The 56101-nt window shown below is 72.9% G+C and carries 56 protein-coding genes and 1 riboswitch (1 of these 57 cut by a window edge); of the genes, 46 read left to right on the top strand and 10 right to left on the bottom strand.

Annotation, left to right across the window (positions count from 1 at the left end; translation table 11 throughout):
* Positions 1 to 392: the 3' portion of a type 1 glutamine amidotransferase domain-containing protein gene (locus IRQ30_RS19180; protein WP_193614554.1), read on the top strand. The gene continues 169 nt to the left of window position 1, outside the view; the window shows 392 of its 561 coding nt (coding positions 170–561); the start codon falls outside the window, past its left edge; the stop codon is at positions 390 to 392.
* A 33-nt stretch (positions 393 to 425) separates the two neighbouring features.
* Positions 426 to 890 (top strand): NUDIX hydrolase, encoded by a 465-nt coding sequence (locus IRQ30_RS19175; RefSeq protein ID WP_193614553.1) that lies wholly within the window; start codon positions 426 to 428, stop codon positions 888 to 890.
* On the opposite strand, the gene IRQ30_RS19170 is transcribed toward IRQ30_RS19175, so the two are convergent.
* Entirely contained in the window at positions 887 to 1294 is a 408-nt protein-coding gene (locus IRQ30_RS19170) for a TIGR03618 family F420-dependent PPOX class oxidoreductase (RefSeq protein ID WP_338087964.1), read from the bottom strand. The genes IRQ30_RS19175 and IRQ30_RS19170 overlap by 4 nt on opposite strands.
* 145 nt (positions 1295 to 1439) lie before the next feature.
* Between IRQ30_RS19170 and pyrR the strand changes: the two genes are divergently transcribed.
* The 21 genes from pyrR to ligD all read left to right on the top strand — a co-directional run bounded on the left by pyrR (position 1440) and on the right by ligD (position 25305).
* Positions 1440 to 2042 (top strand): bifunctional pyr operon transcriptional regulator/uracil phosphoribosyltransferase PyrR, encoded by a 603-nt coding sequence (pyrR, locus tag IRQ30_RS19165; RefSeq protein ID WP_193614551.1) that lies wholly within the window; start codon positions 1440 to 1442, stop codon positions 2040 to 2042.
* The gene (locus IRQ30_RS19160; protein WP_193614550.1) at positions 2039 to 3007 is read left to right on the top strand and encodes an aspartate carbamoyltransferase catalytic subunit; all 969 of its coding nucleotides are present in this window, start codon (positions 2039 to 2041) and stop codon (positions 3005 to 3007) included. Before pyrR ends, IRQ30_RS19160 begins: the two co-directional genes overlap by 4 nt.
* A complete protein-coding gene (locus IRQ30_RS19155; protein ID WP_193614549.1) occupies positions 3004 to 4290 on the top strand; it encodes a dihydroorotase in 1287 nt (428 codons plus the stop codon). Before IRQ30_RS19160 ends, IRQ30_RS19155 begins: the two co-directional genes overlap by 4 nt.
* Positions 4287 to 5450, top strand: coding sequence for a glutamine-hydrolyzing carbamoyl-phosphate synthase small subunit (gene carA, locus IRQ30_RS19150; protein WP_193614548.1), 1164 nt, complete (start codon positions 4287 to 4289; stop codon positions 5448 to 5450). Before IRQ30_RS19155 ends, carA begins: the two co-directional genes overlap by 4 nt.
* Before the next feature lies 1 nt (position 5451).
* On the top strand, positions 5452 to 8745 hold the full coding sequence (gene carB / locus IRQ30_RS19145) for a carbamoyl-phosphate synthase large subunit (protein ID WP_193614547.1): 3294 nt from the start codon (positions 5452 to 5454) through the stop codon (positions 8743 to 8745).
* Complete coding sequence (locus IRQ30_RS19140) at positions 8742 to 9785, top strand: quinone-dependent dihydroorotate dehydrogenase (RefSeq protein ID WP_193614546.1); 1044 nt, start codon at positions 8742 to 8744, stop codon at positions 9783 to 9785. The genes carB and IRQ30_RS19140 overlap by 4 nt, the downstream gene beginning before the upstream one ends.
* A complete protein-coding gene (locus tag IRQ30_RS19135) occupies positions 9782 to 10948 on the top strand; it encodes an alpha-hydroxy-acid oxidizing protein (protein WP_193614545.1) in 1167 nt (388 codons plus the stop codon). Before IRQ30_RS19140 ends, IRQ30_RS19135 begins: the two co-directional genes overlap by 4 nt.
* On the top strand, positions 10945 to 11760 hold the full coding sequence (gene pyrF / locus IRQ30_RS19130) for an orotidine-5'-phosphate decarboxylase (protein ID WP_193614544.1): 816 nt from the start codon (positions 10945 to 10947) through the stop codon (positions 11758 to 11760). Before IRQ30_RS19135 ends, pyrF begins: the two co-directional genes overlap by 4 nt.
* Entirely contained in the window at positions 11757 to 12215 is a 459-nt protein-coding gene (locus tag IRQ30_RS19125) for a hypothetical protein (protein ID WP_193614543.1), read from the top strand. The genes pyrF and IRQ30_RS19125 overlap by 4 nt, the downstream gene beginning before the upstream one ends.
* Positions 12216 to 12297: 82 nt before the next feature.
* Positions 12298 to 12663 carry an integration host factor, actinobacterial type gene (gene mihF / locus IRQ30_RS19120; RefSeq protein ID WP_476703679.1) on the top strand — a complete coding sequence of 122 codons (366 nt, stop codon included), beginning with the start codon at positions 12298 to 12300 and terminating at the stop codon, positions 12661 to 12663.
* A gap of 19 nt (positions 12664 to 12682) precedes the next feature.
* Positions 12683 to 13297 carry a guanylate kinase gene (gmk, locus tag IRQ30_RS19115; protein ID WP_193614542.1) on the top strand — a complete coding sequence of 205 codons (615 nt, stop codon included), beginning with the start codon at positions 12683 to 12685 and terminating at the stop codon, positions 13295 to 13297.
* 10 nt (positions 13298 to 13307) lie between these two features.
* The gene (gene rpoZ, locus IRQ30_RS19110; protein ID WP_091025928.1) at positions 13308 to 13640 is read left to right on the top strand and encodes a DNA-directed RNA polymerase subunit omega; all 333 of its coding nucleotides are present in this window, start codon (positions 13308 to 13310) and stop codon (positions 13638 to 13640) included.
* 31 nt (positions 13641 to 13671) lie between these two features.
* Positions 13672 to 14916, top strand: coding sequence for a bifunctional phosphopantothenoylcysteine decarboxylase/phosphopantothenate--cysteine ligase CoaBC (coaBC, locus tag IRQ30_RS19105; protein ID WP_193614540.1), 1245 nt, complete (start codon positions 13672 to 13674; stop codon positions 14914 to 14916).
* A 74-nt stretch (positions 14917 to 14990) separates the two neighbouring features.
* The gene (gene metK / locus IRQ30_RS19100) at positions 14991 to 16193 is read left to right on the top strand and encodes a methionine adenosyltransferase (RefSeq protein ID WP_193614539.1); all 1203 of its coding nucleotides are present in this window, start codon (positions 14991 to 14993) and stop codon (positions 16191 to 16193) included.
* Positions 16194 to 16407: 214 nt separating this feature from the next.
* Positions 16408 to 18915, top strand: coding sequence for a M4 family metallopeptidase (locus tag IRQ30_RS19095; RefSeq protein WP_193614538.1), 2508 nt, complete (start codon positions 16408 to 16410; stop codon positions 18913 to 18915).
* Positions 18916 to 18980: 65 nt separating this feature from the next.
* Positions 18981 to 21017 carry a primosomal protein N' gene (locus IRQ30_RS19090; RefSeq protein WP_193614537.1) on the top strand — a complete coding sequence of 679 codons (2037 nt, stop codon included), beginning with the start codon at positions 18981 to 18983 and terminating at the stop codon, positions 21015 to 21017.
* A 29-nt stretch (positions 21018 to 21046) separates the two neighbouring features.
* Complete coding sequence (gene def / locus IRQ30_RS19085) at positions 21047 to 21592, top strand: peptide deformylase (protein ID WP_193614536.1); 546 nt, start codon at positions 21047 to 21049, stop codon at positions 21590 to 21592.
* Positions 21592 to 22533, top strand: coding sequence for a methionyl-tRNA formyltransferase (gene fmt, locus IRQ30_RS19080; RefSeq protein WP_193614535.1), 942 nt, complete (start codon positions 21592 to 21594; stop codon positions 22531 to 22533). Before def ends, fmt begins: the two co-directional genes overlap by 1 nt.
* Positions 22530 to 22946 (top strand): MmcQ/YjbR family DNA-binding protein, encoded by a 417-nt coding sequence (locus tag IRQ30_RS19075; RefSeq protein WP_193614534.1) that lies wholly within the window; start codon positions 22530 to 22532, stop codon positions 22944 to 22946. The genes fmt and IRQ30_RS19075 overlap by 4 nt, the downstream gene beginning before the upstream one ends.
* The gene (locus IRQ30_RS19070) at positions 22939 to 24318 is read left to right on the top strand and encodes an RsmB/NOP family class I SAM-dependent RNA methyltransferase (RefSeq protein ID WP_193614533.1); all 1380 of its coding nucleotides are present in this window, start codon (positions 22939 to 22941) and stop codon (positions 24316 to 24318) included. Before IRQ30_RS19075 ends, IRQ30_RS19070 begins: the two co-directional genes overlap by 8 nt.
* A gap of 18 nt (positions 24319 to 24336) precedes the next feature.
* Positions 24337 to 25305, top strand: a complete 969-nt coding sequence (ligD, locus tag IRQ30_RS19065) for a non-homologous end-joining DNA ligase (RefSeq protein WP_193614532.1) — start codon at positions 24337 to 24339, stop codon at positions 25303 to 25305.
* Positions 25306 to 25336: 31 nt separating this feature from the next.
* Here the strand turns inward: ligD and ggt are convergent, their stop codons facing one another.
* Entirely contained in the window at positions 25337 to 27235 is a 1899-nt protein-coding gene (gene ggt / locus IRQ30_RS19060; protein ID WP_193614531.1) for a gamma-glutamyltransferase, read from the bottom strand.
* Between the two features lie 115 nt (positions 27236 to 27350).
* Here ggt and rpe point away from each other — a divergent pair, with 115 nt between their 5' ends.
* Positions 27351 to 28013 carry a ribulose-phosphate 3-epimerase gene (rpe, locus tag IRQ30_RS19055; RefSeq protein ID WP_193614530.1) on the top strand — a complete coding sequence of 221 codons (663 nt, stop codon included), beginning with the start codon at positions 27351 to 27353 and terminating at the stop codon, positions 28011 to 28013.
* 172 nt (positions 28014 to 28185) lie between these two features.
* Here rpe and IRQ30_RS19050 read toward each other — a convergent pair whose 3' ends face one another.
* Positions 28186 to 29079 carry an aldo/keto reductase family oxidoreductase gene (locus tag IRQ30_RS19050; protein ID WP_193614529.1) on the bottom strand — a complete coding sequence of 298 codons (894 nt, stop codon included), beginning with the start codon at positions 29077 to 29079 and terminating at the stop codon, positions 28186 to 28188.
* A gap of 131 nt (positions 29080 to 29210) precedes the next feature.
* Between IRQ30_RS19050 and IRQ30_RS19045 the strand changes: the two genes are divergently transcribed.
* The 8 genes from IRQ30_RS19045 to IRQ30_RS19010 all read left to right on the top strand — a co-directional run bounded on the left by IRQ30_RS19045 (position 29211) and on the right by IRQ30_RS19010 (position 35048).
* Entirely contained in the window at positions 29211 to 29663 is a 453-nt protein-coding gene (locus IRQ30_RS19045; RefSeq protein WP_193614528.1) for a winged helix-turn-helix transcriptional regulator, read from the top strand.
* 60 nt (positions 29664 to 29723) lie between these two features.
* Positions 29724 to 29882: riboswitch (FMN riboswitch) on the top strand.
* Positions 29883 to 29959: 77 nt separating this feature from the next.
* Positions 29960 to 31003 (top strand): bifunctional diaminohydroxyphosphoribosylaminopyrimidine deaminase/5-amino-6-(5-phosphoribosylamino)uracil reductase RibD, encoded by a 1044-nt coding sequence (ribD, locus tag IRQ30_RS19040; RefSeq protein WP_227467828.1) that lies wholly within the window; start codon positions 29960 to 29962, stop codon positions 31001 to 31003.
* A gap of 1 nt (position 31004) precedes the next feature.
* Entirely contained in the window at positions 31005 to 31640 is a 636-nt protein-coding gene (locus IRQ30_RS19035; protein WP_193614527.1) for a riboflavin synthase, read from the top strand.
* Positions 31637 to 32881 carry a bifunctional 3,4-dihydroxy-2-butanone-4-phosphate synthase/GTP cyclohydrolase II gene (locus tag IRQ30_RS19030; RefSeq protein ID WP_193614526.1) on the top strand — a complete coding sequence of 415 codons (1245 nt, stop codon included), beginning with the start codon at positions 31637 to 31639 and terminating at the stop codon, positions 32879 to 32881. Before IRQ30_RS19035 ends, IRQ30_RS19030 begins: the two co-directional genes overlap by 4 nt.
* Positions 32881 to 33369 (top strand): 6,7-dimethyl-8-ribityllumazine synthase, encoded by a 489-nt coding sequence (gene ribH, locus IRQ30_RS19025; protein ID WP_193614525.1) that lies wholly within the window; start codon positions 32881 to 32883, stop codon positions 33367 to 33369. The genes IRQ30_RS19030 and ribH overlap by 1 nt, the downstream gene beginning before the upstream one ends.
* Positions 33370 to 33462: 93 nt before the next feature.
* Complete coding sequence (locus IRQ30_RS19020; protein WP_193609938.1) at positions 33463 to 33726, top strand: phosphoribosyl-ATP diphosphatase; 264 nt, start codon at positions 33463 to 33465, stop codon at positions 33724 to 33726.
* A 19-nt stretch (positions 33727 to 33745) separates the two neighbouring features.
* A complete protein-coding gene (gene hisG, locus IRQ30_RS19015) occupies positions 33746 to 34594 on the top strand; it encodes an ATP phosphoribosyltransferase (protein ID WP_193614524.1) in 849 nt (282 codons plus the stop codon).
* The gene (locus IRQ30_RS19010; protein ID WP_193614523.1) at positions 34578 to 35048 is read left to right on the top strand and encodes a PH domain-containing protein; all 471 of its coding nucleotides are present in this window, start codon (positions 34578 to 34580) and stop codon (positions 35046 to 35048) included. Before hisG ends, IRQ30_RS19010 begins: the two co-directional genes overlap by 17 nt.
* Here the strand turns inward: IRQ30_RS19010 and IRQ30_RS19005 are convergent.
* The 5 genes from IRQ30_RS19005 to IRQ30_RS18985 all read right to left on the bottom strand — a co-directional run bounded on the left by IRQ30_RS19005 (position 35013) and on the right by IRQ30_RS18985 (position 39963).
* Positions 35013 to 35936: an aldose 1-epimerase family protein gene (locus IRQ30_RS19005; RefSeq protein WP_193614522.1), complete on the bottom strand. Its 924-nt coding sequence runs from the start codon at positions 35934 to 35936 to the stop codon at positions 35013 to 35015. The two genes, IRQ30_RS19010 and IRQ30_RS19005, sit on opposite strands and share 36 nt — an antisense overlap.
* Before the next feature lie 24 nt (positions 35937 to 35960).
* Complete coding sequence (locus IRQ30_RS19000; RefSeq protein ID WP_193614521.1) at positions 35961 to 37643, bottom strand: sulfatase-like hydrolase/transferase; 1683 nt, start codon at positions 37641 to 37643, stop codon at positions 35961 to 35963.
* Positions 37644 to 37710: 67 nt separating this feature from the next.
* A complete protein-coding gene (locus IRQ30_RS18995) occupies positions 37711 to 38238 on the bottom strand; it encodes a nucleoside/nucleotide kinase family protein (RefSeq protein ID WP_193614520.1) in 528 nt (175 codons plus the stop codon).
* A 28-nt stretch (positions 38239 to 38266) separates the two neighbouring features.
* Positions 38267 to 39523: an amino acid deaminase/aldolase gene (locus IRQ30_RS18990; RefSeq protein WP_193614519.1), complete on the bottom strand. Its 1257-nt coding sequence runs from the start codon at positions 39521 to 39523 to the stop codon at positions 38267 to 38269.
* A complete protein-coding gene (locus IRQ30_RS18985; RefSeq protein WP_193614518.1) occupies positions 39523 to 39963 on the bottom strand; it encodes a cellulose synthase in 441 nt (146 codons plus the stop codon). The genes IRQ30_RS18990 and IRQ30_RS18985 overlap by 1 nt, the downstream gene beginning before the upstream one ends.
* A 103-nt stretch (positions 39964 to 40066) precedes the next feature.
* On the opposite strand from IRQ30_RS18985, the gene IRQ30_RS18980 reads away from it, so the two are divergent.
* The 6 genes from IRQ30_RS18980 (at position 40067) to IRQ30_RS18955 (ending at position 44208) form a co-directional block, all read left to right on the top strand.
* Positions 40067 to 40561: an SseB family protein gene (locus IRQ30_RS18980; protein ID WP_193614517.1), complete on the top strand. Its 495-nt coding sequence runs from the start codon at positions 40067 to 40069 to the stop codon at positions 40559 to 40561.
* 345 nt (positions 40562 to 40906) lie between these two features.
* The gene (infC, locus tag IRQ30_RS18975; protein WP_193609972.1) at positions 40907 to 41590 is read left to right on the top strand and encodes a translation initiation factor IF-3; all 684 of its coding nucleotides are present in this window, start codon (positions 40907 to 40909) and stop codon (positions 41588 to 41590) included.
* Positions 41591 to 41669: 79 nt separating this feature from the next.
* Positions 41670 to 41864: a 50S ribosomal protein L35 gene (rpmI, locus tag IRQ30_RS18970; RefSeq protein ID WP_193609946.1), complete on the top strand. Its 195-nt coding sequence runs from the start codon at positions 41670 to 41672 to the stop codon at positions 41862 to 41864.
* 67 nt (positions 41865 to 41931) lie between these two features.
* Complete coding sequence (rplT, locus tag IRQ30_RS18965; RefSeq protein WP_134741704.1) at positions 41932 to 42324, top strand: 50S ribosomal protein L20; 393 nt, start codon at positions 41932 to 41934, stop codon at positions 42322 to 42324.
* The gene (locus IRQ30_RS18960) at positions 42321 to 43133 is read left to right on the top strand and encodes a TrmH family RNA methyltransferase (RefSeq protein ID WP_193614560.1); all 813 of its coding nucleotides are present in this window, start codon (positions 42321 to 42323) and stop codon (positions 43131 to 43133) included. Before rplT ends, IRQ30_RS18960 begins: the two co-directional genes overlap by 4 nt.
* A gap of 19 nt (positions 43134 to 43152) precedes the next feature.
* On the top strand, positions 43153 to 44208 hold the full coding sequence (locus tag IRQ30_RS18955; RefSeq protein WP_227467827.1) for a sensor histidine kinase: 1056 nt from the start codon (positions 43153 to 43155) through the stop codon (positions 44206 to 44208).
* A gap of 53 nt (positions 44209 to 44261) precedes the next feature.
* Here the strand turns inward: IRQ30_RS18955 and IRQ30_RS18950 are convergent, their stop codons facing one another.
* The gene (locus tag IRQ30_RS18950) at positions 44262 to 45164 is read right to left on the bottom strand and encodes a DeoR/GlpR family DNA-binding transcription regulator (RefSeq protein ID WP_420827617.1); all 903 of its coding nucleotides are present in this window, start codon (positions 45162 to 45164) and stop codon (positions 44262 to 44264) included.
* Positions 45165 to 45309: 145 nt separating this feature from the next.
* Between IRQ30_RS18950 and IRQ30_RS18945 the strand changes: the two genes are divergently transcribed.
* The 4 genes from IRQ30_RS18945 to IRQ30_RS18930 are packed head-to-tail and all read left to right on the top strand — an operon-like array spanning position 45310 to position 50025.
* On the top strand, positions 45310 to 46386 hold the full coding sequence (locus tag IRQ30_RS18945; RefSeq protein ID WP_193614516.1) for an ABC transporter substrate-binding protein: 1077 nt from the start codon (positions 45310 to 45312) through the stop codon (positions 46384 to 46386).
* 8 nt (positions 46387 to 46394) lie between these two features.
* On the top strand, positions 46395 to 48017 hold the full coding sequence (locus IRQ30_RS18940) for an ATP-binding cassette domain-containing protein (protein WP_193614515.1): 1623 nt from the start codon (positions 46395 to 46397) through the stop codon (positions 48015 to 48017).
* Complete coding sequence (locus IRQ30_RS18935) at positions 48014 to 49021, top strand: ABC transporter permease subunit (protein ID WP_193614514.1); 1008 nt, start codon at positions 48014 to 48016, stop codon at positions 49019 to 49021. The genes IRQ30_RS18940 and IRQ30_RS18935 overlap by 4 nt, the downstream gene beginning before the upstream one ends.
* Positions 49018 to 50025, top strand: a complete 1008-nt coding sequence (locus tag IRQ30_RS18930) for an ABC transporter permease (RefSeq protein ID WP_193614513.1) — start codon at positions 49018 to 49020, stop codon at positions 50023 to 50025. Before IRQ30_RS18935 ends, IRQ30_RS18930 begins: the two co-directional genes overlap by 4 nt.
* A 122-nt stretch (positions 50026 to 50147) precedes the next feature.
* Here the strand turns inward: IRQ30_RS18930 and IRQ30_RS18925 are convergent, their stop codons facing one another.
* On the bottom strand, positions 50148 to 50984 hold the full coding sequence (locus IRQ30_RS18925) for a phytanoyl-CoA dioxygenase family protein (RefSeq protein WP_193614512.1): 837 nt from the start codon (positions 50982 to 50984) through the stop codon (positions 50148 to 50150).
* A gap of 91 nt (positions 50985 to 51075) precedes the next feature.
* Between IRQ30_RS18925 and IRQ30_RS18920 the strand changes: the two genes are divergently transcribed.
* The 4 genes from IRQ30_RS18920 to IRQ30_RS18905 form a co-directional block, all read left to right on the top strand.
* Positions 51076 to 52110 carry a LacI family DNA-binding transcriptional regulator gene (locus IRQ30_RS18920; protein WP_193614511.1) on the top strand — a complete coding sequence of 345 codons (1035 nt, stop codon included), beginning with the start codon at positions 51076 to 51078 and terminating at the stop codon, positions 52108 to 52110.
* A 68-nt stretch (positions 52111 to 52178) separates the two neighbouring features.
* Positions 52179 to 53291 (top strand): phenylalanine--tRNA ligase subunit alpha, encoded by a 1113-nt coding sequence (pheS, locus tag IRQ30_RS18915; protein ID WP_193614510.1) that lies wholly within the window; start codon positions 52179 to 52181, stop codon positions 53289 to 53291.
* A 2-nt stretch (positions 53292 to 53293) separates the two neighbouring features.
* Entirely contained in the window at positions 53294 to 55774 is a 2481-nt protein-coding gene (gene pheT / locus IRQ30_RS18910; protein ID WP_193614509.1) for a phenylalanine--tRNA ligase subunit beta, read from the top strand.
* A gap of 4 nt (positions 55775 to 55778) precedes the next feature.
* The coding region (locus IRQ30_RS18905; RefSeq protein WP_193614508.1) for a winged helix-turn-helix domain-containing protein at positions 55779 to 56101 on the top strand (323 nt) is incomplete at its 3' end.

Raw genomic sequence — 56101 nt, 5'->3', positions numbered from 1 at the left:
AGGCCGACACGTTCGAGGCCGAGCTGGCCGTGGGCGACGCGAGCGCCGAGGAGTACGACGCCCTGGTGCTGCCCGGCGGCACGACGAACGCCGACGCGCTGCGCCAGGACGCGACCGCCGTCGCCTTCGTCAAGGCGTTCGCCGACGCCGGCAAGCCCGTGGCCGCCATCTGCCACGGACCGTGGGCCCTCGTCGAGGCCGACGTGCTCGACGGCAAGCGGCTGACGTCGTACGCCTCGCTGCAGACCGACATCCGCAACGCCGGCGGGACCTGGGTCGACGAGGAGGCCGTGACCTCCACCGAGAACGAGTGGACGCTCGTGACCAGCCGCGACCCCGACGACCTCGACGCGTTCGTCGACGCCGCCGCGGAGGCCTTCGCCGCCGGCTGACGACGGGCCCGGAGCGGGCCGTAGCGTGGGGGCATGCCGATCCCCGAGTTCGTCGTCCGGCTGCGCGAGCACATCGGGCACGACCCGCTGTGGCTGCCCGGGGTGACCGCCGTGGTGCTGCGCGACGACCAGGTGCTGCTCGTGCGGCGCTCCGACAACGGCCGCTGGGCGCCCGTCACCGGGATCGTCGACCCCGGGGAGCACCCGGCGCTGACCGCCGTGCGCGAGGCGGAGGAGGAGACCGGCGTCCGGGTCGAGGTGGAGGCGCTGGCCTGGGTGAGCGTGACGCCGGTGCTGACCCACGTCAACGGCGACCTCGCGCAGTACCTCGACCACACTTTCCGCTGCCGCTACCTGGGCGGCGAGGCGCACGTGGCCGACGACGAGTCGTCGGAGGTGCGGTGGGCGCCGCTCGACGACCTGCCGGAGATGGAGCCGGTCATGGCGGAGCGGATCCGCACCGCGGTGGCCCACACCGGCGACGTCCGTCTCGCCTAGTCGCGCGCGGCGCCCCAGCCGTGCCAGCGGTCGACCTGCATCCAGGCGCTCACCCGCGCGCTGTCGCGCGTGGGGTACGGCGACCCGCCGTAGTGGATGCTCAGCCGGTCGATGTCGGCGAGGCCGTCGTCGTCCTTGAGCTCGACGACGCGGCCGATGAGCGAGACGTGGGTGTACCAGTTGTCGGCGGCCAGCGCGGTGAGCGTCACCCGGGGGTCGGCGCGCAGGTGCTTCAGGCGGACGCGGGTGTGATCCATGTTGAGCAGCACCCGGTCGTCGTCCTCGAGCAGGTACCACGTCGCGACCGTGACGGGCTGGCCGTCGGAGCGCAGCGTGGCGACCACGGCGGGGTTGGGCTGCGTGAGCAGGGCACGTACGTCGTCGGGGAACGGCAGGTGAGCCACGAGAACCTCCTGGGGGTCGAGCCCCCAACGTATCCGCCCCGTGAGCCGGTACGCCGCGAGCCGCCCGGCGCGGGTAGGGTGAGGCTCGATCGACATCCTTTAACGAGCCGTCCTGTGAGGCGGAGAAGGAGGTCAAGCGCAGCTCGTGTGTGCCCAGCCTGCAGACCCCCAGCCCGACCAGACCAGCCAGACCACCGGCCGCGTGGTGCTGGACGCCCGTGACATCGCCCGGGCGCTGACCCGGATCTCCCACGAGATCCTCGAGCGCAACAAGGGCGCGGGCGACCTCGTGCTCCTCGGGATCCCGCGCCGCGGCGTGCCGCTGGCCCGCCGCATCGCCGCGCGGATCTCCGCCGTCGAGGGCCTCGAGGTACCGGTCGGCTCGCTCGACGTCACGATGTACCGCGACGACCTGCGGATGAAGCCGGCGCGCGCCCTGCTGCCCACCGAGATCCCACCCGGCGGCATCGACGGCCGGACCGTGGTCCTCGTCGACGACGTGCTGTTCTCCGGCCGGACCATCCGCGCCGCCCTCGACGCGCTGAACGACGTCGGCCGGCCCGAGGCCGTCCGCCTCGCCGTGCTGGTCGACCGCGGCCACCGGGAGCTGCCGATCCGCGCCGACTTCGTGGGCAAGAACCTCCCCACCTCCTTGGTCGAGCGCGTGAGCGTCCGGCTCGCCGAGACCGACGAGGTCGACGCCGTCAGCATCGACGGCGCGCCCACGAGCGAGAGGAGCCCGGCATGAAGCGCCACCTGCTGAGCGCGGCCGACCTGACCCGCGACGACGCGGAGCTCGTGCTGCGCACCGCCGAGGAGATGCGCTCGCTCGCCGACCGCCCGATCAAGAAGCTGCCGGCCCTGCGCGGGCGCACCGTGGTCAACCTCTTCTTCGAGGACTCCACCCGCACCCGCATCTCGTTCGAGGCCGCCGCCAAGCGGCTCAGCGCCGACGTCATCAACTTCTCCGCCAAGGGCTCCAGCCTCTCGAAGGGCGAGAGCCTCAAGGACACGGCGCTGACGCTCGAGGCGATGGGCGCCGACGCGGTCGTCGTGCGCCACGGCGCCAGCGGCGCCCCGCACCGGCTCGCGCACTCCGGCTGGGTGCGCTCCAGCGTGGTCAACGCCGGCGACGGCACCCACGAGCACCCCACCCAGGCGCTCCTCGACGCCTTCACCATGTGGCGCCACCTCGCCCAGGACGGCGGCAGCCTGGACGGTCGCCGGGTCGCGATCGTCGGCGACGTCCTGCACAGCCGCGTCGCCCGCTCCAACGCGCTGCTCCTGCAGACCCTCGGCGCCGAGGTCACCCTGGTCGCGCCGCCCACGCTGCTGCCGGTCGGCATCGAGGCCTGGGGCGTCGAGAAGTCCTACGACCTCGACGCGGTCATCCCCAAGGCCGACGTGGTGATGATGCTCCGGGTGCAGCGCGAGCGCATGAACGCCTCGTTCTTCCCCACCGCGCGGGAGTACTCCCGGCGCTACGGCCTGGACGGCAGGCGCATGCGCACCCTGCAGGACCACACCATCGTCATGCACCCGGGCCCGATGGTCCGCGGCATGGAGATCACCGCCGACGTGGCCGACTCCGACCGCTCGGTGATCGTCGAGCAGGTCACCAACGGCGTCGCCGTGCGGATGGCCGTGCTCTACCTGCTCCTCTCCGGCGCCGACGGCGTCACCGGCACCGACGAAAGCGAGAACGACGCGTGAGCGCGTACCTGGTCAAGAACGTCTCCATCCTCGGCGGCGAGCCGACCGACCTGCTGCTGGAGGACGGGGTGGTGGCCGACATCGGCGCCGACCTGGTCGCCGACGGGGCCGAGGTGGTCGACGGAGCCGGGCTGGTGGCCCTGCCCGGGCTGGTCGACCTGCACACCCACCTGCGCGAGCCGGGCCGCGAGGACGCCGAGACCGTGGAGTCCGGCACCCAGGCGGCCGCGCTGGGCGGCTTCACCGCCGTGCACGCGATGGCCAACACCGAGCCGGTCGCCGACACCGCCGGCGTCGTCGAGCAGGTGTGGCGGCTGGGCCGCGAGGCCGGATACTGCGACGTCTACCCGGTCGGGGCGGTCACCGTCGGCCTGGCCGGCGAGCAGCTCGCCGAGCTCGGCGCGATGGCCGACTCGGCCGCCCGGGTGCGGGTCTTCTCCGACGACGGCAGGTGCGTGAGCGACGCGGTGCTGATGCGCCGGGCGCTCGAGTACGTCAAGGCGTTCGACGGGGTCATCGCCCAGCACGCGCAGGAGCCGCGGCTCACCGAGGGCGCCCAGATGAACGAGGGCGAGCTGTCCGGCCGCCTCGGGCTCACCGGCTGGCCGGCCGTCGCCGAGGAGGCGATCATCGCCCGCGACTGCCTGCTCGCCGCCCACGTCGGCTCGCGCCTGCACGTGTGCCACGTGTCGACCGCCGGCTCCGTGGAGATCGTCCGCGACGCCAAGCGCAAGGGCTGGAACGTCACCGCCGAGGCCTGCCCGCACCACCTGCTGCTCACCGACGACCTCGCCGAGACCTACGACCCCATCTACAAGGTCAACCCGCCGCTGCGCAGCACCGCCGACACCCAGGCGCTGCGCGCCGGTCTGGCCGACGGGACGATCGACATCGTCGCCACCGACCACGCGCCGCACCCCCACGAGGACAAGGACTGCGAGTGGGCGGCCGCGGCCTTCGGCATGCTCGGCCTCGAGACCGCGCTCTCGATCGTCCAGGAGACGATGGTCGACCCCGGCCTGCTCGACTGGGCGGGCGTCGCCGAGCGGATGTCCTACGCGCCCGCGCGCATCGGCCGCGTCGCCGACCACGGTCAGCCGATCGAGGTCGGCGCGCCCGCCAACGTCGTGCTCTACGACCCGGCGGCGCGCCGCACGGTCGAGCCTGCGGAGTCGGCCTCGCTGAGCCGCAACACGCCGTACGCCGGCATGGAGCTGCCCGGCCGCGTGGTCGCGACGTTCCTGCGGGGCAAGGCCACCGTGCTCGACGGGAAGCTCCAGTGAGCGCCCCGGCCACGGGCGGGCCCGCGATCCTCGTCCTGGAGGACGGCCGCACCTTCCACGGAGACGCCTACGGCGCCGTGGGCGAGACGTTCGGCGAGGCCGTCTTCAACACCGGCATGACCGGCTACCAGGAGACGCTGACCGACCCGTCGTACCACCGCCAGGTCGTGGTGATGACGGCACCGCACGTCGGCAACACCGGCGTCAACGACGAGGACCAGGAGTCCTCGCGGATCTGGGTGGCCGGCTACGTCGTCCGCGACCCCGCGCGCATCCCCAGCAACCACCGCTCGCGGCGCAGCCTCGACGACGAGCTGCGCGCCCAGGGCGTCGTCGGCATCTCGGGCATCGACACCCGCGCGCTGACGCGCCACCTGCGCGAGCGCGGCGCGATGCGCGTGGGCGTGTCCTCGACCGAGACCGACCCCGCCGCGCTGCTGGCACGGGTCCGCGGCGCCGAGCAGATGAGCGGCTCGGAGCTGGCCGGCGAGGTCTCCACGCAGGAGGCCTACGTCGTGCCGGCGCAGCCCGGCCCGTGGGGGAGCGAGAAGCGCCTCACCGTGGCCGCGCTCGACCTCGGCATCAAGACGATGACGCCGCACCGGATGGCCGAGCGCGGCATCGAGGTGCACGTGCTGCCCGCCGCCTCGACGCTCGACGACGTCATGGCGGTGCGGCCCGACGGGCTCTTCTACTCCAACGGCCCCGGCGACCCCGCGGCGACCACGCACCAGATCGAGCTGCTGCAGGGCGCGCTGGAGCAGGACCTGCCCTACTTCGGCATCTGCTTCGGCAACCAGCTCTTCGGCCGGGCGCTGGGCTTCGACACCTACAAGCTGACCTACGGCCACCGCGGCATCAACCAGCCGGTGATGGACCGCACCACCGGCAAGGTCGAGGTCACCGCCCACAACCACGGCTTCGCCGTCGAATGGCCTGCCGAGGTGCCGATCGACGACGGCGTCGAGACGCCCTACGGCGTCGCGTCGGTGAGCCACGTCTGCCTCAACGACGACGTGGTCGAGGGCCTGGAGCTGCGCTCGCCCGAGGGCGGGCTCAAGAGCTTCTCGGTGCAGTACCACCCGGAGGCGGCCGCCGGCCCGCACGACGCGGCGTACCTCTTCGACCGGTTCGTCGAGCTCATGACGAAGGAGGGCTGACATGCCCAAGCGCGAGGACATCAAGAGCGTCATGGTGATCGGCAGCGGGCCGATCATCATCGGCCAGGCCTGCGAGTTCGACTACTCCGGGACCCAGGCGTGCCGGGTGCTCAAGGAGGAGGGGATCCGGGTCATCCTGGTCAACTCCAACCCGGCGACGATCATGACCGACCCGGAGTTCGCCGACGCGACCTACGTCGAGCCGATCACCCCGGAGTTCGTGGAGAAGGTCATCGCCAAGGAGCGCCCCGACGCGCTGCTGGCGACCCTGGGCGGGCAGACCGCCCTCAACGCCGCGATGGCGCTCGACAAGGCGGGCGTGCTGGAGCGCTACGACGTCGAGCTGATCGGCGCCTCGATCGAGGCGATCGACCGCGGCGAGAACCGCCAGGTCTTCAAGAAGATCGTCGAGGAGCTGGGCGGGGAGTGCTCCCGCTCGGTCATCTGCCACACCATGGACGACTGCCTCGGCGCGGCCGACGAGCTCGGCTACCCGATGGTGGTGCGCCCCAGCTTCACCATGGGCGGCACCGGCTCCGGCATGGCCTACGACGAGACCGACCTGCGCCGCATCGCCGGCGCCGGCCTGGCCGCCAGCCCCACCACCGAGGTGCTCCTGGAGGAGTCGATCCTCGGCTGGAAGGAGTACGAGCTCGAGGTCATGCGCGACACCGCCGACAACGTGGTGATCGTCTGCTCGATCGAGAACGTCGACCCGATGGGCGTGCACACCGGCGACTCGATCACGGTCGCGCCCGCGATGACGCTGACCGACCGCGAGTACCAGGCGATGCGCGACCTCGCGATCGGCATCATCCGCTCGGTCGGCGTCGACACCGGTGGCTGCAACATCCAGTACGCCGTCAACCCGGCCGACGGCCGGCTGATCGTGATCGAGATGAACCCCCGCGTCTCGCGCTCCAGTGCCCTGGCGTCGAAGGCGACCGGCTTCCCGATCGCCAAGATCGCGGCCAAGGTCGCGATCGGCTACACCCTCGACGAGATCTCCAACGACATCACCAAGGAGACGCCGGCGAGCTTCGAGCCGACGCTCGACTACGTGGTGGTGAAGGTGCCGCGCTTCGCCTTCGAGAAGTTTCCCGGCGCCGACCCGACGCTGACCACGCACATGAAGTCGGTGGGCGAGGCGATGGCGATCGGCCGCAACTTCACCGAGGCCCTGCAGAAGGCGCTGCGGTCGCTGGAGAGCCCCGACGCGGTCTTCGACTGGCACCAGGAGTGGGTCGACCTCGACAAGGAGGCGCTGCTCCAGGAGATCGAGACGCCCCACGACGGCCGGCTCAAGAAGGTCATGGACGCCCTGCGTGCCGGGGCCACGCCGCAGGAGGTCTTCGACCACACCAAGATCGACCCGTGGTTCGTCGACCAGCTCCTGCTGATCAACGAGATCGCGGAGGAGGTGACCCGGGCGGCCGAGCTCACGCCGTCCCTGCTGCGGCGCGCCAAGCGCCACGGCTTCTCCGACGCCCAGATCGGCAAGATCCGCGGCATGACGCCGGACGTCGTGCGGGGGGTCCGCCACGCGCTGGGGATCCGCCCGGTCTACAAGACCGTCGACACCTGCGCGGCGGAGTTCGCGGCGACCACGCCGTACCACTACTCCTCCTACGACGAGGAGACCGAGGTGGCGCCGCGCGAGCGGCCGGCCGTGATCATCCTCGGGTCCGGGCCCAACCGCATCGGCCAGGGCATCGAGTTCGACTACTCCTGCGTCCACGCCAGCCTGGCGCTCAGCGAGGCCGGCTACGAGACCGTCATGGTCAACTGCAACCCCGAGACGGTGTCCACCGACTACGACACCTCCGACCGGCTGTACTTCGAGCCGCTCACGCTCGAGGACGTGCTGGAGATCGTGCACGCCGAGACGATCGCCGGGCCGGTGGCCGGGGTCATCTGCCAGCTCGGCGGGCAGACGCCGCTCGGGCTGGCCCAGGGGCTGGAGGACAACGGCGTGCGCGTCGTCGGCACCTCTCCCGCGGCCATCCACCTGGCCGAGGAGCGCGGAGCGTTCGGCGAGGTGCTGCGCACCGCCGGCCTCCCGGCCCCCAAGTACGGCATGGCCACCAGCTTCGTCGACGCCCACCGCATCGCTGCCGAGATCGGCTACCCGGTCATGGTGCGCCCCTCCTACGTGCTGGGCGGGCGCGGCATGGAGATCGTCTACGACGACGACGCGCTCGAGGGCTACATCGGGCGGGCCACCGACATCAGCTCGGCCCACCCGGTGCTGGTCGACCGGTTCATCGACGACGCGGTCGAGATCGACGTGGACGCCCTCTACGACGGCCAGGAGCTGTTCCTCGGCGGCGTCATGGAGCACATCGAGGAGGCCGGCATCCACTCGGGCGACTCCTCCTGCGCGCTCCCGCCCATCACCCTCGGCGCGGCCGAGATCCTGCGCATCCGGCACGCCACCGAGGCGATCGCCGCGGGCGTGGGCGTCCGCGGGCTGCTCAACATCCAGTTCGCGCTGGGCTCCGACGTGCTCTACGTGCTCGAGGCCAACCCTCGCGCCAGCCGCACGGTGCCGTTCGTCTCCAAGGCCACCGCGACGCCGCTGGCCAAGGCGGCGGCGCGCGTGATGATGGGGGAGACGGTGGCCGAGCTGCGCGCCGCCGGCGTCCTGCCGGCGACCGGTGACGGCGGCACGCTGCCCGCCGACCAGCCGATCGCGGTCAAGGAGGCGGTGATGCCGTTCAACCGGTTCCGCACCCCCGACGGCGCCCAGGTCGACACCATGCTCGGCCCGGAGATGAAGTCCACCGGCGAGGTCATGGGCTTCGACGCGGACTTCGGCACCGCGTTCGCCAAGGCCCAGGCGGCGGCGTTCGGATCGCTGCCGACGTCCGGCAAGGTCTTCGTCAGCATGGCCAACCGCGACAAGCGCCACATGATCTTCCCGATCAAGGTGCTCTCCGACCACGGCTTCGAGATCCTCGCGACCCAGGGCACGGCCGAGGTGCTGCGCCGCAACGGCGTCCAGACGACCGTCGTGCGCAAGCACTTCGAGGGCACGGGGCCCGACGGTGAGAAGACCACGGTGCAGCTGATCCTCGACGGCGAGATCCAGCTGGTCATCAACACGCCCAACGGGTCGGGCAGCGGGAGCTCCGCGCGCGTGGACGGCTACGAGATCCGCACCGCCGCCGTGATGGCCAACATCCCGTGCATCACCACCGTGCAGGGGCTCGGCGCGGCGGTGCAGGGCATCGAGGCGCTCGAGCGCGGCGACATCGGGGTCCGCTCGCTGCAGGACTGGGCCCGCCGCGCGTGATCTACGACAAGGTCTTCGAGCACGCCCTCACGCGGGTCGACCCCGAGCGGGCCCACCACCTCGGCTTCCGGGCGATCCGCGCCGCGCGCCCCGTGCTCGGGAGGGTCGCGCGCCCGGGCCGGCCGGTGCCGGCGATGGGGCTGAGCTTCCCGAACGTGCTGGGCCTGGCCGCCGGCTTCGACAAGAACGCCGTCGGCATCGACGCCCTCGCGGCGCTGGGCTTCGGCCACGTCGAGGTCGGCACCGTCACCGGTGAGGCGCAGCCGGGCAACCCCCGCCCGCGGATGTTCCGGCTGCCGGAGGACCGCGCGGTCGTCAACCGGATGGGCTTCAACAACGACGGGGCCGAGGCGGTCGCCCGCCGGCTCGCCGCGCGGGCCGGCCGCGCCGGCTCCCAGCGCCCCGGACGTCCGGTGCTCGGGGTCAACATCGGCAAGACCAAGGTGGTCCCCGAGGACGACCAGGCGGCCGTGGCGGCCGACTACGAGAAGAGCGCGCGGCTGCTCACGCCGTACGCCGACTACCTGGTGGTCAACGTCAGCAGCCCCAACACGCCCGGCCTGCGCAGCCTGCAGTCGGTGGAGAGGCTCCAGCCCCTCCTCGAGCACGTGCGCCGCACGGCCGACGCGGCCGCGGGGGAGCGGCGGGTGCCGCTGCTGGTGAAGATCGCCCCCGACCTGGCCGACGAGGACGTGCTGGCGGTGGCCGACATGGCGCTGGCCATCGGGCTGGACGGCATCCTCGCCACCAACACCACGATCTCCCGTGAGGGGCTGGCCAGCCCCGACGCGACGGTGGCCGGGGTCGGTGCCGGCGGGCTGTCGGGGCGGCCGCTGACGCAGCGCTCGCTCGAGGTCCTGCGGCTGCTGAAGGGCCGCGTCGGTGACGGCCTCACGCTGATCGGCGTCGGTGGCATCAGCACCGTCGACGACGCCCGCGCCCGCCTCGACGCCGGCGCCGACCTGCTGCAGGCCTACACCGGATTCGTCTACGGAGGCCCGGCGTGGCCGCGTCGCATCGTCCAGGGAGCACACGCATGAGCCAGTACGGCGACTACCAGAACGAGCTCTACCTCGCCGCGCTCGGCAGCGTGCTGCCGCAGCACCCGTTCACCTACGCCGAGCTCGAGCGCGGCGCGCTGGAGGTGCTGCCGCCCGAGCTGCGCAGCTACGTCGCCGGCGGCAGCGGCGGCGAAGCCACTCAGCGCGGCAACGCCGAGGCCTTCGGCCGGTGGGCGCTGGTGCCGCGGATGCTGCGCGGCACCGCCGAGCGCGACCTGTCCGTCGAGCTGTTCGGGAAGCGGCTGGACACCCCGCTGATGATGGCGCCGGTCGGCGTCGTGGGCCTGTGCACGCCCGACGGCCACGGCGACATCGCGACGGCGCAGGTGGCCGCGCAGACCGGCGTGCCGATGATCGCCTCGACGCTGATGAACGACCCGCTCGAGGAGGTCGCGCCGCACTCCGGGGACACCCCGGCGTGGTTCCAGCTCTACACCCCCAAGAGCCGCGAGCTGGCCGCGAGCCTGGTCAGCCGCGCCGAGGCCGCCGGCTACGACGCGATCGTGGTCACCCTCGACACCTGGGTGCCCGGGTGGCGCCCGCGCGACCTGGCCAGCGGCAACTTCCCGCAGCTGCGCGGCAAGGTGCTGGCCAACTACACCTCGGACCCGGTCTTCCAGGAGATGACCGGTCCGGACCCCGACCAAGGCACCGTGGTGCTGACGTGGGTGAGCACGTTCGGCCAGCCGCTGTCGTGGGGCGACCTGCCCTGGCTGCGCTCCCTCACGAAGCTGCCGATCGTCCTGAAGGGGATCTGCCACCCCGACGACGCCCGCCGCGCCCTCGACGAGGGGATGGACGGCATCTACTGCTCCAACCACGGCGGTCGCCAGGCCGACGGGGGCGGCTCCGCCCTGGGCTGGCTCCCGGGGGTGGTCGACGCGGTCGACGGCCGGGCACCGGTGGTCTTCGACTCGGGGGTGCGCACCGGCGCCGACGTCGTCAAGGCCGTGGCCATGGGCGCCACGGCGGTCGCCGTCGGCCGCCCCTACGTCTACGGGCTGGCGCTCGGGGGGATCCCCGGCGCCGTCCACGTGCTGCGGTCGCTGCAGGCCGAGGCCGACCTCGTCATGGCCGTCGACGGCTACCCGACCATCGCGGACCTCACCCGCGACGCCCTCGTCCCCCTGGAGACCCGATGACCTTCGGCGCCCGCCTGCACGCCGCGACGGCCGACCGCGGCCCCTTCTGCGTCGGGATCGACCCGCACGCCGCCCTCCTGCGGGAGTGGGGACTCCCCGACGACGTCAACGGGCTGGAGCGGTTCGCGCTGGGCGCCGTGGAGGCCGTCGCCCCGGTGTGCTCGGTGGTGAAGCCGCAGTCGGCGTTCTACGAGCGCTTCGGCAGCCGCGGCGTCGCGGTGCTGGAGCGGGTCATCGCCGAGTCGCGGGCCGCCGGCGCGCTGGTGCTGCTCGACGTCAAGCGCGGCGACATCGGCTCGACGTCCCAGGCCTACGCCAACGCCTACCTCGACCCGGCCTCCCCGCTCGCGGCCGACGCGATCACCGCCAGCCCCTACCTGGGCTTCGGCTCGATCGCCCCCATGATCGACACCGCCCGACGCCACGACGCCGGCGTCTTCGTGCTCGCCCTGACCTCCAACCCGGAGGGTCCCGAGGTCCAGGGCGCCCGCACCCCGGCCGGCGGGACGGTGGGCGCGCTGATGATCGAGCACCTCCGCCGCCTCAACGACGGCGCCGAGCCGCTGGGCTCCTTCGGCGCCGTCGTGGGGGCCACGATCGGCGAGAGCGACGTCGACTTCTCCTTCAACGGTCCGGTGCTGGCGCCCGGCTACGGCGCCCAGGGCGGGACCACCGCCGACATCCGCAGGATCTTCGGGGCCGCCGCGGGCCAGGTGCTGGCCAGCTCCTCGCGCGAGGTGCTGCGGCTCGGCCCGGACGGCACCTCGATGCGCGACGCCGTCCTCGCGGCCAACGACGAGCTGCGGGCGTGAGCCGGGCGCCGGCGGGCGCGGGGGCGGCCCTGCTGGCGCTCGCCCTCCCGCTCGTGCTGGGCGGCTGCGGGGACGACGACCCGTTCGCCGACTACTGCGCGGAGGTCCAGGAGCAGCAGCGGGACCTCACGGAGGCCTTCGCCGACCGGGGGCCGACGGCCCTCATCGACGCGCTGCCGAGCTTCCGGGCGCTGCAGCAGGAGGCGCCGCGTGACATCGCCGACGACTGGGACGTCCTGGTGACGCGCATCGACGCCCTCGTGGGGGCGCTCGAGGACGCCGACGTGGACCCGGCGACGTACGACGCGGCGAAGCCGCCCGCGGGCCTCAGCGAGCAGGAGAGCACGGCCATCGAGGCGGCGGCCGACGAGCTGGCGGGGCCCGGCGCCAGGTCCGCGCTCACGGCGGTGGACCAGCAGGCGCGCGACGTGTGCAAGACCCCGTTGTACCTGTGAGATCGGCATCACGTCCCAATCTAGAACCTGTTCTCACTCTGTGATTGCAGGGCCGTCGCGGATCTGACTAGATTGGCCCACAGTGGCGCGTGCTCCCGTTGCCCTGACAACCGAAGGACCCATCCTCGTGGCTCTGCCTCCCCTGACACCCGAACAACGCCAAGCAGCATTGGAGAAAGCCGCCGCCTCCCGACGCGAGCGGGCCGAGGTGAAGAACCGCCTCAAGAACTCCGGTGCCTCCATCACCGACGTGCTGCAGCAGGGCACGACCAACGAGGTCATCGGGAAGATGCGCGTGGTCGACCTCCTGCAGTCGATGCCCGGCCTCGGCAAGGTCCGCGCCCGCCAGACCATGGAGCGGCTCGGCATCGCCGAGAGCCGCCGGGTCCGCGGCCTCGGCACCAAGCAGGTCGCCGCGCTGGAGCGCGAGTTCGCTCCGGGGGAGTGACGCACCGGATACTGCTCCGGTGACCTCCGCTCCCACCCACACCCGCCTGGTCGTGCTCGCCGGGCCCACCGCCGTCGGCAAGGGCACGGTGGCCGCCGCGGTGCGCGAGCGGCACCCTGACGTGTGGATCTCGGTGTCCGCCACGACGCGGCGCCCGCGCCCCGGCGAGGTCGACGGCGTGCACTACTGGTTCGTCGACGACGCCCGGTTCGACGAGATGGTCGCCGACGGCGAGCTGCTCGAGTGGGCCGTGGTGCACAAGGCTGCTCGCTACGGCACGCCGCGCGCCCCCGTCGAGGCGGCCCTGGCGGCGGGACGGCCCTCCATGCTGGAGATCGACCTGCAGGGAGCGCGCCAGGTGCGCGAGACCATGCCGCAGGCGCTCTTCGTCTTCCTCAAGCCGCCGTCGTGGGACGAGCTGGTGCGTCGCCTGGTCGGGCGCGGCACCGAGACGGAGGAGGAGCGGGAGCGCCGCCTGGAGACCGCGCGCGCCGAGCTGGCCGCCGAACCGGAGTTCGACGTCACCATCGTCAACCACGAAGTTCACGAAGCGGCCGATGAGTTGGTATCCTGGATGGTGCTCGACTCCGAGCACTCCCATCCCCGTGACCAATTCCGGCCAACCGACTTGTGAGGCTTCACGCGTGTCTGCGCCCAACATCGACGCTCAGGGTGTCACCAACCCCTCGATCGACGACCTGCTCACCAAGACCGACAGCAAGTACAAGCTGGTCCTCTACAGCGCCAAGCGGGCGCGCCAGATCAACGCCTACTACTCCCAGCTGGGCGAGGGGCTGCTCGAGTACGTCGGCCCGCTCGTGGACACCCACGTCCAGGAGAAGCCGCTCTCGATCGCGCTTCGCGAGATCAACCAGGACCTGCTGACCTGCGAGGACGTCGACCCGGCCGAGCTCGCCGCCGAGGAGGCCGCTGCCAAGCAGGCCGCCATCGACGCCTCGTTCACCTCGAACGAGTAGTTCGCTGAGCATCTCCGACAGCCACGTGGCCGTGCCCCCGACGGGGGCACGGCCCCGTGTCGTTCTGGGGGTCGCGGGCGGCATCGCGGCCTACAAGGCGTGTGAGCTGCTGCGCCGCCTCACCGAGTCCGGCCACGACGTCACCGTCGTGCCCACCGCCAGCGCGCTGGAGTTCGTCGGCGCGCCCACCTGGGCCGCCCTGAGCGGCAAGCCCGTCACCACCTCGGTCTGGGACGACGTCCACGAGGTGCCGCACGTGCGGATCGGGCAGAGCGCCGACCTGGTGGTCGTCGCCCCCGCCACCGCCGACCTGCTGGCCAAGGCCGCGCACGGCCTGGCCGAGGACCTGCTCACCAACACCCTCCTCACGGCCCGGTGCCCGGTCGTCCTGGCCCCGGCCATGCACACCGAGATGTGGGAGCACCCCGCCACGCAGGCCAACGTCGCCACCCTGCGCGCGCGGGGCGTGCTGGTGATCGAGCCCGCGGAGGGCCGCCTGACCGGCAAGGACACCGGCAAGGGCCGGCTCCCCGAGCCCGCCGCGATCTTCGACGTCTGCGTCGACGTGCTCGCCGGCGCCCCGCACGACGGCCCGGCCCGCGAGCGCGACCTGACCGGACGCCAGGTCGTCGTCTCGGCCGGCGGCACCCGCGAGTACCTCGACCCGGTCCGGTTCCTGGGCAACCGCTCCTCGGGACTGCAGGGCTACGCGCTGGCCCGCGCCGCGCAGGCCCGCGGGGCGCAGGTCACCCTGGTCGCCGCGAACGTCGCGCTGCCCGATCCGGCCGGCGTCAAGGTGGTCCACGTCGAGACGACCGCCGAGCTCCGCACCGAGGTGCTCGCTGCGGCTGCGGCCGCCGACGCCGTGGTCATGGCCGCCGCGCCCGCCGACTTCCGTCCTGACGCGACGAGCGAGGCCAAGATCAAGAAGGCCGACGACGGCTCCGCCCCGAGCATCTCGCTCGTGCAGAACCCCGACATCCTCAAGGAGCTCTCGCACCACCGACCGCGCCCCGACGCGGTCATCGTGGGCTTCGCGGCCGAGACGGGCGACGCGACCGGCTCGGTGCGCGAGCTGGCCGCGGCCAAGCTGGCGCGCAAGGGCTGCGACCTGCTCGTGGTCAACGACGTCAGCGGGGGAGCGGTGTTCGGCAGCCCCGACAACGAGGGGGTCATCCTGGCCGCCGACGGCGAGGCGACCGACGTACCCCGGGGGTCGAAGACCGCCGTCGCGCACGCCATCTGGGACCAGGTCGTGCGTCGATTCGGCGGGTGAGACGCCGATCTTGCATGCTGGTCCCTCAATATGCTTGAGCCTGTCGAGTTTGCCTAGCGGGAGTGAGTTGCACTGTGGCTGGACGTCTTTTCACGTCGGAGTCCGTGACCGAGGGACACCCGGACAAGATCGCTGACCGCGTCAGCGACACCGTCCTGGACTACCTGATGGAGCACGACACGGACAAGGAGAACCTCCGCGTCGCCGTGGAGACCCTCCTGACCACCGGCCTGGTCGTCGTCGCGGGCGAGGTCCGCACCAACGCCTACGCCCCCGTGGCCGACCTGGTCCGCAACGCCATCCTCGACATCGGCTACGACTCCTCCGAGAAGGGCTTCGACGGCGCCTCGTGCGGCGTCCAGGTCGCCATCGGCGCCCAGTCCTCCGACATCGCCCAGGGCGTCGACCACGGCCACGAGTCGCGCGTCGGCTCCTCCGACGACGAGCTCGACCAGCGCGGCGCCGGCGACCAGGGCCTGATGTTCGGCTACGCCTGCGACGACACCGACGTCCTGATGCCGCTGCCGATCGTCATCGCGCAGCGCCTCGCCGAGAAGCTCACCGAGGTCCGCAAGAACGGCACGATGAGCAACCTGCGGCCCGACGGCAAGACCCAGGTGACGATCGAGTACGACGAGGCCGACCGCCCCGTGCGCATCGACACCGTCGTGCTCTCCACCCAGCACTCCGAGGAGACCGACCTCGCGAAGCTCGAGGCCGAGATCAAGCAGCACGTCATCGACCCGGTGCTGGCGACCTTCTCGCTGCCGTCGGAGGGCTACCGGCTGCTGGTCAACCCCACCGGCCGCTTCGTCGTCGGCGGTCCCATGGGCGACGCCGGCCTGACCGGTCGCAAGATCATCGTCGACACCTACGGCGGCATGGCCCGCCACGGCGGCGGCGCCTTCTCGGGCAAGGACCCGTCGAAGGTCGACCGCTCCGCCGCCTACGCCATGCGCTGGGTCGCCAAGAACGTCGTCGCCGCCGGGCTCGCCCGCCGCTGCGAGGTCCAGGTCGCCTACGCGATCGGCAAGGCCAAGCCGGTCGGCGTCTTCGTCCAGACCTTCGGCACCGGCATCGTGCCCGACGAGCAGATCCAGGCCGCCGTGCTCGAGGTCTTCGACCTGCGTCCGGCCGCGATCCTGCGTGACCTCGACCTGCTGCGCCCGATCTACGCCAAGACCTCGGCCTACGGCCACTTCGGCCGCGAGCTGCCGGAGTTCACCTGGGAGCGCACCGACCGCGCCGACGCGCTCAAGGCAGTGATCAACGCCTGAGCAACCCCGGTCCCACCGTTGACCCGTCAGACACTCTCTGACGGGTCGACGTCTTCCGGCCTGTGGCCGCCCACCCCTGGTGGTATGACCCGTTCGGGCCATGGGAACTGGTCACGGTTGCTGCCTAGGCTGACCCCCCATGGCCGCCCGGCCATACGTTGGACGGGAAACGGCGATGCGCGTGCGCAGCAGATGGTTCACAGGGGCACTGTCCGTGGCGGTACTGACCGGGGGTCAGCTCGCGGTCGCGACCAGCGGCAGCGGGGCCGACCCCGGCGATCGTGGCCGGTCGGCCGTCGAGCGGCTCCGTGCCGACGCGGTGGACGCCGTCACGCTGGTCGGACGTCCCGGAGCGGTGAGCTTCGTGGGCACGCCCGCCGGTGGGGGGATCGACAACCCGCGCGTCGGCGGCGGTACGACGGTCGCCGCGGCGGCCCGGGAGCACCTGGACCGCTACGGCAGTGCCCTCGGCGCCGACCGGGCTGGCACGCACCTCGCCCCGACCTCGCAGGTCCGCACGGCCACGGGCCAGGACGCGGTGCGCTACCGCCAGGAGGTCGGCGGGCTGCCCGTGCTCGGCGGCGAGGTCGTCGTCAGCCTGCGACCCGGCGGCGACCTGGCCTCGATGCTGTCCACCATGAGCACCAGCACGGGCGTCCCGGAGGCCCGCGTCGGTGAGGCCACGGCGGCGGACGCCGCGCTGGCGGCGGCCCAGGGCTCGTCGCGGCGCGGGGGCCTTCAGGTTGCCGGCAAGGGGCGCTGGCTGTTCGATGCCGCGCTCCTGGGTGCCCGCACCGAGCACGGCGCCCGCGGGGTGTGGCGCTTCGAGGTCGGCAACGGGGCCGACGTACGGCGCCTGGTGCTGGTCGACGACCTCACCGGCGCCGTCGTCATGGACGTCGACCAGGTCGCGCACGCGCTGGACCGGATCGTCTGCGACAACAACAACGTCCAGCGAGCCGACGCCGTGCCCTGCACCGCGCCGATCCGCAGCGAGGGTGAGGCCGCCGTCGGGCTCACCGACGCCAACCTGGCCTTCGACTACAGCGGCGACGTCTCGGAGATGTACGCCGACCTGGGGATCGACCTCACCGCACTGGTCGGCAAGGACGTCTCCGGGGTGAAGAAGCTCGCGAGCACCGTCCGCTGGTGCTTCACCGGCTCCGGCGGCTGCGACCCGTATGCCGACGCCTTCTGGAACGGCACCGAGATGTACTACGGCGCGGGATACGCCAGCGCGGACGACGTCGTCGGCCACGAGATCACGCACGGCGTGATCCAGCGCAACGCCGACCTCCTCTACTGGGGCCAGTCGGGCGCGATCAACGAGTCGCTCGCGGACATCATGGGCGAGATCATGGACCACCGGAACGGCGCCGGCACGGATGCCGCCGGCAACTGGCAGCTCGGCGAGGACCTGCCGCCCGCCGTCGGTGCCCTCCGCGACCTGAAGAACCCGCCGGCCTTCCAGCAGCCCGACAAGATGACGAGCGGGCTGTACACCAGCGACATCGCCGACGAGTACTACCGCGACCGGGGCGGGGTCCACACCAACAGCGGGGTCGGCAACAAGACGGCCTACCTCATCTCCCAGGGCGGCACCTTCAACGGCCAGACCGTCACCGGCATCGACGGCGCGGACGCCGGCCTGACCAAGACCGCCCGGCTCTACCTCGCCGCGATCCAGGGACTGACCTCCGGCAGCGACTACGCCGACCTGGCCCGGGTGCTCGACCAGAGCTGCCAGGACCTGGTCGGCACCCACGGCTTCACCGCGACCGACTGCGCCGAGGTCCACCAGGCGGGGGTCGCGACCGAGCTGACCACGACCCCGCCCAAGGCGCCGCAGCGGGCCGACGCGTCCGTGGCGTGCCCGGCGGGCAACGTACGACGGGTGCTCTTCTCGAGCGAGACCGGGACGCCGACGGACAAGCTCGTCCCCAGCACCCAGGACGGCACCTGGTCCCGCGCCCCCGGTGACTACCCCGGCAACGCCACCTCGGGCAAGGACTCGTGGTTCGCCTTCGACTCCCCGTCGATCCGCACGTCCAGCCTCGTCACCGCGGCCCCGGTCGTGCTGCCGGCGGGGAAGAAGAGCTATCTGAGCTTCAACGGCTGGTACGTCCAGGACTGGTTCGACGGCGCCTACCAGGACGGGGGGACCGTCGAGGTCGACGACCTGGGGACGCCGGCCGAGCCGCTGGACGCGGCCGCGATGCCCTGGGTGAACGGGCCCAACCGGACGCTGAGCCAGTTCCAGGCCGTGCCGCAGCCGCACGCCGGGAAGAAGGCGTTCGGCGGGGACAGCTTCGGCTGGGTCCGCAGCCGGCTCGACCTGAGCAGCCTGGCGGGCCGCTCGGTCAAGCCGCAGTTCACCCAGCGCAGCGACGGTCAGTACGCCGTGTACGGCTGGTACCTCGACGACATCGAGGTCTACACCTGCGAGCCCGGCACCCTGGTGGCGCCGGCGCCGACCATCCGCGGGGTCGCGAAGGTCCGCAAGGTGCTCACCGCCGTCCCCGGCACCTGGCGACCCGCTGGCGTGCTGCTCACCTACCAGTGGTTCCGCGGAGCCAAGGCGATCCCGGGTGCCCGGGGGAGGACCTACAAGGTCAAGCCGGCCGACCGGGGCAAGAAGCTCAAGGTCCGCGTGACCGGCACCAAGACCGGCCACACCACCAAGGTCGTGCTCTCCCGACCCACGAAGAAGGTCCGCAGGTAGGAGCCCAGCGCCGCGCGACCACCGGCGGGGCCGGAGCGTCGACGGACGCTGGTAGAACTCTGGGCATGACCGCGCCCGAGGAGCAGCCCGAGCTGCTCCCCGGCATGGTGCGCGCCACGGTCAAGGCGTCGCAGGCCAAGGCGCGGGCGACGAGGGCGCGGACGGCGGCCGCGGCTGCGCTCGCCGAGGTCGACCCGGTGGCACGGGTGCTGGTGGACGTGCCGCTGGCCCACCTGGACCGCCCCTTCGACTACGCCGTGCCGGCCACGATGGACGCGGGCGTGCGGCCCGGGGTGCGGGTGAAGGTGCGGTTCGCGGGGCAGGACCTCGACGGGCTCGTCGTCGAGCGGGGCGCCACGTCCGACCATCCCGGCGTGCTGGCCCCCCTGCGCCGGCTGGTGAGCGCCGAACCGGTCCTCTCGCCGGCGGTCGCCGCGCTGGCCGACGACCTGGCCGAGCGCTACGCCGGGTCGCGCTCCGACGTCCTGCGCCTGGCCGTCCCGCCCCGCCACGCGACCGCCGAGAAGGAGCCGTCGCCGCCGGCCCCGCCGCTCGGCGAGCTGGCGCCGGCGCCGGAGGGCTGGTCCGACCACCCGCTGGCGGCCGCCTACCTCCGCCACCTGCGCGAGGGCGCCTCCCCGCGCGCCGTGTGGGGCGCCGTGCCCGGCGCCGACTGGCCGGCCCTGCTCGCCCACGCCGCCGCCGAGACCTACGCCGGCGGCCGCGGCGTCCTGCTGTGCGTCCCCGACGGCAAGGACGTCGCCCGCCTCGAGCGTGCGCTGGTCGACCGGCTGGGGGAGGGACACCATGTCGCGCTGACGGCGGGGCGGGGCCCGGCGGCGCGCTACCGCGAGTTCCTGGCGGTCAGCCGCGGTGCGCGCAGGATCGTCGTCGGCACCCGCGCGGCGGCGTTCGCCCCTGTGCACGACCTAGGCCTGGTCGTGCTCTGGGACGACGGCGACGACCTCCACAGCGAGCCGCGCGCGCCCTACCCCCACGTGCGCGAGACGCTGCTCCTGCGGGCCGAGCGCGAGGGGACGGCGGTGCTGCTGGGGGGATTCGCGCGCAGTGTCGAGGCGGCCTACCTCACCCGCACCGGCTGGGCCCACGAGCTGGCCCCGGACCGTACGGCGCTGCGTCGCGCGGTCACCGTGGGGGTCACCGGCGCCACGGAGTGGGAGCTCGACCGCGACCCGCACGCACGCACGAGCCGGATGCCGCGCCAGGTTCACGACTCGGTGGGCCGGGCCCTCGAGCGCGGTCCGGTCCTGGTCCAGACCCCGCGCCTGGGCTACGTCACCTCGCTGGCCTGCGAGCGCTGCCGCGAGCCGGCCCGGTGCGACGTCTGCCAGGGCCCCCTGGCGCTCGGCGGGCCCACCTCGCCCCCGGCGTGTCGCTGGTGCGGCACCGCCGACGAGGCCTGGGCCTGCCACGTGTGCGGCCACCGGGGGCTGCGCGCGCCGGTCCTCGGCGACGCCCGCACCGCCGAGGAGCTGGGGCGCGCCTTCCCGGGCGTCCGGGTGCTGACCTCGTCGGGGGAGCGGGTGCTCGCCGACGTCGACGACGAGCCCGCGATCGTCGTGGCCACGCCGGGCGCCGAGCCGGTCGCTCGAGGGGGCTACGCCGCGGTGGTGCTGCTCGACACCTGGCTGCTGCTCGGCCGCACCGACCTGCGCACCGACGAGGAGGCGCTGCGGCGGTGGTGCAACGCCGTCGGCCTGGTCCGCCCCGGTGGTGAGGCGGTCGTGGTGGGGGACCCCTCCCACCCGGCGATCCAGGCGCTGGTGCGCTGGGACCCGCCCGGCGTCGCCGGGCGGGAGTCCGCGCAGCGCCAGGAGGCGCACCTGCCGCCGGCGTCGCGGCTGGCCACCATCACCGGCGAGGCGGGTGCCGTCGACGACGCCGTGACCCTGCTCGCGGCGCCCGAGAGCGCGGAGGTGCTCGGGCCGGTGGACGTGGGTGACGACGAGTGCCGGGTCGTGGTGCGGGTCCCCCGGGCGCAGGGGTCCGCCCTCTCGGCGTCGCTGCGCGAGCTCCAACGCGTCCGCAGCGCCCGCAAGCTGGACGCCGTACGCATCCAGGTGGACCCCGTCAGTCTCTAGGCGTCCCCGCACCTCACTAGACTGGCGGTATGCCCATCCAGCCCATCCGGCTCTTCGGCGACCCCGTGCTGCGCAAGCCCGCGCTCGAGGTCGTCGACTTCGACAAGGAGCTGCGCCGGCTGGTCGAGGACCTCACCGAGACCATGCTCGACGCTCCCGGCGCCGGCCTCGCGGCCCCGCAGATCGGCGTCGGCCTGCGGGTCTTCACCTGGTACGTCGACGGCGAGCTCGGCCATCTCGTCAACCCGTCCCTGGACCTCTCGACCGAGCTGCAGGACGGCCCGGAGGGCTGCCTGTCGCTGCCGGAGCTCACCTACGACTGCACGCGCGCGCTCTCGGTCGTCGCCCGCGGGTTCAGCATGCACGGCGAGCCGGTCACCATCGAGGGCTCCGACCTGCTGGCCCGCGCCATCCAGCACGAGACCGACCACCTCGACGGCGTGCTGTTCATCGACCGCCTCGACTCCGAGGCGCGCAAGGCGGCCATGCGGGAGATCCGCGAGTCGGAGTGGTTCGGCCTCGAGCGGCCGACGGTCAAGGTCAGCCCGCACGCCACCCGCGGGCTCGGCATCTGATGCGCCTGGTCTTCGCGGGCACCCCCGAGGTGGCCCTGCCCTCGCTCGACGCGCTCGTCGAGTCCGACCACGAGCTGGTCGGCGTCGTCACCCGCCCCGACGCCCCCGCCGGGCGGGGGCGTCGCCTGGTGGCGAGCCCGGTCGCGCAGCGCGCCGAGGAGCTCGGGCTGCCGGTGCTCAAGCCCGACCACCCGCGCGACCCCGACTTCCAGGCCGCCCTGCGCGCGCTGGAGCCCGACTGCTGCCCGGTCGTGGCCTACGGCGCGCTGCTGCCGCAGTCGGCCCTGGACATCGCGCCGCAGGGGTGGGTCAACCTGCACTTCTCGTGCCTGCCGGCGTGGCGGGGCGCGGCCCCCGTCCAGCACGCCATCTGGGCGGGCGACGAGGTCACCGGCGCCACGACGTTCCGCATCGTCAAGGCCATGGACGCCGGCCCGACGTTCGGCGTGATGACCGAGCGGATCCGCAGCAACGACACCGCCGGCGACCTGCTCGCCCGGCTGGCCGAGGGCGGCGCCGGTCTGCTGGTGGCGACCCTCGACGGCCTGGCCGACGGCTCGATCGTCGCGCGCGAGCAGGAGGAGGACGGCGTCTCGTTCGCGCCCAAGATCACCGTCGAGGACGCGCGCGTCGACTGGTCCGTCCCGGGGCACCTCCTCGAGCGGCAGATCCGCGCGTGCACCCCCGCGCCCGGCGCCTGGTCGCTGCACGAGGGCCAGCGGATCAAGATCGGTCCGGTCCTCGTGGTCGACGAGCAGCTGCCGCCCGGTGAGCTCGAGGTCCGCAAGAGCCACGTCCTCGTCGGCACCGGCACCCATGCCGTCGTGCTGGGTCCGGTGCAGCCGTTCGGCAAGAAGCAGATGGCCGCCGCCGACTGGGCGCGCGGGGCACGCCTGGAGTCCGGCACCCGGCTCGGCGACGACGGCGGCGTACCCGCATGAGCCGCCCGGCCACCCCCGACGACGTCGACGAGATCTGCCGCAGCCTGCCCGAGGTGGAGCTCGGCACGTCCTGGGGTGACCGCCCGACGTACCAGGTGCCGGCCGGCGACAAGGGCAAGGGCTTCCTGCTCTTCCGGGCCCCGCACGCGAGCGCGGTCGACCCGGAGACCGGCGAGCCCTACGACGACCTGCTCGTGATCACGACCCCCGGCACGGCCCAGAAGGAGGCGCTGGTCGCCGATCCCGACCTGCCGTTCTTCACCATCGACCACTTCAGGAGCACCGACGCCGTCCTGGTCCGGCAGTCCCGCCTGGGGGAGATGTCGCGCGACGAGCTCGCCGAGGTCATCACCGAGGCGTGGGCCTGCAAGGCGCCGAAGGCGCTCGTGCGGAAGCACCTCGGGGATGCCTGAGGCCCGGGGGGCACGCCGCCCGCGCGCTGCCGCGCCGCGCCCCGAGGTCGACGCCTCCCGGCTGGCCGCCTACGAGGTCCTCAAGGCGGTGCGGGTCGACGGCGCCTACGCCAACCTGGTGCTGCCCGCCGTCATCCGCCACTACCGGCTGGACGCCCGCGACGCGGCGTTCGCGACCGAGCTCGCCTCCGGGACGCTGCGGCTGCGCGGCACCTACGACGCGGTCATCGCCGCGTGCGCCGACCGACCGTTGCGCAAGATCGAGGAGAAGGTCCTCGACGCGCTCCGCCTGGGCGCCCACCAGCTGCTGTCGATGCGGGTGCCCGACCACGCCGCGATCTCGACGTCGGTGACCCTCGTCCGCACCAAGGGCAGCTCGGGCGCGGGCAACTTCGCCAACGCCGTGCTGCGCCGCGTCTCCGAGCACGACCTGGACACCTGGATCGCGCGGGTGGCGCCGCCCAAGCCGCCGAGCCGCTACGCCGCCGTGGCGTTCAGCCACCCGGTGTGGATCGTCGACGAGCTGCGCAAGGCCGTGGGCGAGGCTGAGCTGCACGCGGTGCTGGCGGCCGACAACGTCGCGCCCAAGGTCACGCTGGTCGCGCGGCCCGGGCGCGCCACGGTCGCCGAGCTGCCCGGCACGCCGACCCCCTACTCGCCGTACGGGGTGGTGCTGGAGGGCGGAGACCCCGGCTCGGTCCCCGCGGTCTCGGAGGGGCGCGCCGGCGTCCAGGACGAGGGCTCCCAGCTGGTCGCGGCACTCATGGCCGCGGCGCCGCTCGAGGGCGCCGACCGCCGTTGGCTCGACCTCTGCGCCGGGCCCGGCGGCAAGTCCGCCCTCCTCGCCGGCCTGGCCGCCGAGCGCGGCGCGGGGCTCGTGGCGCTGGAGCGCCAGCACCACCGCTCGCGCCTGGTCGCGCGCAACCTCGAAGGCTCCGACGGCGTCGTGGGGGTGGTGACCGGCGACGGCACCGCGCCGCCGCTGCGGCCGGGGTCCTTCGACCGGGTCCTCGTGGACGCCCCCTGCACCGGGCTGGGCGCGCTGCGCCGCCGTCCCGAGGCTCGGTGGCGGCGCAAGCCCGACGACCTCTTCACCCTCGTGCTGCTCCAGCGCCAGCTGGTGTCGGCCGCGATCTCGGCCACGCGGCCCGGGGGACTGGTGCTCTACGCCACCTGCTCGCCGGTGCGCGCCGAGACCGGAGACGTGGTGACCTCGGTGCTGAGGCTGCACGACGACGTGAGGCTCGAGGACGCCCGGGCGCTGCTGCCCGACGTGCCGGACTGCGACGGCCCGCTGCCCGGGACGGTCCAGCTGTGGCCGCACCGCCACGGCACCGACGCGATGTTCATGGCGCTCCTCCGCAGGGTCTGAGCCCGTAGGGTCTGACCCATGGCCGCAGCCTCGTCCCCCTCCATCGAGATCGAGGTGGACGACCGGGTGATCCGGGTCAGCAACCCCGACCGCGTCTACTTCCCCGAGACCGGCGCCACCAAGGCCGACCTCGTCGACTACTACCTCGCGGTCGGCCCCGGGATCGTCAACGCCCTCTACGAGCGGCCGTGCATGCTGCACCGCTTCCCCAAGGGCCTGGCCGGCGACAAGGTCCACCAGAAGCGGCTGCCGCAGGGCGCGCCGCCCTGGGTGGAGACAGTCCGGCTGCACTTCCCCCGCTGGAACCGCACCGCCGACGAGCTCTGCGTCACCGAGCTGGGCAGCGTGATCTGGGCGGTGCAGATGTCCACGGTGGAGTTCCACCCGTGGAACAGCCGCCGCGAGGACCCCGAGAGCCCCGACGAGTGGCGCATCGACCTCGACCCCGGCCCGCTCTCGGACTTCGCGCAGGTCCAGCGCGTCGCTCACGTGGCTCACGAGGTCCTCGACGAGCTCGGGGCGGTGGGCTACCCCAAGACCAGTGGGGGGTCGGGCATGCACGTCTACGTGCGGATCCGCCCCGACCACGGCCACAAGGCGGTGCGCCGCGCCGCGCTGGCGTTCGCCCGCGAGGTCGAGCGCCGCGCCCCCGACGACGTCACGACCACCTGGTGGCGCAAGGACCGCGACCCCCACCAGCTCTTCGTCGACTACAACCAGAACGCCCGCGACCACACCATCGCGGCGGCCTACTCGGTGCGCGGCCTGCCCGATGCCCGGGTCTCGGCGCCGGTCAGCTGGGACGAGGTCGACGACTGCGACCCGCGCGACTTCACCATCGTCACGATGCCGCCCCGGTTCGCCGAGCTGGGCGACCTGCACGGGGGCATCGACGGCGACGTCTTCGACATCGCGCCGCTCCTGGAGTGGGCCGACCGCGACGAGCGCGACGGCCAGGAGACGCCGGAGGAGCCGGGCGCGGAGTGACCCGCGGCCCGGCCCCGCCCCGACATCAGGCCTAGCGCCGGCGCCGTACGACGTACGCGGCGCCGCCGCCGCGCCGGTCCGGCTCGGCGACCGCGACCATCCGGCCGCCGCGCAGGAAGCGGATCGCGGTCGCCGCGCCGATGTCGGAGGCGCTGGTGAGCCCGTCGCCGGACGGCACCAGGTCGTGCCCGTAGGTGCCCTCGAGCAGGGAGCCGTACCTGGCGATGAAGTCGGGCTCGGCGGTGACCGTCGCGGTGTTGCGCTGCGAGGCGCGCGGCGCCGCGATCGCGGCCGGCAGCCCCATCCCGCGGTCGAGGTGGTTGACCAGCATCTGCAGGACGGTGGTGATGATGGTCGAGCCGCCGGGGGAGCCCAGGGCGAGGTAGGGACGCCCGTTCTTCAGCACGATCGTGGGCGACATCGAGGAGCGGGGCCGCTTGCCCGGCTGGATCCGGTTGGGGTCGGCCGCGTCGTAGACGGTCGAGAAGTCCGTCAGCTCGTTGTTGAGCAGGAAGCCCCTGCCGGGCACGACGATGCCGGAGCCGCCGGTCTGCTCGATCGTGAGGGTGTACTCCACGACGTTGCCCCAGCGGTCGGCCACGGTCAGGTTGGTCGTCGAGATGTTCTCGGTGTCCGCCTCGACGGCTCCGTCCTTGACCGGCCCGCACACGCCGTCGTAGCTGCGCACGTCGCCGGCGGCGGTCGGCTTGGCGATGGCGGTGCCGCCGATCGCGCACGCGCGCTCGGCGGCGAACCGGTCGCTCAGCAGGCGGGCGAGCGGCACCTTCACGCGCCTGGGGTCGCCGACGTACTTGCCGCGGTCGGCGAACGCCAGCGCGCTCGCCTCGAGGTAGTGGTGCAGGGCCTTGGCGTCGTCCATCTTGCGCAGGTTGAAGCGCTCGAGGATGTTCAGCGCCTCGCCGACCGTGGACCCGCCGCTGGAGGACGGCGCCATGCCGAAGACGTCGTAGCCGCGGTAGCGCACCTTGGTGGGGCGCTGCTCGCGCACGCGGTAGTCACGCAGGTCGCGGACCGACAGGGACCCGCGCGGCACGGGGAGGGTGGTGCTGGGGCTCTTCGGCGGACGCTGCACGGTCCGGGCGATCTGGCGCGCCAGGGGACCGCGGTAGAAGCCGTCGCGCACGCCGAGGCGCGCGAGCCGCTCCAGCGTCCGAGCGAGGTCGGGGTTGCGGAACGTCGAGCCGACGCGGGGCAGACGGCCCTTCGGCAGGAACAGCCGGCGGGTGGCGGGGAACGCCTGGAACCGCTCGCGGTTGTCCTCGGTCTGCTGGCGGAACGTGCCGTCGACGCGGAAGCCCTGCCGGGCCAGCCGGATGGAGGGCGCCAGCGTCCTCGTCAGGGACCAGGTGCCCCACTTGCGCAGGGCGCGCTGCCAGGTGGCGGGGGTGCCGGGGGTGCCGACCGAGACGCCGCTGGTCACCAGCTCGGGGGTGAACGGGTAGGGGTCGCCGGTGGCAGGGTCGATGAAGGCGTCACGACGCATCGCGCGCGGCGCGGTCTCGCGGCCGTCGATGGTCTGCACCCGCTTGGTGCGGGCGTCGTAGTGGACGAAGTAGCCGCCGCCTCCCACGCCCGCGCTGTAGGGCTCGGTCACGCCGAGCGCCGAGGCCATGGCGACCGCCGCGTCGGTCGCGTTGCCGCCACGCCGCAGGACGGCCAGGCCGACCTTGCTGGCGTAGGGGTCGACGCTGGACACCGCGCCGCCGTATCCGCGGCTGGTCGCCGTCTTCGCCGGGGGGCGCACCGGCGGGTGCACGCTCGTGCGGGCGTCCTGGCCGCGCTCGGCCGCCGGGTCGTCCGACAACGCGGTGGCCTGGCCGGTCGAGGTGGCGGCGAGGCCGGCGGCGAGCGCGAACGCGGAGAGCGCGGCCGTGGACCGGGACAGGGGACGGTGGAGCGGGCGGTTCATCGAGGTGCCTCCCGAGTGAGGGTGTCCGGCGTGGATGCTGGTCGGTGCCCCACCCTGCCTCCCGCATGCGGGGCTGTCGAGCGCCGCGCCGACCCGTGAGCCCTAGGATCGGCGCGTGGGAATCCAGATCACGCCGAGCATCCTCAACGCCGACTTCGCCAGGCTCGGCGAGGAGGTGTCACGCATCCCGGGCGCCGACTGGGTGCACGTGGACGTGATGGACAACCACTTCGTCCCCAACCTCACGCTGGGCCCGACCATGGTGGAGGCGCTGGCCCGCTCCACCGACCTCCCGATCGACGCCCACCTGATGATCGAGGACGCCGACCGCAACGCCGCGGCGTACGTCGAGGCCGGTGCCGCGTCGGTCACCTTCCACGTCGAGGCCGCGAAGGCCCCGGTGCGGCTCGCCCGCGAGATCCGTGCGGGCGGCGCCCGGGCCAGCATGGCGCTGCGGCCCGCCACCCCGATCGAGCCCTACGAGGAGCTGCTCCCCGAGCTCGACATGCTCCTCATCATGACCGTCGAGCCCGGCTTCGGAGGCCAGAGGTTCCTGGACCTGTGCCTGCCCAAGATCCGCGCCGCCCGGGCCATGCTCGACCGGCACGGCATCGAGACCTGGCTCCAGGTCGACGGCGGTGTCTCCCTCGAGACCATCGAGCGCTGCGCCGAGGCCGGCGCCGACACCTTCGTCGCCGGCTCGGCCGTCTACTCCGCGGACGACCCCGACCGCATGGTGGCCGAGCTGCGCGCCGCGGCGGAGGCCGTCCGCGCCTGAGCGGCAGGATTACCAGCAGATGCTGAAAAGCCTGACGTTCTGGGGCCAAACAACGGCCCAGAACGTCAGGGAAAGGCCCAGAACCTCCGCCGAGGTCCGGCCCTGGCCGGCGTTCGCGGCGGGCTGCAGTCGGCCCGACTGCCGATGCTGGTGCCCGGTCCCTAGGGGACCGTCAGGCGTGCCGGCCGATCGTGTCCAGCTCGCGCAGGTCGTCGGGGGAGAGGCTCAGCCCGGCGCCCACGACGTTCTCGCGCAGGTGGGCGGTCGAGGAGGTGCCGGGGATCAGCAGGATGTTGTGCGAGCGCTGGAGCAGCCAGGCGAGGGCGACCGACATCGGGGTGGCGTCCAGGCGGGCGGCCACCGTGGAGAGGGCGGCGGACTGCAGGGGGCTGAACCCGCCCAGCGGGAAGAACGGCACGTAGGCGACGCCCTGCTCGGCGAGGCGGTCGACGAGGGCGTCGTCGTGGCGGTGGGCGAGGTTGTACATGTTCTGCACGCACACGATCGGCGCGATCGACTGGGCCTCGGCGACCTGCTCGTCCGTGGCGTTGCTGACCCCGAGGTGGCGGACGAGTCCCTCCTGCTGCAGAACTGCCAGCGCCTCGAAGGCCGCGGCAAGCGATCCGGGCCGGGGGCCCTCGGCGTCGCCGAGGCGGAGGTTGACGACGTCAAGCACCTCGATCCCGAGGGTGTCGAGGTTCTCGTGGACGGCGCGCCGCAGGTCCTCGGGCTCCCGGGCGGTCGGCCAGCCACCCTGGGCGTCGCGCGTCGCGCCCACCTTGGTCACCAGGTGCAGCGACTCGGGATAGGGGTGGAGCGCCTCGCGGATCAGGCGGTTGGTGACGTGCGGCCCGTAGGCCTCGCTGGTGTCGATGTGGGTGATGCCCAGCTCGACGGCGTCCCGCAGGACCGCCAGCGCGCCGGCGTGGTCGGCAGGGGGACCCATGACCCACGGGCCGGCCAGCTGCATGGCGCCGTAGCCGAAGCGGGACACGGTCAGGTCGCCCAGCGACCAGGAGCCGCCGGGAAGGGTCTTCTCGGCGAGGGGGGCGTGCGACGTGTTCAAGGATGGAGCCTCTCGGTCTGGGTGGGCGTTCGCTCACCGGCCCTCTCACCATGGGAGAGTTGCTCACCATCGGGAAGTAGGCACTCGAGAGTGCGTTGGTCACCGGTGGCGGCCGACGGAGGGAGAGCGCGATGGCGACGACCACGGCGGCACAGAGGCGGGCACAGGCGAGGACCGAGTTCGACGCCTTCCTCGCGGTCTGTCCGAGCCGCCAGCTCCTGGACCGGGTCTCGGACAAGTGGGTGGGCCTGCTGCTGTGCGCCTTGGGCGGTGGCTCGTTCCCGCAGCCCTCGGCCGAGGAGGGCACACCCCGGGCGATGCGCTACTCCGAGCTCCTGCGCCAGGTCGCGGGCGTCAGCCCCAAGATGCTCACCCAGACGCTCCGCTCCCTGGAGCGTGACGGCCTCGTGACCCGTTCGGTCGTGGCGACCGTGCCGGTCACCGTCTCCTACGAGCTCACCGACCTCGGCCTGTCCCTGCACGTCACGATGCGTGCCCTCAAGGGCTGGGCGGAGACCCACGTGGCCGAGGTGCTGGAGCAGCGAGCGGCGTACGACGCGCGGCCGGTCGAGAAGATCACGTGATGAGCATCTCGACGCGTCGTCGCGCGGATGTGGCAGGCTTGTCCTCGACGAGCTAACCACTCGCGTGCTCTGGGGTCGGTGTAATTCCGAGCCGGCGGTGAACCGTTCGAGGCGTCCGCGCCTCGCTCGGCAGTCCGCGACCCGGTCACCGCCAGTGACCGGTTGACCAGGTGTGAGTCCTGGACCGACGGTGAAAGTCCGGATGGGAAGCGCACGCAGGTGACGTCGACGCACGAGCAGGTGGTGCGCCGGGCGTCGCCGTCCCCGGAGTCCGCGTACGGACCCGAGGGCAGGACATGACTTTCACGGCGGCCGAGCAGGCGGCGATGACGCGCGCGCTCGAGCTCGCGGCCACGCCCGCGGTGCCGATGGTCGCCGACACCCGACGCGTCGGGTGCGTGCTGCTCGCCGACGACGGCTCCACGGTGGCCGAGGGGCACCACCGCGGGCCCGGCACGCCGCACGCGGAGGCCGACGCGCTGGCCCGGGCCGGCGACGCCGCGCGCGGCACCACGGCGGTCGTGACGCTCGAGCCGTGCAACCACACCGGCCGCACCGGTCCGTGCACCGAGGCGCTGGTCGCGGCCGGGGTCCGGCGCGTGGTCTACGCCGAGACCGACGCCAACCCCGTCGCCGCTGGCGGACGGGCCCGGCTCGAGGCCGCGGGCATCGAGGTCGAGCCCGGCCTGATGGCGGCCGAGGCCGACGCGCTCGCCGCGGTCTACCGCCTCGCCCAGCGCGAGCAGCGCCCGTTCGTGACCTGGAAGTTCGCGACCACGCTCGACGGGCGCAGCGCCGCGGCCGACGGCACCTCGCGCTGGGTCTCCGGCACGGCGGCGCGCCGCGACACCCACCGCCTCCGCGCCAGGTGCGACGTGATGCTGGTCGGCGCCAACACCGTGGCCGTCGACCACCCGAGGCTCACCGTGCGCGACGACCACGACCAGCCGCTCGAGCAGCAGCCGCTGCGGGTGGTGATGGGGGAGCGCGACCTCCCGGACCACGGCCTCGACCTCCAGCTGCGCACCCGCGACCCGCACGCGGCGCTGGCCGAGCTCTTCGCCCTCGACCGTCAGCACGTCTTCCTGGAGGGCGGACCGACGCTGGCGGCGGCGTTCCTGACGGCGGGGCTGGTCGACGAGATCGTGGCCTACGTCGCCCCGGTGCTGCTCGGCTCCGGCCGGGCGGCCGTCGCCGACCTCGGAATCACCACCATCGCCGGGGCGTTGCGTCCCCGGGTCACCGACGTCACCGTCCTGCCCGGCGTCGAGGGCGAGGAGCCCAACGTCCGGATCACCATGACCCCTACGACACCCACCATGACCCCGCAAGGAGCCTGACATGTTCACCGGAATCGTCGAGGAGCTCGGCACCGTCAGCGCCGTCGAGGACCAGGGCGACGCGATCCGCCTCACCGTGGCGGCCACCACCGTCCTCAGCGACGCCGGGCTCGGCGACTCGATCTCCGTCAACGGCTGCTGCCTGACGGTCGTCTCGCACGACGGCGTGGAGTGGACCGCCGACGTGATGCAGGAGACCCTCGACAAGACCAGCCTGCAGGGCGTCCGCCCCGGCGACCGGGTCAACCTCGAGCGTGCCGTGACGGCGGACAAGCGGCTCGGCGGCCACATCGTCCAGGGTCACGTGGACGGGGTGGGTCACGTCGTCAGCCGCACGCCCAGCGAGCACTGGGAGGTCGTGGAGATCTCGATGCCGCCGCAGCTCTCGCGCTACCTCGTGGACAAGGGCTCGATCACCGTCGACGGCGTCAGCCTCACCGTGGTCGAGGCGGGCGAGGAGACGTTCACGGTCAGCCTGATCCCCGAGACCCTGGCCCGCACCACCCTGGGCTCCCGGCAGCCCGGTGACCGGGTCAACCTCGAGGTCGACATCATCGCCAAGCACGTCGAGAGGGTCCTGGCGGCCTACCAGCAGACCTCCACCGGACACCCGCAGCACAGCAAGGAGCAGTCATGAGCGAGCACCAGCACGCGTCGGTACGCCTGGACACCATCGAGCGCGCGATCGCCGACATCGCGGCCGGCAAGGCGGTCGTCGTCGTGGACGACGAGGGCCGCGAGAACGAGGGCGACATCATCTTCGCCGCGAGCAAGGCCACCCCGGAGCTGATGGCGTTCACGATCCGCTACTCCAGCGGCGTCATCTGCGTCCCGATGCCCGCCGACATGCTCGACCGCCTCGAGATCCCCCTGATGACCCCGCACAACAAGGACAAGCTGCGCACGGCGTACACGATCTCGGTCGACGCGCGCGACGGCGTCAGCACCGGCATCTCGGCCGCCGACCGCGCCCACACGGCCCGGGTGCTCGCCGACTCCGCCACCGAGCCCTGGGAGATCACCCGGCCCGGCCACGTCTTCCCGCTGCGCTACCGCGAGGGCGGGGTCCTCGTGCGCCGGGGCCACACCGAGGCCGCGGTCGACCTCGCCACGCTCGCCGGGCTCACCCCCGCCGGCGTCCTCGTGGAGGTCGTCAACGACGACGGCACCATGAAGCGCGCGCCCGAGCTGCGCGCCTTCGCCGACGAGCACGGGCTCGCGATGATCTCCATCGACGACCTCGTGCGCTACCGGCGCCGCCACGAGAACCTCGTGGAGCGCGTCGCGGAGACCCGGCTGCCCACCCGGCACGGCGACTTCACGGCCTACGGCTACCGGATCACCGTCGACGGCAGCGAGCACATCGCGCTGGTCCACGGCGACGTCGGCGGCTCCGAGCCGGTCCTGACCCGGGTCCACTCCGAGTGCCTGACGGGCGACGTGTTCGGCAGCGACCGGTGCGACTGCGGACCGCAGCTCGACGAGGCGCTCGACCGCATCGTGGCCGAGGGCCGCGGCGTGGTGGTCTACCTGCGCGGCCACGAGGGGCGCGGCATCGGCCTGGTCGCCAAGCTGCAGGCCTACCAGCTGCAGGACGGCGGCCGTGACACCGTGGACGCCAACCTCGACCTCGGGCTGCCGGCCGACGCGCGCCACTACGGCACCGCCACGCAGGTCCTGCGCGACCTCAAGATCGAGAGCGTGCGGCTGATGACCAACAACCCCGACAAGGTGACGAACCTCGAGGAGTTCGGCATCCGCGTCGCCGAGCGGGTCCCGCTCACCCCGCACCCCAACGACCACAACCTCGCCTACCTGCTGACCAAGCGCGACCGCATGGGCCACCACCTGCCCGACCTCGACCAAGGAGCCATCTGATGAGCGGCCACGGAGCACCCACCCACCAGCCCGTCGACTGCCACGACCTGCGGGTCGCGGTCGTCGCCGCCAGCTGGCACACCCAGGTCATGGACGGCCTCATCGCCGGCGCCGAGCGGGCCCTGAGCGACCACGCGGTCGAGGCCCCGGTCGTCGTCCGCGTGCCGGGCACCTTCGAGCTGCCCGTCGTGGCCTCGGCGCTGGCCGCGCAGGGCTACGACGCCGTCGTCGCGCTCGGCGTCGTCATCCGCGGCGGCACCCCGCACTTCGACTACGTCTGCAACGCCGCGACCGACGGACTCGGCCGCGTGGCGCTGGACCACCAGACCGCCGTCGGCTTCGGCGTGCTCACCTGCGACACCGAGCAGCAGGCCCTGGACCGCGCCGGCCTCGAGGGCTCGTCGGAGGACAAGGGCTACGAGGCCACGTCGGCCGCGCTCCTGACGGCGCAGACCCTCAAGCGGGTCCGTCGCGGCTACGACAGCTAGATCCCCCCTGGGGTCGAGGAAGGCGCCCCGGCGCCCGTCTCGAAACCCCTCCGCCGTCGGGCCCGACCGACCCCTGACCGTAGGCTGAGGCCCGTGAAGACGTTCGACGAGCTCTGGGCCGAGCTGAGCGACAAGGCCCGCACGCGACCGGCGGGCTCCGGCACCGTGCAGGAGCTCGACGCGGGGGTGCATGCCATCGGCAAGAAGCTGGTCGAGGAGGCCGCCGAGTCCTGGATGGCCGCCGAGCACGAGGGCAAGGAGCGCACGGCCGAGGAGATCAGCCAGCTGCTCTACCACGCCCAGGTGCTGATGCTGGCCAGCGGCATCGAGCTCGACGACGTCTACGCCCACCTCTGACCAGGAGCCCCGTCACCCCATGTCCCTCTTGAGAGTGGCGGTCCCCAACAAGGGGTCGCTGTCCCAGTCCGCGTCCGACATCCTGCGCGAGTCCGGCTACCGCCAGCGCTCGGACTCCAAGGAGCTGTCGCTGACCGACGCCGAGAACGGCGTCGAGTTCTTCTACCTGCGCCCGCGCGACATCGCCCTCTACGTCGGCGAGGGCACCCTCGACGTCGGCATCACCGGGCGCGACCTGCTGCTCGACTCCGGTGCGAGCGCGGTCGAGTCCCTCGACCTGGGCTTCGGCCGCAGCACCTTCCGCTTCGCCGGGCCGGCCGGGCGCTACTCCGACCTCGCCCAGCTGGCCGGCACCCGCATCGCCACGTCGTACGTCGGCATCGTGGAGGCGTTCCTGGCCGAGCGCGGCATCGAGGCCAGCGTCACCCGCCTCGACGGCGCGGTCGAGAGCAGCATCCAGCTCGGCGTGGCCGACGTCATCGCCGACGTCGTCGAGACCGGCAGCACGCTGCGCCACGCGGGCCTGGAGACGTTCGGCGAGCCGATCCTGCAGTCCGAGGCCGTGCTCATCACCCGCCAGGGCGACGTGCCCGAGGGCTTCGAGATCTTCAAGCGCCGGGTCGACGGCGTCCTCACCGCGCGGAGCTTCGTGATGATGGACTACGACATCGAGGAGCGCCACGTCACCGCCGCGGTCGCCCTGACCCCCGGCATCGAGGGCCCCACGATCTCGCCGCTGCATCGCGAGGGCTGGGTGGCCGTGCGGGCCATGGTCCCGCGCGCCGGCGCCCAGCGCCTGATGGACGAGCTGTGGAGCATCGGCGCTCGCGGCATCCTCACCACGGACATCCATGCCTGCCGGCTCTGAGCCTGCCGGGCTCCGGCTGCCACGGACCTGGCGACCGCTGGGCCCCCGGATCGCGGGCGCCGTCGCAGCCGGCGTCCTGGTCCTGATGATGGTCTTCCTCTGGATCGGCTTCGACGACCAGACCCGGGCGTCGGTCACGCCGTTCCAGCGGGGCACCGTCGTCGCCCTGGGCCTGCTGATCGGGTCGGCCATCCTCGCGCTGGCGCGCTGCCGGGCGGTCGCCAGCCAGGACGGGCTGCTCGTGGTCAACGGCTACCGCAGCCGCACCTACGGCTGGGCGCAGATCATCGCCGTGCGCATGCCTCCGGGGGCGCCCTGGGTGACGCTCGACCTCACCGACGGCACGACCGCCTCCGTCATGGCGATCCAGAGCTCCGACGGCCAGCGCGCCCGCGTCGCCGTCCGGGAGCTGCGGGCGCTAGTCGACCGCCCGGATGCCCCACGAGACCGATAGCTCGTCGCCCACGTCACCCGTGGGCTCCAGCGTGACGAGGTCCTGGCCGGAGCGGAACGCGTCGGCGTCGGCGGTCATGGGCTCCACGGCCAGCGAGCGACGGGCCGTGGCCGCGACGTCGTCGGCGGAGTAGAGCAGCAGCCACGGCACGTGCTCGTCGACCCACAGCGCCACGGCGTGCCCGGTGGCCGGGTCGCGCAGCACGGTGGTCGCCGTGCCGTCGTCGTCGCGGGCCAGGTCGGTGAAGGTGTTGTTGAGGACGGTCGACCCGAGCGGCCGCGGCACCCGGAAGTCGTACGGCGTGCCGTCGACGTCCTCGCGGCCCACGGGCAGCAGCCGGTCGTCGGTGATGCTGCGGGTCGAGGCCGGGAGGGTCAGCTCCCAGGTGTCCACCGGGCCCGGCCCGACGGTGAGGTAGGGGTGCGCGCCGCACGCGTAGGGCGCCGGCGCCGGTGACATGTTGGTCGCCGTCTGGGTCACCGTGAGCCCGTCGGCGGAGAGGTCGTAGACGACGTGCAGGTCGAGGGTCCACGGGTAGCCGGTCTGGGCCATCAGCCGGTACTGCAGCGACACCGAGTGCGGCGTGTGCTCCTCCAGCGTCCACGCGACCCAGCGGGCCAGGCCGTGGGAGGCGTTGTGCCGCTTCGGCTCGGTCAGGGCGAGCTGGTGCTCGGTGCCCCCGAACTCGTAGCGCCCGTCGCGGATCCGGTTGGGCCACGGCATCAGCAGCTGGCCGCGCCCCCCGGCGGACATCTCGTCCTCGGCGAACCCGTCCACGAGCGCCCGGGCGCCGTAGGTCAGCTCGCGCAGCGCGCCCCCGCTCTCGGTGACGACCGCGCGGTAGCCGCCCCCCTCGATCTCGAACTGCTCCCCGCTCGGCGCCACCATGAGCACACCCTAGGACCTGGGCTCCTACTCGAAGCCGTAGACCTCGCGGACGCCGTCCCAGTAGCCGGTGGTGAGGGCGGCCGTGGTGGCGGCGTCGGCGCGCAGCTCCGGTGGGAGCGCGACCTGGCACTCGTCGCCGACGCAGTTGCGGGTGCGCCACCAGACCTCCAGCAGGCTGCGCCGTACGGCGGCGTAGGCGGGGGAGTCGTTCACGTTCTCCATCTGCAGCGGGTCGCGCTGCAGGTCGTAGAGCTCGTCCTCGTTGGTCGCGCTGCGGATGTAGGAGTAGCGCGCCGTGCGCACGCCGATCGAGGTGCGCGGGCCGCGGAAGCCGCGCGGGCGCGGGCCCAGCCGACCGGTGTTGGTGGCCTCGTTCAGCACCGGCGTCACCCAGCCCTGGTCGCCGCGTCGCATCGTCGTGAGGCGGCTGGTGCCGTCGGCAGGGTACGGCGGCTCGGCGTCGGCCAGGTCGAGGATGGAGGCCGAGATGTCGATGGTCGTGATCGGGTCGTCGCGGTCGGCGCGCTGCCGCATCCCGGGCCCCGTCATGACGAACGGCACCCGCAGCGACGGCTCGTGGGCGCGCACCTTGCCGCCGCGCCGGCGGTGCTCGCCGAGGTAGAAGCCGTTGTCGGAGGTGAACATGAAGACCGTGTCGTCCCACTCGCCGCTGCGCTCGAGCTCCTCGATCAGCCGCTTCACCTGGCCGTCCATGACGAAGATGGACTCGGCGCGCTGGCGCGTCGACTCGGCGATCGCCTCGCGCAGCTGCTCGTCCGGCTCCTCGTCCTCGCTGAACGCGCGCGGCTTGTCGGAGATGTCGGCCTCGCTCGGCCCGCCGTCCTTGGGCATGCCGGCGCCGCGGGTGATCAGGTCGTCGAACCGACCGCGCACCGCCTTCGTCACGGCGGGCGTCCCCACGTCCAGGTACGACGCCGGGTCGTCGTCCTCGATCGGCCCGCCGCTGTGCGGGGCGACGTAGTTGACCATCATGAAGAACGGGTTGTCCTGCGCCGCGAACCGCTGCGCCATCTCGACGGAGAAGTCGCCGATGACGTCGGTGTTGTAGTCACCCTTGTAGCGGTTGTCGACCTTGCCGTTCACGTTGAACGGCGTGTCGCGGTAGTCGTAGGTGCTGCCGTGGACGCCGACGCCCTCGACGCGGTCGATCGAGGCGCGCCAGTCGGTCCAGCCCTCGGGGACGTAGCGGTAGGACGGCTCGCCGCTCACCTTGGAGGTGGCCGGACCGTAGCGGTTGAGGTACTTGCCGATGTAGCCGGTCTCGTAGCCGGCGGCCTGGAGGGACGTGGCGATCGTCCTGGAGTCGTCGAAGGCGCCGTAGCCGTAGGGCTCCTCGTGCCAGTAGACGCGGTGGTTGTGCGCGTAGCGCCCGGTGAGGAACGACGTGCGCGCGGGGCAGCACAGGGGATAGGGCGAGAAGGAGTTGCGGAACGTCAGCCCGTGCTCCCCGACGAGCCGGCGCAGCGAGGGCATGAAGAGCAGGTCGTCGGCGCGCATGTCGTCGGCCATGACCACGACGACGTTGGGGCCCGTGGCGCCGTCGAACGCCGCGCCGTTGCCGGTGGTGAGCGGGAAGTCGGCGTCGGTCGGCTCGTCGTCGCGACCCGTCCACACCAGCAGGGCGACGACGAGCGCGACCGCGACGGTCACGCACACGGCCAGCCGTCGGGCCGTCGAGGAAGTCACGGTCACAACCTAAGTGACGCTGATCGGTCGAGTTTGGTTGCCCCGCCGCCGCCACCCGAGGGGCATGTCACGCGGGCAGGGGAGCGCTCCGCCCGGTCCCGTCGACGAGCAGGTCGGCCCGCGCCCGGGTGCCCTGCTCGGCGAAGTGCTCGGCCTCGGCGACCATCCAGCTCCGCCACTGCTCCTCGAGCTCGGGACCGTCGCGCTCCAGGCCGCGGTGCAGCCGCAGCCCGTCGGGGGCCTGCACCCACACCAACGTCGTGCACAGCACATCGTGCGCGCGCGAGCCGGAGCCCACGCCCTCGAGGACCAGGAGGGGCGACGGGGCGACGGTGACGGTCTCGGCGTACTCCTCGCGCAGCCAGTCGTAGCGCCGGTAGGTGCCGGGCTCGTCCCTCGAGAGCGGCAGCAGGAGCCCGTCGAGCTGGGCGCCCACGCGGGGCAGGCCCTGCCAGCCGTCGTAGAGGTCGTCCATGTGCACGACGGGCGCGCCGGCCAAGTCCGCGAGCGCCGCGGCCAGCGTGGTCTTGCCGGAGCCGGCCGGGCCGTCCACGCACACCAGGCGCCCTGCGCCCAGCGACGGCGCGCGCTCCATCGTCAGGTCGTGGACCCGGCGCGCTACGTCAGAAGGCGAGCCCGTGGCCACGGTAGCTGCGCACCCGCTCCCCGAGGCGGTCTCCCGAGAGCAGGTGGACGAGGTTCGTGTGCTCGAACAGCTCGCCCGACTTGGCGTGCCGGAACCACACCCGGTCGCCGATCTCCAGCAGTGCCGCCGGCTGGCCGGTCAGGGGCGTCTGCACCTCGCCGGCACCCTCGAGCCCGGTCAGGTGCAGTCCGGCGGGCGCCCACGGCAGCGGCAGCCGGTCGGGACCCGCGGGTCCGGAGGCCGCGAACCCGCCGCCGTGCACGGTGGCCACGTCGGGGGAGGGACGCCGGACGACGGGCAGGGCGTAGAACGCCGCCGGGCGCGGCTGGAAGGACCGGTAGTGGTCGAAGAGCCCGGGCACCAGCAGCCCCGAGCCCGCGGCGACCTCGGTGACGACGGGGTCGGCCACGGTGTCGGCGACCGACCCGGAGCCGCCCGCGTTCCAGAACTCCAGCTCGACGATCTCCGACAGCGCGTCGGCGATCTCGCGGCGGCGCGCCTCGAGCTGGGTGAGCGACATCGACTTCAGCCGGCGTACGACGAGCGAGCGGGCGCGGGCGGTGGGGACGTCGTCGGGCAGCCCGGCGACCTGGCCCTCGTAGGTCATGACGCCGACCAGTCGGAAGCCGGGCCGCTCCACGACCGCGCGGGCCAGGCGGGCGACCGAGGCCGCGTCGAAGAGCGGGGAGCGCTTGGGGCCGACGTGCTGACGCCCGAGGCGGAGGCCGGCGTCGACCTCGATCGAGACCCGGATCGGCACGGCGTGCGAGGACCGCACGGAGTCGACGAGGTCCAGGTGCGCCACGTCGTCGATCATCAGCGTCACCCGACCGGCCGCCCGGGGCGACTCGACGAGCCGGCTCAGCGCGGCGCGGTCGACGGTGGGGTAGGCGACCACGATGTCGTCGCTGAGCCCCTCCTCCTCCAGCCACAGGGCCTCGGGCAGCGTGTAGGCGAGGATCCCCTCGAAGCCGTCGCGCGCCAGCGCCCGGCGCAGCAGGGCGGGGACGCGCAGCGACTTCGACGCCACCCGGATGGGCTTGCCGGCCGCCCGGCGCAGGAGGTCGTCGGCGTTGGCGTCGAAGGCGTCGAGGTCGACGACCACGAGCGGGGCGCCGAGCGGCTCGCCGTGGGCATGCACGGCGCCCTCGAGCCGCGCCCACAGGCGGTTGCGCTCGACGGCGGAGGAGCCGGCGGGCCCCCAGGGGTCGGTTGACGGCGTGCTGGTCGGCATCAGCTGATCCCTCGCTTGCGCAGGAGCGCCTCGATCTCGGCCATGTCGTCGTCGATCGCGGGCTTGCCGCGGGCGGGAGCGCCGCTCGGCGGCAGCGTGGGGGCCTCGGGGTCGGTGGTCGCCCTGCGGGGGCGCCCGCCCCCGGCGCGCGCCTCGAGCGCCCGGCCCGCCCCGAAGAGCACGACGGCCAGTCCCGCGACGCCGATGCCCACCCACACGAGCGGGCTGAACACCAGCGAGGTCGCCCAGTCGGCCACGGCGTCGCCGATGCGGGTGAGCATCCGCAGCGTCTTGGTGAGGTAGGCGGCCAGCGGCAGCAGGGTCAGCCCGGCCCCCTTGAGGGCCGCGGGCAGGCCGCGCCGCCGGTAGGCGAACCAGGTGTAGAGGCCGCCCACCACGGTGAGCACCACCGCCAGGGCTCCCCACGTCACGTCGTCCATCCGTCCAGCCTGGCACAACCGCCGACACGGCTCGCCGCGACGCCCCGTCGCCGCGGGTGGGACCGGCGCCGTCGGGCCGCGCGGCACGGCCCATGATGGAGGGGTGAGCGAACGACGCCTCCTCGGACCCGGCTTCCCCGACGACACCGGGGCCGGCGACCCCGCGCTGCGTGCCGCGCTGGCGGCGTACGACGGCGGCGCCGACTCCCAGGTCGCGGCGCTGAGCGCCCTGGCCTCGGCGCGGCTGCTGGTCCCCGTGGTCGCGGTGCTCGGCGAGGTCGAGGTCGACGAGCGCGGGCTGGCCCACGACAAGACCAGCGACATGGCGGCGGTGCTCCTCGAGGGCGCCGACGGGCGCCTGGCGATGCTGGCCTTCACCGGCACCGACTCCCTGGCCGCGTGGAACCCCGAGGCCCGGCCGGTGCCGGTGTCGGCCCAGACGGCGGCGCAGTCCGCGCTGCAGGAGGAGGCCGCGGCGCTCGTGGTCGACCTCGCCGGGCCGGCGACGTTCGTGCTGGAGGGCGACGACCTGCTGGGCGTGGCCTCCGGCTGGACGCTGACCCGGGTCGGCGACCGCTCCGCGTGGCGGGTCGAGTGAGGCCGTGGAGCGGCCCGCGGCGCGTGGTCCAGCCAGGCGATTGGGCGCGTGACGGAATAGTCCGATAGCATGCGGCGTTGACCGACCAGTCCAGGAAACTGGACCGATCACACAAGCGGAGTCAGCTTCATCGTCTCCCACCCGCATCGGCCGAGACAGGTCGTCGGGTCCGGTCCCGCAGGCTCCGGCCTTGCGCGAGCGCCCAGCGCACGCGTGATCCCGAAGCCTACGGAGTCGCAGAAGCCTGACGGGTGGACGCGATGCGACTGGCTTCCGCTTGAGACAAGCGGGAGCCGTTCTCCATTTCGGGGGCGACTCCCGGGCCCCGAACACACTGGAGGACACATCAGCACCGAGCTTCGTATCAACGAGCGGATCCGGGTTCCCGAGGTCCGCCTCGTCGGACCCAACGGCGAGACGGTCGGCATCGTGCCGACCGACCAGGCCCTCAAGCTGGCCCAGGAGGCCGACCTCGACCTCGTCGAGATCGCGCCCCAGGGCAAGCCGCCCGTGTGCAAGCTCATGGACTACGGGAAGTTCAAGTACGAGAACGCCCAGAAGGCCCGTGAGGCGCGCCGGAACCAGACGAACGTGATCATCAAGGAGATGAAGCTTCGTCCCAAGATCGACGCGCACGACTACGAGACCAAGAAGGGTCACGTGGTGCGGTTCCTGCGCGCCGGCGACAAGGTCAAGATCACGATCATGTTCCGCGGTCGCGAGCAGCACCGCCCCGAGCTGGGCTTCCGCCTGCTGCAGCGCCTGGCCGAGGACGTCACCGAGCTGGGCTTCGTCGAGTCGTCGCCCAAGCAGGACGGCCGCAACATGATCATGGTCCTCGGCCCGCACAAGAAGAAGGCCGACGCCAAGGTCGACATGCAGGCCGAGAAGGAGACCAAGATGGCCGAGCGTGCCGCCGTCGTGGACGCCGAGAAGGCCGAGCGTGACGCCGCCCACGCAGCCGGGCCGGTCGCGCAGAAGAAGGAGCGCGGCCGCTCCGAGAACCTCGATCCCGAGATCGAGGCCTGAGACCCCGGGCCGGCGGACACGCCGGCCAGCAGCCGATCGGGTCGCGCCTGCGCGACCACGACCGAAAGAGAGAGACAGAATGCCGAAGAACAAGAGCCACTCCGGTGCCGGCAAGCGCTTCCGCGTGACCGGCTCGGGCAAGATCCTTCGCGAGAAGGCGGGCAAGCGCCACAACCTGGAGAAGAAGGCCTCCAAGGTCACGCGTCGCCTGACCGGCACGGTGGAGGTCGCCAAGGCCGACACCAAGCGCGCCAAGAAGATGCTCGGCATCTGACCCTCGTCCACCCGTTCGTTGGTCGAGGCACCTCGATCGAGCAACTTCAGCACCAAGGAGTAACACCATGGCACGCGTCAAGCGGGCAGTGAACGCCCAGAAGAAGCGCCGTACCACCCTCGAGCGCGCCGCCGGCTACCGCGGCCAGCGCTCGCGTCTGTACCGCAAGGCCAAGGAGCAGGTCACCCACTCCCTGGTCTACAGCTACAACGACCGCCGCAAGAACAAGGGCAACTTCCGCAAGCTGTGGATCCAGCGCATCAACGCCGCCGCGCGTGCGCAGGGCATGACCTACAACCGCTTCATCCAGGGCCTGAACCTGGCCGGCATCGAGGTCGACCGCAAGATCCTCGCCGACCTGGCCGTCAACGACCCGGCCGCGTTCACCGCGATCCTCGAGGCCGCCCGTGCGGCCCTGCCCGAGGACGTCAACGCGCCCAAGGTCGAGGCCACGGCCTGAACACCCCGCTGACGTCGGGCAACGCCCGGCTCAAGGACGCGCGCAAGCTCAGCCGCCGCTCGGAGCGATCCGAGCGGCGGCTGTTCCTTGCCGACGGCCCGAAGGCCGTGGAGGGCGCGCTCGGCGTGCCCGGCTGCGCGGTCGAGGTGTTCGCCACCCCGGCCGCCACCGAGCAGTACGCCGACCTCGCGTCGGCCGCTCCGGTGTGGACGCTCGTCGACGACCGCGCGCTGGCCTCGCTCAGCGACAGCGTGAGCCCGGCCGGTGTCGTCGCGCTCTGCCGCTTCCTGGACCGGCCCCTGGAGCACCTGCTCGACCCCGCGCCGCGGCTGATCGCGCTGTGCGCCGACGTCCGCGACCCCGGCAACGCCGGCACGGTCATCCGCTCGGCTGACGCAGCTGGCGCCGGGGCCGTCGTCCTGGCCGGGAGCTCGGTGGACGTCTACAACCCCAAGACGGTGCGCGCGAGCGTCGGCAGCGTCTTCCACCTGCCCGTCGCGGTCACCGACGACGCGGCGTCCGCCGTCCGCGCCGCGCAGGCCGCGGGCCTGGTCGTCCTGGCCGCCGACGGCGCCGGCGACGTCGACCTCTTCGAGGCCGGCGAGCTGCTCGCGGGACCCACCGCGTGGCTCTTCGGCAACGAGGCCTGGGGGCTGCCGCCGGAGCTGGCCGCCCTGGCCGACCACCGGGTGGCGATCCCGATCCACGGTCGCGCCGAGAGCCTCAACCTCTCCACCGCCGCCGCCCTGTGCCTCTACGCCTCGGCCACGACCCAGCGCCGTGCGGGCCCCGGGACTGCGCCCTCGTAGGCCCTCGTAGGGTGCACGCATGGCCGGGGAGATCGTGAGCGCGCAGGCGCTCGCCGACGCCCTTCCCGACGGCGTCGTCGTCGCGGACGGCCAGGGGACGGTCGTGCTCGTGAGCCGGCTGGCCGCGCGGATGCTCGGCGGCGAGGTCGCCGAGCTGGTCGGTCGCCCGCTCGCCGACGTCCTCGCGCTGCAGGACCACGACGGGACCGCCTGGCACGCCGCCAACGCGCCGTACGGCGGTCTGGTCACCCGCACCGGCGTGCCCGAGCAGTCGTGGCTGCTGCCGAACGGCACCGAGGTGCTGGTGACGGCGCGGATCGAGCGGCCCTCGCTGCGCGAGCCGGTGTCGCGGGTGTCGGTCACGATCCGCTCGGGGCGGGGCCGGGCCCGGCTCGACCGCGAGCGCTCCGACCTGGTCGCCACGGTGGCGCACGAGCTGCGCTCGCCCCTGACCGGGGTGAAGGGCTTCGTGCAGGCGCTGCTCAACCGCTGGGACAAGCTCAGCGACGAGCAGAAGAAGCTGATGCTCACCACCGTGCACGCCGACTCCGACCGGCTCAGCCGCCTGATCGCCGAGCTGCTCGACGTGGCCCGCATCGACACCGGCCGTCTCCAGCTGCACCCGCGGCCCTCCGACGCGGCGGTGCTGGTGGGCCGCATCGCGGAGTCCGTCGCGGCCGGCACCGCACGCGAGATCGACCTCGACGTCGTCGGCGACCTGCCCCAGGTCAACGTCGACCCCGACAAGTTCACCCAGGTGGTGACCAACCTGATCGAGAACGCCGTGCGGCACGGCGAGGGCCGGGTCTCGGTGCGCCTGGCCGCCCTCCCCGACACCGCCGAGACGCCGGGCGTCGAGCTCACCGTCGACGACGAGGGCGAGGGCATCCCCGTGGAGCTGCGGCGCCGCGTGTTCACCAAGTTCTGGCGCGGGGGAGTCAGCGGCGGCTCCGGGCTGGGCCTCTACCTCGTCAACGGCCTCGTGCGCGCCCACGGCGGCACGGTCACGATCGCCGACGCGCCCGGCGGCGGAGCGCGCGTCGTGCTCGTCTGGCCTGCCGGCAGCATGCTCTGACCCGCGTCCGGTACCGGCATCTGCTGGTACCGGTCCCGGCGGCCCGCCGCCCCTCAGTCGGCGGCGGCGTCGACCGCACGTGGGGCGGCGTACGGCGCGAGGACGAGCTCGGCGCCGGCCTCGGCGATCAGCGTGCGGGCGTCGGGGGACAGGCCCTCGTCGCTCACCACGACGTCGGCCTGGTCGAGCGGGACGATGGTGCTGATGCCGATGATCCCCCACTTGGTGTGGTCGGCGAGCACCACCAGCCGCTGACCGGCCGCGACCAGCGCCTGGTCGGTGTCGGCCTCGTGCAGGTTGGGTGTGGTGAAGCCGGCGCGCGCGGTCATGCCGTGGACGCCCAGGAACACGACGTCGAGGTGCAGCAGCCGCAGCGACGACACCGCCACCGGCCCCACGAGCGCGTCCGAGGGGGTGCGGACGCCGCCGGTGAGCACGACGTTGGGGGCCTCGGTGCCGCCGGTGTGCAGCACCTCCGCGACCCGCATCGAGTTCGTGACGACCGTGAGACCCGGGATGTCGCGCAGGTGGTGGGCGAGGGTCCAGGTGGTGGTCCCGGCCGAGAGCCCGACGGCGGACCCGGGCTGCACCAGCGCCGCGGCGGCGGCCGCGATGGCCTCCTTCTCGGCCGTCTGGCGCGCCCACTTGGCCTCGAAGCCGGGCTCGTCGGTGCTCGGCTTGCCGCCGCCGGTGACGGTGGCGCCGCCGTGCACCTTCGCCAGCTGGCCCTGGGCGGCGAGCGTGTCGAGGTCGCGCCGGATGGTCATGTCCGAGACGTTGAGCAGCCGGGCGAGCTCGGAGACCCGGACGGCGCCGCGGTGCTCCACCTCGCGCAGAATCCGGGTCTGTCGTTCGGCGGCGAGGATGACGTCTCCTGAGGTCGGCGGCTGTGAACCTGTGTGCGAAAGTGCGCGGATCCGTGGGTTCAGCAGAGTCTGACGGGTGGTGTGGGTCACATTCAAGCAGATCCGCACAACGAAATGCTGGGAGAGTTCGCCCGTGTGGGTGATTGCGCTTTTTTGTTCGACCATGTTTGCTTACCTCGAGCCCGTGTGTGACGGCTGTCTCATCCCCTAACCGGACGTTTCCAAGGAGCACCTCATGACGAGCACGACATTCTCGGCCTGGAAGACGCTGGCGGTCGCCGCCACCGCGAGCCTGGCGCTGGCCGGCTGCACCAACTCCGGCGACGACTCCGCCAACGACCAGCCCGCGGGCGACGACAAGCAGGTGGTCAAGGAGAGCGAGTCCGCCGGCCCCGGCTGCACCCTCGACAAGTACGGCGCCGAGAAGCTCGACCTGAAGAACGCCGTCGTCGGCTTCTCCCAGTCCGAGCCCGACACCGCCGCGTTCCGCGCCGCCGAGACCGCCTCGATCAAGAGCGCGGCCAAGGAGGCCGGCGTCAAGAAGCTGATCGTCACCAACGCCAACGCCGAGCTGCCCAAGCAGATCGCCGACATCCAGGACATGCTCAACCAGGGCGTCCAGATGCTCATCGTCGCGCCGGTCAACTCCGACGGCCTGGACCCGGCCCTGGCCGCGGCCAAGCAGAAGGGCGTCCCGGTCCTCACGATCGACCGCAAGGTCACCAACCAGTCCTGCTCCGACTACGTCGCCTTCCTGGGCTCGGACTTCTACGACCAGGGCGTGCGCGCGGCCGACGCGATGAACGAGGCCACCGGCGGCGAGGGCAAGGTCGCCATCCTGCTCGGCTCCTCCGGCAACAACGTCACCGACGAGCGCAACGCCGGTTTCAAGGAGCAGGTCGAGAAGGAGTACCCCGACCTGGAGATCGTCGTCGAGCAGACGGCCAACTTCGCGCGCGACGAGGGCCAGACGGTCACCGAGCAGCTGCTCCAGTCCAACCCCGACATCACCGCCATCTACGCCCACAACGACGAGATGGCGCTCGGCGCCGTCACCGCCGTCTCGGCCGCCGGCAAGGACCCGGGAGAGGACATCAAGATCGTGTCCATCGACGGCACCCGCAACGCCGTCCAGGGCATCGTCGACGGCGACATCAACGCCGTGATCGAGTCCAACCCGCGCTTCGGCCCGCTCGCCTTCGAGACCATGACCAAGTTCTACGCCGGCGAGGAGATCCCCGAGGACGTCATCATCGAGGACGACGAGTACACCTCGGAGAACGCCGAGCAGGACCTGAGCAAGGCCTTCTGAGGAGCCGCGTGACCTCCACGACCACCACCACACCGGCGCGAGGCACCGGTGACCCCGTCCTCGAGACGGTCGGGGTCACCAAGACCTTCGGCGGCGTCCACGCCCTGCGCGGCGTGGACTTCCAGCTCGCCCCCGGCGAGATCCACGCGCTCGTCGGCGAGAACGGCGCCGGCAAGTCCACGCTGATCAAGGTCCTCACCGGCGTCTACGCCCCCGACGCGGGGGAGGTGCGCTACGCGGGGGAGACCCGGCACTTCCGGGGTCCCTCCGACGCGCAGGACGTCGGCATCTCGACGATCTACCAGGAGGTCAACCTGGTCCCGCTGCTCAGCGTGGCCCGCAACATCTTCCTGGGACGCGAGCCGCGCAACCGGTTCGGCCTGATCGACGTCCGGTCCATGAACCAGCAGGCCCGCGAGCTGATGCGGGAGCTGACGATCGAGCTCGACGTCAGCAAGGAGCTGGGCCGGCTGGGCCTCGGCGCGCAGCAGATGGTCGCGCTCGCGCGGGCCATGTCGGTCGAGAGCCGCGTGGTGATCATGGACGAGCCGACGTCCTCGCTGGAGGCCAAGGAGGTGACCACCCTCTTCACCGTCGCGCGACGGCTGCGCGACCGCGGGGTGGGCCTGGTCTTCGTCTCCCACCGGCTCGACGAGCTGTGGGAGCTGTGCGACCGGGTGACGATCCTGCGCGACGGTCGCTGGGTGCACACCGGCCCGCTGGCCGAGATGAGCCGGCTGGAGCTGGTCTCCAGCATGCTCGGGCGCGACGTGGAGGAGGTGGCCTCCGAGGGCGCGACCGAGTTCGGGGAGTCCCACCGCCGCAGCGAGGAGCCGGCGATGGTCGTCTCCGGCATCGAGGTGCGCAACCGACTGCACGGCATCGACCTCACGGTGCGTCCCGGCGAGGTGGTCGGGCTGGCGGGACTGCTCGGCTCCGGGCGCAGCGAGACCGTCAAGGCGATCTACGGCGCCATGCACACCGACGCCGGCGAGGTGACGGTGTCGGGCAAGAAGGTGCGCGCCAACTCCGTGCGCCGGGCTCTGAGCGCCGGGATCGCGCTGCTGTCGGAGGACCGCAAGGCCGAGGGGATCATCCCGGACCTGTCGGTGCGCGACAACATCGCGCTGGCCGTGCTGCCCCGCATGTCGCGGGCCGGCGTGGTCTCCGAGGGGAAGATCGATGCGCTCGTCGAGACCTTCATGCGCCGCCTGCAGATCAAGGCCTCGAGCCCGCAGCAGAAGGTGCGCGAGCTCTCCGGCGGCAACCAGCAGAAGGTGCTGATCGCGCGCTGGCTGTGCACCGAGCCCACGGTGTTCCTCCTCGACGAGCCCACCCGCGGCATCGACGTGGGCGCCAAGAGCGAGGTGCAGTCCCTCATCGACGAGCTGGCCCAGCAGGGCCTCGCGGTCGTCCTGATCTCCAGCGAGATGGACGAGCTGGTGGAGGGCGCCGACCGCATCGTCGTCCTGCACGACGGCTCCGCGCAGTCCGAGCTCGACAGCCGCAACCTGAGCAGCTCCGAGCTGCTCCGGGCGCTGGCCGGCGACCGGTCCACCGACAGCCCTAGGGGCGGCCAGACCGGCGGCCCCACCGACAGCCCCACCGACAGCAAGGGAGAGGCGTCGTGACCGACACCGCGAGCCCCGCCACCACGGGGGCGTCCGCACCGGAGAGCTCGGGGCGGAGCCGGCGCGTCGACAGCGACTGGGTGCGCCGCAACGGCGTGTTCGTCGCCCTCGTGCTGCTGCTGCTCTTCAACCTGCTCTTCACCGACAACTTCGCCACCGAGGGCACCCTGCGACTGCAGCTCGTCCAGGTCGCGCCGGTGCTGATCGTGGCGCTGGGCATGGCGCTGGTAATCGGCACCGAGGGCATCGACCTGTCCGTCGGCGCCGTCATGGCGCTCGCGGCGGCGCTGATCCCGCTCTACATCGGCTACGGCACCGGCGTCTCGATCGGGATCTCGCTGGCGGCCGGGGTCGTGGTCGGCCTCATCGCGGGCGTCCTGGTCGCCCACGTCGGCGTGCAGCCGATCGTGGCCACCCTCGGCCTGATGGTCGCCGGGCGCGGGGTCGCCAACCTCTTCGGCGGGCAGATCAAGAGCATCCGCGACGAGAGCTTCCGCGAGCTCGGCACCGGCAGCATCCTCGGGATCCCCTACGTCGTCGCCATCGCGGCGGTCATCGCGGTCGTCGTGGGCCTCGTGGTGCGGAGGACCACCTACGGCCGTCAGCTGGTCGCCATCGGCGGCAACAAGCTGGCCGCCGAGCTGGCCGGCTTGCCTGTCAAGCGCGTGCTGGTCACGACGTACGTCGTCTCGGGCCTGCTCGCCGCCATGGCCGGGATCCTGCTGGCCGCCCGCTCGCAGGCCAGCGACCCGACCAAGCTGGGGCTGCTCATGGAGCTCTCGGCGATCACCGCGGTCGTCATCGGCGGCACCCCGCTCTCCGGCGGCCAGGTGCGCATCCTGGGCACCGTCGCGGGCGCGCTGCTGATGCAGCTCATCACCGCGACGCTGATCTTCCACAACATCCAGGACTCCTGGGCCCAGATCGTGCAGGCCGTCATCGTCATCGCGGCGGTCTACGTCCAGCTGGGCCGCGGCACGACCAGAAAGTCGAGGAAGACATGAGCGCCACCGAGGTGGACCCGGCCACGACGAACTCCCCGGAGGCCGCCATGGCCTCCCGGGCGCGGTTCGCCGCCCTGGTGCAGCGCCAGGGAGCCTTTGCGATCTTCGTGCTCGTCATGGTGGTCGCCAGCTTCAGCTTCGACTCGTTCCTGAGCCGCGGCAACCTCACCGGCATCGCGGTGCAGGCGTCGTTCCTGGCCATGCTCGCGCTCGGCATGACGTTCGTGATCATGACCGGCGGCATCGACCTCTCGGTCGGCAGCGTGTTCGCCCTCGGCGGCGTGCTGGCGGCCTGGGGCTCGCAGCACGGCACGCTCGTGGCGTTCGCGCTCCCGCTCGGCGTGTGCGGCCTGATCGGGCTGGTGCAGGGCCTGGTGATCGCGCGCGGTGGCCTGCCGCCGTTCATCGTGACGCTGGCCGGACTGCTCTTCGCCCGCGGACTGCTGCTCCTGCTGACCGACGAGGGCGCCAAGACCTACAAGGTCCCGGCCGGCTCGTCGTTCCGCAAGCTCGCCCAGAGCGACCTGCTCGGGGTGCCCTACCCGGTCCTCCTGGTGGTGCTGTTCTTCGCGATCGGCGCGCTGGTCCTGCACCGCACGTCCTACGGCGCCTCGGTGCTGGCCATCGGCGGGCAGGAGGACGCCGCGGAGCTGATGGGCCTGCCGGTGCAGCGCACCAAGGTCCTGACCTACGTCGCCTCCGCGCTCCTGGCCGGCTTCGGCGGCATCATGATCGCCTCCTACACCTCCTCGGGCGTGACCATCCTCGGCGTGGGCCTCGAGCTCGAGGCGATCGCCGCCGTGGTGCTGGGCGGCACGCTGCTCACCGGTGGCGCCGGGACGATCCTCGGCAGCCTGATCGGCGTGCTGCTGCTCCAGGTCATCAAGAACGTCATCAACCAGGTCGGGTCGCTCGACTCCGACTGGCAGGCCGTCGTGAGTGGCAGCATCCTGCTGGGCGTGGTGACGCTGCAGCGGTGGCTGACCCGCGCCGAGCGCACCTAGCGACCTCGACGACGCAGCATCCCGGGACTCACCTGGACTCACCCCGGGCCCACCAATGACGCAGCGACGCCCGCCACCTGACCAGGTGGCGGGCGTCGTCGCGTGTGCGGGGCGGGGGAGGCTCAGGCCTCGCCCATCACCAGGCCCTCGATCGTGTGCTTCTGGGTGATCGGCGTGAGCTCGTCGACGACGGGGCAGGACAGGTGCGCGCGGACCCGCTCCGGCAGCGCCTCCCAGAACGCCTTGGTCACGGCGAGGTCGTGCTTCTCGTCGTTGCCGGCGCCCGGGGCGTCGATGCCCAGGACCAGGACCGGGCGCGACTTCTCGGAGTGGTTCTGGGTGCCGCGGTGGACCGTCAGCGCGGAGCGCGCCGAGATGTCGCCCATCTGGGGGTACTTGCGCACGGCCAGCTCCTCGTAGCGGGAGTAGGCCGACTTGGGCGGGAACATGCCGTGCTCGAAGTCCTCCCCGGTGTCCCAGTGGGTGCCGGGCGCGACCTCGAAGGGACCCATGTCCTCCGCGGTGTCGACGCAGGTGACGTTGAAGGCCAGCGACGTGAGGCGCCGCTCCTCGAGCGTCTCGCGCGGGCTCGGGAAGTCGCGGTGCCAGGGCTGGTTGACGGCGCCGGCGAACGGGATGTCGAAGCCGACCTCCACGATCTGGTAGTCGGGACCGAGCACGCTCTCGCAGACCGCGCGCACCCACGGGTGGTCGACCAGGTCGACGAAGCCGCGCAGCGCCTCCGGGTGGATCTCGACGTAGTAGCGGTTGGGACCGCGGCCGACCGCGCCGCCCTCGCGGGAGCGGGCCTCGTCGAAGGCGGCCTCCACGTCCTCGCGCAGCTGCTCGACCCACTCGCGGGAGAAGGCCTGCTTCGCGGCGGTGATGCCGTCGGTCTGGATGGCGGACGAGATGGCGTCGGTGTCGATCGGGACGTCGAGTGCTGCGGTGGTCGTCATCAGTGCTCCTTGGAGATCGTGGTGTCTGACACCAGTTTGCAACGTTGCAATGCCACGTTGCAATAGCCTGGGCCCAGGAGGTCGGAAATTCATGCCTGCGAATCTCAAGGACGTCGCCGTCCGCGCCGGGGTGTCGGTGCGCACGGTGTCCAACGTCGTCAACACCCCCGAGGTTGTGGCGGCGGGCACGCGGGACCGCGTGCTCTCGGCCATCGAGGAGCTGGGCTACCGGCCCAACGTCGCCGCTCGGGCGCTGCGCCGGGGCCGGTCGGAGGTCATCGGGCTGGTCGTGCCGGAGATCGACTCGCCGTACTTCGCCGAGCTCGCGGCCCACGTCGTGAGGGCGGCCGAGGCACGGGGCTGGACCGTCCACATCGAGCAGACCGACGGCAGCGGCCCGCGCGAGCGGCAGCTCCTCGACGGTGCGCGGGGCCAGGGCGTCGACGGCGTCATCTTCAGCCCCTGGTCGATGACCGCCGACGAGGTCTCGCGCCGCTCGGCCGCGCCCCCGGTGGTGATGCTGGGGGAGCAGCCCGGCGTCGGGACCGTCGACCACGTCGCGGTCGACAACCGCCTTGCCGCTGCCGGCGCCACGCGCCACCTGCTGGCCTCCGGCCGCCGCCGGATCGCCGCCGTCGGGGTCCAGCCGCACCTGCGCAACGAGACGGCGCGCCAGCGCCTCGCCGGCTACCGCGACGCCCTCGCCGAGGCCGGGGTCGCCGACGACGAGCGCCTCCACGTCCCCGTGGAGCGGCTCCACCACCAGGACGGCGCGGACGCGATGCGGCGCCTGGCCGAGCTGGAGGCGCTGCCGGACGCGCTGTTCTGCTTCACCGACCAGCTGGCCCTCGGCGCGCTCCGGGCCTGCGCCGACCTGGGCCTGCGGGTGCCCGACGACGTCGCGCTGGTGGGCTTCGACGACATCGAGGCCGGGCGCTACTCGGTGCCCAGCATCACCACCGTCGCCCCCGACAAGGAGCGCCTGGCCGAGCTCGCGCTGGCCTGCCTCGACGAGCGGATGCGCGACCACGCGCTGCCGGGACGCGACGTGGCGGTGCCGCACCGGCTGGTGGTGCGCGAGAGCGCGCCCGCCCCCGCGACGCCCCCGGCGAGCGCCGCCCGGTGAGACGCGCCCGGTGAGACGCAGGAGAACCGGTTCGCGCCGCGCCGGGCGACGTTCCTAGACTTCACCCCGTGTCCGGACCCAATACCGACTACGACCCCGTGGAGGTCAGCACCTTGCAGCCCGAAGAGGTCGAGGCCGCCCGTGACGCCGCGCTGGCGGCGTTCGCCGCGGCCGGCGACCTCGAGCAGCTCAAGCAGGCCCGTCTCGAGCACGCGGGGGACCGCTCGCCGCTGGCGCTGGCCAACCGCGAGATCGGGGCCCTGCCGCCGCAGGCCCGGAAGGAGGCCGGGCAGCGGCTCGGCCAGGCGCGCGGAGCCGTCAACCAGGCCCTCGCGGCCCGCCAGGCGGTCCTGGAGGCCGAGCACGAGGAGCGGATGCTCGTCGAGGAGACCGTCGACGTCACCGTCCCGACCGACCGACTGCCGCTCGGCGCCCGCCACCCGATCACCACCGGGTCCGAGCTGATCGCCGACATCTTCGTGGCGATGGGCTGGGAGGTCGCCGAGGGCCCGGTCATCGAGGCCGAGTGGCTCAACTTCGACGCCCTCAACCTCGGCCCCGACCACCCCGCCCGCACGATGCAGGACACGTTCTGGACCTCGCCGGCCGAGGACCACCTCGTGCTGCGCACGCACACCTCGCCGGTCCAGGCGCGCACGATGCTGACCCGCGAGCCCCCGATCTACGTCGTGTGCCCCGGGCGGGTCTTCCGCACCGACGAGTACGACGCCACGCACAGCCCGATGTTCCACCAGGTCGAGGGCCTCGCCATCGACGAGGGCATCTCCATGGCCCACCTCAAGGGCACCCTCGACCACTTCGCCACCGCGATGTTCGGGGAGGGCATCACGACCCGCTTCCGCCCGTCGTACTTCCCCTTCACCGAGCCCAGCGCCGAGGTCGACCTGGTCTGCTTCGTGTGCCGCGGCAGCGGGCTCGACGAGTCCGGCGCCGACACCTGCCGCACGTGTCGCGGCGAGGGCTGGATCGAGTGGGGCGGCTGCGGCGTGGTCAACCCCCGCGTCCTGGTCGCCTGCGGGGTCGACCCCGAGCGCTACTCCGGCTTCGCCTTCGGCATGGGCATCGACCGCACCCTGATGTTCCGTCACGGCCTCGAGGACCTCCGCGCCCTCTTCGAGGGTGACGTCCGGTTCACCACCGCCTTCGGAAGCGAGCTGTAGGCATGAAGACCCCCGTCTCCTGGATCCGGGAGCTCGTCGACCTGCCCGCCGACGTCACCACCGAGACCCTCACCGACCGGCTGACCGCGCTCGGGCTCAAGCTCGAGGCGATCGACGCGCCCGGCGCCGCCATCACCGGCCCGCTCGTGGTCGGCCGCGTGCTCACGATGGAGCCCGAGCCGCAGAAGAACGGCAAGACCATCAACTGGTGCTCCGTCGACGTCGGCGACGCCAACGGCAGCGGTGAGCCGCAGGGCATCGTCTGCGGCGCCCACAACTTCGCCCCGGGCGACCTGGTCGTGGTCGTGCTCCCCGGCGGCGTGCTGCCCGGCGGCTTCGCGATCTCGGCGCGCAAGACCTACGGCCACGTCTCGGCCGGGATGATCTGCTCCGCGGCCGAGCTGGGCCTGGGCGAGGACCACGACGGCATCATCGTCCTGCCGGCCGACGCCGGAGAGCCGGGAGACAGCGCGTTCGGCGTGCTCGGCCTCGACGAGGAGATCATCGAGTTCGAGATCAACCCCGACCGCGCCTACGCCCTCTCGCTGCGCGGCGTCGCCCGCGAGGCCGCGCTCGGCTTCGGCGTGCCGTTCCACGACCCCGCCGCGCGCGAGGTGCCCGAGCCCGACGCCGACGGCTACCCCGTCATCATCGACGACCCCGAGGGGTGCCCGGTCTTCGCGGCGCGCCGGGTGACCGGCTTCGACGCCACCGCGCCGACCCCGGCCTGGATGGCACGACGCATCCAGCAGGCCGGGATGCGCCCGATCTCGCTGGGCGTCGACGTCACCAACTACGTCATGCTCGAGCTCGGCCAGCCCATCCACGGCTACGACGGTGACAAGCTCGACGGCGCGATCCACGTGCGCCGCGCGGCCGAGGGCGAGCGCCTGACGACGCTCGACGGGGCCCGTCGCGTGCTCTCCTCCGACGACCTGGTCATCGTCGACGGCTCCGGGCCCATCGGCCTGGCCGGCGTCATGGGCGGCGCCAGCACCGAGCTCTCCGAGACGACCACCCACGTGGTCATCGAGGCCGCCCACTGGGACGCCGTCTCGATGTTCCGCACCGGCAAGCGCCACAAGCTGTCGTCGGAGGCCGGCAAGCGCAACGAGCGCGGCGTCGACCCGCTCCTGCCCGCGGTGGCAGCCGACCGGGTCGCCGAGCTGCTGGCGACGTACGGCGGCGGCACCGTCGAGCCCGGAGCCACCCTCGTCGGCGTCGTGCCGTCCTCGCCCACCATCGAGATCGACGCCGACCTCCCGGCGCGCATCAGCGGCATGCCGATCCCGGCCGAGACCGCCGTGGCCCACCTCGAGGCGGTCGGCTGCGCGGTGACCGTGCAGGGCGAGCGCCTCACCGTCGTCCCGCCGACCTGGCGGCCGGACGTCACCGACCCCTACGACCTCGTCGAGGAGGTCGCGCGCGTGGTCGGCTACGACCAGGTGCCCTCCGTGCTGCCGCGCGAGGCGGCCGGCCGGGGTCTGACCCGCGAGCAGCGGCTGCGCCGTCGCGTCGGGCGTCTCCTCGCGGGTGCCGGCTGCGTCGAGGTCGTGAGCTTCCCGTTCGTCGGCGAGCAGACCTTCGACGACCTGGGCCTGCCGCCCGACGACGTCCTGCGGCGCACGGTGACGCTGGCCAACCCCATCTCCTCGGAGGAGCCGTCCTACACGACGACGCTCCTGCCCGGCCTGCTCAAGGCCGCCGCGCGCAACCTGGGCCGCGGCGCCCCCGGGGTGGCGCTCTTCGAGACCGGCACCGTCGCCTTCCCGGTCGACCGCGGTCCCGCGCCCATCTACGGCGTCGACCTGCGTCCCAGCGACGCCGAGCTCGAGAAGCTGCTCGAGGTGCTCCCGCGCCAGCCGCTCTTCCTCGCGGTCGTGCTGTCGGGCGAGTCCGAGCGACCCGGCTGGTGGGGCTCGGGCCGCGAGAGCGGGTGGGCCGACAGCATCGCGCTGGTGCGCCGGGTCGCCTCCGACCTGGGCGTGCCGCTCGAGGTCGTCTCCGCGGCCCGCGAGCCGTGGCACCCGGGTCGCTGCGCGCGCCTCGAGGTCGACGGCGTCGAGATCGGTCACGCCGGGGAGCTGCACCCCAAGGTCTGCAAGGCCTTCGGGCTGCCCCCGCGCAGCGCGGCGCTCGAGCTCGACCTCGACCACCTGATGAGCCGCGCGGTCGACGTCGTCGCCGGCCCCGCGCTCTCGACGTACCCCCTCGCCAAGGAGGACGTCGCGCTGGTGGTCGACGCGACCACCACCGTGGCGGCGGTCGAGGAGGCGCTGCGCGAGGGCGCGGGCGGGCTGCTGGAGTCGATCCGGCTCTTCGACGTCTACACCGGCGACCAGGTCGGCGCGGGCCGCAAGTCGCTGGCCTTCGCCCTGCGCTTCCGCGCCGGCGACCGGACCCTCACCGAGGAGGAGACCGGCGCCGCGCGCGACGCGGCCGTCGCCGTCGCCGCTGCCAGGTGCGGCGCGGTCCAGCGCTGATGGGATGAGCGTGCTGGCCCTGCTCGACGCCGTGACCTGGCGGGGCGCCCCGGTCACGGGGGAGCGGGCGCACGCACTCCTCGCCGCGCTGGCGGCCGCCGGCGGGCGCGCCGTCGGCGACGCGACGCTGGTCGAGCGGGTCTGGGGCGCGGACGAGCGCCCGGCGGTGCCGGGCAAGGCCCTGCAGGTGGTGGTCTCCCGGGTGCGGGCGCAGACCGCGCCCGACGCCGTACGGCGCACGGAGCAGGGCTACGCGCTGGGCCTGCCCGGCCACGACGTCGACGCGCTGGAGCTGGGCGTCCTCCTCGAGGAGGCGCGGCGCGCCGA

Source organism: Nocardioides lijunqiniae (assembly GCF_015024225.1).
GTDB classification, from domain to species: Bacteria; Actinomycetota; Actinomycetes; order Propionibacteriales; family Nocardioidaceae; genus Nocardioides; species Nocardioides lijunqiniae.
This window is presented reverse-complemented; position numbering and strand designations above follow the sequence as displayed.

What these genes read in the sequence shown, in the direction of transcription:
- IRQ30_RS19175 (WP_193614553.1), top strand. Translation starts at nt 426, where the DNA reads ATGCCGATCCCCGAGTTCGTCGTCCGGCTGCGCGAGCACATCGGGCAC.
- IRQ30_RS19160 (WP_193614550.1), top strand. Translation starts at nt 2,039, where the DNA reads ATGAAGCGCCACCTGCTGAGCGCGGCCGACCTGACCCGCGACGACGCG.
- carB (WP_193614547.1), top strand. Translation starts at nt 5,452, where the DNA reads ATGCCCAAGCGCGAGGACATCAAGAGCGTCATGGTGATCGGCAGCGGG.
- IRQ30_RS19135 (WP_193614545.1), top strand. Translation starts at nt 9,782, where the DNA reads ATGAGCCAGTACGGCGACTACCAGAACGAGCTCTACCTCGCCGCGCTC.
- pyrF (WP_193614544.1), top strand. Translation starts at nt 10,945, where the DNA reads ATGACCTTCGGCGCCCGCCTGCACGCCGCGACGGCCGACCGCGGCCCC.
- IRQ30_RS19090 (WP_193614537.1), top strand. Translation starts at nt 18,981, where the DNA reads ATGACCGCGCCCGAGGAGCAGCCCGAGCTGCTCCCCGGCATGGTGCGC.
- def (WP_193614536.1), top strand. Translation starts at nt 21,047, where the DNA reads ATGCCCATCCAGCCCATCCGGCTCTTCGGCGACCCCGTGCTGCGCAAG.
- fmt (WP_193614535.1), top strand. Translation starts at nt 21,592, where the DNA reads ATGCGCCTGGTCTTCGCGGGCACCCCCGAGGTGGCCCTGCCCTCGCTC.
- IRQ30_RS19075 (WP_193614534.1), top strand. Translation starts at nt 22,530, where the DNA reads ATGAGCCGCCCGGCCACCCCCGACGACGTCGACGAGATCTGCCGCAGC.
- IRQ30_RS19070 (WP_193614533.1), top strand. Translation starts at nt 22,939, where the DNA reads ATGCCTGAGGCCCGGGGGGCACGCCGCCCGCGCGCTGCCGCGCCGCGC.
- ligD (WP_193614532.1), top strand. Translation starts at nt 24,337, where the DNA reads ATGGCCGCAGCCTCGTCCCCCTCCATCGAGATCGAGGTGGACGACCGG.
- ggt (WP_193614531.1), bottom strand. Translation starts at nt 27,235, where the DNA reads ATGAACCGCCCGCTCCACCGTCCCCTGTCCCGGTCCACGGCCGCGCTC.
- IRQ30_RS19045 (WP_193614528.1), top strand. Translation starts at nt 29,211, where the DNA reads ATGGCGACGACCACGGCGGCACAGAGGCGGGCACAGGCGAGGACCGAG.
- ribD (WP_227467828.1), top strand. Translation starts at nt 29,960, where the DNA reads ATGACTTTCACGGCGGCCGAGCAGGCGGCGATGACGCGCGCGCTCGAG.
- IRQ30_RS19035 (WP_193614527.1), top strand. Translation starts at nt 31,005, where the DNA reads ATGTTCACCGGAATCGTCGAGGAGCTCGGCACCGTCAGCGCCGTCGAG.
- IRQ30_RS19030 (WP_193614526.1), top strand. Translation starts at nt 31,637, where the DNA reads ATGAGCGAGCACCAGCACGCGTCGGTACGCCTGGACACCATCGAGCGC.
- ribH (WP_193614525.1), top strand. Translation starts at nt 32,881, where the DNA reads ATGAGCGGCCACGGAGCACCCACCCACCAGCCCGTCGACTGCCACGAC.
- hisG (WP_193614524.1), top strand. Translation starts at nt 33,746, where the DNA reads ATGTCCCTCTTGAGAGTGGCGGTCCCCAACAAGGGGTCGCTGTCCCAG.
- IRQ30_RS19010 (WP_193614523.1), top strand. Translation starts at nt 34,578, where the DNA reads ATGCCTGCCGGCTCTGAGCCTGCCGGGCTCCGGCTGCCACGGACCTGG.
- IRQ30_RS19005 (WP_193614522.1), bottom strand. Translation starts at nt 35,936, where the DNA reads ATGGTGGCGCCGAGCGGGGAGCAGTTCGAGATCGAGGGGGGCGGCTAC.
- IRQ30_RS18995 (WP_193614520.1), bottom strand. Translation starts at nt 38,238, where the DNA reads ATGGAGCGCGCGCCGTCGCTGGGCGCAGGGCGCCTGGTGTGCGTGGAC.
- IRQ30_RS18990 (WP_193614519.1), bottom strand. Translation starts at nt 39,523, where the DNA reads ATGCCGACCAGCACGCCGTCAACCGACCCCTGGGGGCCCGCCGGCTCC.
- IRQ30_RS18985 (WP_193614518.1), bottom strand. Translation starts at nt 39,963, where the DNA reads ATGGACGACGTGACGTGGGGAGCCCTGGCGGTGGTGCTCACCGTGGTG.
- rpmI (WP_193609946.1), top strand. Translation starts at nt 41,670, where the DNA reads ATGCCGAAGAACAAGAGCCACTCCGGTGCCGGCAAGCGCTTCCGCGTG.
- rplT (WP_134741704.1), top strand. Translation starts at nt 41,932, where the DNA reads ATGGCACGCGTCAAGCGGGCAGTGAACGCCCAGAAGAAGCGCCGTACC.
- IRQ30_RS18955 (WP_227467827.1), top strand. Translation starts at nt 43,153, where the DNA reads ATGGCCGGGGAGATCGTGAGCGCGCAGGCGCTCGCCGACGCCCTTCCC.
- IRQ30_RS18945 (WP_193614516.1), top strand. Translation starts at nt 45,310, where the DNA reads ATGACGAGCACGACATTCTCGGCCTGGAAGACGCTGGCGGTCGCCGCC.
- IRQ30_RS18930 (WP_193614513.1), top strand. Translation starts at nt 49,018, where the DNA reads ATGAGCGCCACCGAGGTGGACCCGGCCACGACGAACTCCCCGGAGGCC.
- IRQ30_RS18925 (WP_193614512.1), bottom strand. Translation starts at nt 50,984, where the DNA reads ATGACGACCACCGCAGCACTCGACGTCCCGATCGACACCGACGCCATC.
- IRQ30_RS18920 (WP_193614511.1), top strand. Translation starts at nt 51,076, where the DNA reads ATGCCTGCGAATCTCAAGGACGTCGCCGTCCGCGCCGGGGTGTCGGTG.
- pheT (WP_193614509.1), top strand. Translation starts at nt 53,294, where the DNA reads ATGAAGACCCCCGTCTCCTGGATCCGGGAGCTCGTCGACCTGCCCGCC.